Raw genomic sequence first — 54943 nt, forward strand, 5'->3', positions numbered from 1 at the left:
CTGCTGGCCGCCTTCCTCTCGGTGCGCACCGAATTCATCGGCTATCCCGATCGTGTGAAGCGGATCCTGCTGGAGCACTGCACCGACCTGCAACGGGACCCCTACCACCAGGGGGCGGGCCTTCCGAATCTCTCGAAGATGTTGCTGGAGACTTGAGGGATCACGGGTCCGTGAACCACGGCTAGGGTTTCGCGAGACGAGGACCCAAGCAGGGTGAGGCTCTCAGCGATTCAGATTCAGCTGCTGGGTGTTTCACGGAAAGGGGTGGATCATGAGGCGTGGTTCAGGGAAGCCACCTAAGATCAACTATGCAGCCTCAGCCGAGAGAAAAGTCATGAAACGGTTAGCTTATTCAATCAAGATCAACAAACCCGTCAATCTGGTTTACGAAAAGCTAATGGACAAAGCAGTGTACCCAGCTTGGGCAAAGGCCTGGGGTGAAGGCATGACCTACGAAGGAGAGTGGAAAGAGGGGCAACACATCTCATTTTTTGACAAAACCCAAGGTGGCACGAAAGTACTTATCGAAAGGATCGTGCCCCATGAAACCATCAAGATGAAACATGTCGCCATGGTCAATCCTCAAAATATTGAAGTATCACTAACCGATCAGATGATGCGAAAGTGGATCGGTTCGCGAGAAGATTATTTCTTTAGGAACGAAGGGGATGTCACGACGCTTGAGGTTGTCATGGTGGCCGATGAGGCATTTGAGGAAATGATGAACGCTTGGTCTCAAGCACTCCAGTTGTTCAAAAATGCATGCGAAGCCTAACTACCGGAACAGCGGACGACGTTCCGCAGCCGCTGAACCGGAGCGCTAGGCTGAGAATCTTTGTTCCTCACTCAGCAAGGAACTCGGCACCATGGCACACCAGACCAATTCCTAGTAGCTTTCCGAGTTGAATGGACTGTCCATCCAAGTCATGCGCCTTGAAAACATAACGTCGGAACCCGAATTTGAGCTCTCTTCTGCAGATAGGTCGTTGAATGCTTTCGCGGTCTTGGACAACACAGCAGGTAGAATCATTCTGATCACGACTGAGAAACTCATCCACAGCATAATCAGAGCTGGTTTGCTACGCTTGAAATACCTGACTGAGGAGGGTTTGGCCACATGCGCACCATCACCAGGATGGGCATCTTCGAAGACGTGGTGAAGAGAGCACCCAAGGAAGTTGGCGACATCTGTTTGGCGCTCAGATCCTTGATCGCTGGACTACACCCGGATGCTGTTGAGGTGCCCAGACCCGGAGAACCTTCGGCTGCCTATGGCTACGGTGAGAAGAAGATGTCTGAAGCCTATGCCTACATCATGCCGCAGAAGACCTACGCCAATCTTGGCTTCTACCACGGAGCCAGCATCGCCTCCACAGACTCACTCCTTGAGGGGACGGGCAAGACCCTCCGGCACATCAAGGTGCGCAGTGTCGTAATGGCCCAGTCCGATGCGATCAAAGCCGTTCTTCTGGCTGCGATGGAGGAACGCAGGACGGCGCTAGGCGTCTGAAAGATCGAGTCCCTAAGCGGACTTGGCTTTCTCGTTAACGTAATCGACACAACTCCCCGACCATGACGACAGCCCTGTTCAGCCCGGCGATGCTGGTCGATCCTTACCCGACCTACGCCGCGTTGCGGCGGACCGACCCGGTCCACTGGCATGAACCGTTCGGGGCCTGGGTGCTGACCCGTTACGACGATGTGGTGGCCGCCACCCAGGACCCCCGGCTGCGCTCCGATCGTGCCGGCGGGATGGGTGAGCGGGCCGGCTGCCCCGAGCTGCAGAGGCTTTTCGAAGTCATCGGGGCCCAGATGAACATCACGGACCCGGCAAGGCACCATCGGCTCCGCGCCCTGGTGGCCAAGGTGTTCACGCCAAGGGCCGTGGACCACCTGCGGCCGGCCGTCGAGACGCTCGTGAATGAGCTGCTGGACCAGCTGCCGGAGCAGGGACGCTTCGATGTGATCGCGGACTTTGCCTTCCCATTGCCGGCGCGGGTCATCGCCCGCCTGCTCGGCCTGGCATCGGGTGATCTGGAAAGCCTCAAGCGCTGGTCGGACGACTTCTCCGCCATCTTCGGCACCGATCCCTCCGCCGTGACCCCCGAGCAGTACCAACGGGCGTTGCAGAGCACCCATGAGCTGACCGCCTTCTTCGGAGCGGAATTCGACAAGCGCCGGGAAACTCCCAGCGAGGATCTGTTGAGCCTGCTGGTTCACGCCGAGATTGATGGCGATCGGCTCAGCGAGACGGAGCTGATCGCCAACGCCAATCTGTTCCTGGCGGCCGGCCACGAGACGACCACCCACCTGATCGGCAACGGCCTGCTGGCCCTGCTGCGCCACCCCGACCAGCTGCAGCTGTTGGGCGACGAACCATCGCTGATTCCGAACGCCGTCGAGGAATTCCTCCGCTACGACGGCACGGTGCAGTTCATGTATCGGCAGGCGGGCGAGGATCTGACGATCGGCGGCCGCTCGATCCGCAAGGGCCAGCTCGTGTACCTGATGTTCGCCGCCGCCAATCGCGACCCTGCCCGGTTCCCGGAGCCCGACCGGCTCGACGTGCGGCGCCGGTTCGACGTCCACCTCGCCTTCGGCCATGGGCCCCACTACTGCCTGGGGGCGGCCCTGGCCAGGATGGAGGCCAGGATCGCCTTCACCGCACTGCTGCGGCGCTGCTCCGGGCTGCGACTCACAGGCGAAGCCCTGGAGTATCAGGACAACCTGGAGCTGCGCGGGCTCAAGGCACTGCCCGTGGCCTTTGATCACTGTTGGGCCGGGAATCCGGGTGATTGACGGAATCCAAGCCCGTCATGAGACTGCGTTGGACCCTCCCAGGCGTTGCTTCGATGGCCGTGATCGCCGTGTTCACCTACAAGGTGCGTCCCGGCCGATTCGGGGACGTCATGGCCAAGTTGCAGCAGGCGGCCGGTCCGGAATTCGAGAGTCCGGTGATGCCCAGAGCAGTGCGTCTGCTGCGCAATGCGGTGCCGGGCCCTGATACCGCCTCGCTGATTCTCCACATCGAATACGACGACATGGCGGCCTACGGCGCCCGAACGGCCTGGGAAAATCGGAACCCGGCCTGGCAGGAGCTGTTCGCCGCCAAGCCGGATTCCCCGGAGGAGCTGGAGTCCGTTCAATTGCTCGTTGCACTCTGACGGTCGGATGGCAACAGCGGAGGGGCGCTCAGCCCGCCTCCGTCTCCACCGAAGCCATGGCGGGACGTCCGGCCAGGACCCGTTTCAGCCGCTCGCGGAACCACTGCAGGGGGTGGCCCATGTCGGTGTCCTCGAGCAGGCCGCGCTGGCGCAGGCAGTCCTCGTAGCTGCGCAGCACGTCGCTGCGGCGGGCCACCTCCCGGGCGACGGTGTCGGCAAACTCGGGCCGCGAGGCCAGCAGGGCACGGAAGCTGCCGCTGGGCACGACGAACAGCGTCGTGTCCTCGGCCGCCACCATGGTGGTGGGGTAGGGCACCTGGAGCAGCAGCGGCAGTTCCCCGAAGAACTCTCCGGCGCTGAAGGTGAACAGCTTGCGGCTCACCCGGTCCGTTTCGTGGATCGCATCCACCGCGCCGCTCAGCACTAAGTGGAAGCAGCGGCCCTCATCGCCCTGGCGGACCAGCACCGTGCCGGCGGGCAGCGAACGGCGGGCGCCGCTGCCGACCAGTTCCCGCAACCGCCGCTCGTCCATGCTCCGGAAGCAGGGGTGGTCAGGCAGGGTGGCCCGCAGGGGGCGCCAGTCCTCGACTTCCCCGTCCTGAGCCACGGCGCGTCGGGCGGACAGCAGCTGGATCCGCTGACGGGCTCCGGCCAGTTCGATGTGGCGCTCCCTCAGCCCCTCCTCGATCGCGTAGTTGAGCGAACTGCGGAGGCTGAGGCTGGCGTCGATCGCCGAGGTCCAGGCCCAGAGCTCGAAGGCCATGCCCTGGCCCTGGAGGCCATGCAGGAGCACCTTCGGCGGCGGATCGGCCAGCACCGTGGATTCGGCCAGGGCCGCCTCCAGCAGCACCTCGGTCACGGCCAAAGGGTCGCTGCCGTGGGCCACCGTCACCGCCACATCCACACGGCCATCGGAGCTCAGGTAGCTGAGGTTCTTCACCGGCGCGTTGGTGATGGCCGAATTGGGCACCACAATTTCGGCGCCCTGGAAGGTGCGGATCACGGTGGAGCGGATCGAGATCTCCCGGATGAAGCCACTGGTGTCGCCGAACTCGATCTGATCGCCCACCTTCAGCTTCCCCTCCATCAGCAGGGTGAGGCCACTGGTGAGGTTGCGGGTGAGCTCCTGCAGCCCGAAGCCGATCCCCACCCCGAGAGCCCCGAAGATCACGGCGAGGGCGCCGATGTCGAGCCCCATCCCCTGGGCCACCACCACGTAGCCCAGGGAGGCCAGGCCCATCGACACGAGGGTGGCCACCGCTTCGCGCCGCCCCTCCGGCAGGGAGAACCAGCGCAGCACCCGTCCGGCCAGCAACCGCTTCAGCCAGCGCGCCGCCAGGCTCACGGCAAGCAGCAGCAGCAGCACCTCCACGACCCAGAGCAGGGAAAAGCTCTGGCGACCCAGCGGCAGCAGCGGGGCCGTGAACAGCTTCTGAAGGCGCTCGAGATCCACCCCTTGTGCTCCGCCGTTGCTCCCTTCTAGCCCGTGGGGGCGGGGTGATGCTGTCCGTGGCGGGCGGCAGCGCTGACGACCGCCCCTACAGTCGCCATCGAACCCAGCCATCTCTGGAGCAGCCCATGCGGTGCCAACTGCTCAGTGCGGCCATGGCTCTGGCGCTGGGCGCAACGCCCTCCTGGGCTGCCCCGGCAACACCACCCTGTGAGGCGGCGCTGGGCACCTGGGACTACGTGGCCCCCAGCAAGCCCGGCCGGGCCGTGGTCACCAAGCTGGCGGACGGTCGCCATCATCTGGTGTGGATCGTGTCGGAACCAGGCGCCACCGTCGCCGGCGCCTGGGAGGCCAGCTGCGAAGGCTCCCGCCGCACCTGGCGCGTGCTGTTCCCTTCGGATCCCGGCATCGCTGGGCTGAAGGTCGTGGAGGAGTTCGAGGTGGACGGCGATGCGATTCGTTTCTGGCTTCTGGGGCCGGATGGCAAGCGTGGGCCGATGGGTGGCGCCCGTCGCCTGCCCTAGAGCAGCCGCATCGGGCGTGCTCACCTGGACCTGGACTACAACCCTCCTGGCAGCCCAACCTGCACACTCTGCTCATTCAAAACGTAGTTCGGATCAAACGCCTTGAGCTTTCGATCCATCTGGACGTCCTGCTTCTCAGAATTATCCAGACGAAGACAGTCGCTTGGGTTGCCTTCCATGCAAAGCAAAGGAATGACGACAGAACTCTTGTCGTAGCCCCATTCCAAGATTCTGCCACCCAACAAACCGTTCCCCTTGGGTGGCTCACGGGTCAGGACGGGAACCAAAACGTCGACTTGGGCGGCATAGGATCCAGAGGGAAGTGAAACAATCAGGGACCGATGAATCGTTTCACCGGGATTGATGTGGTCGTCCACGAACAACTTCCCAGCTGCTTCGGTTGGGTAGGGCTGCAGCTCGGCGCCCCGTTCCACATGAATAGCATCAAAAGGCCCTTTGGCCCGCTCAGTAAAGGTGGATCGATTCAGCACCTGGCGGCGAATCGGGAACAACTCCCAGAAACTGCTGAGCAGATAGAGCCTGCGATTGCTGGCATTGGTGGCACTGACTTTCAGCTCCCGTTGCAGTGATGGTTGCGGTTGATCGCTCTGTCCATCAGCGGCGATTGGCGTCAGGCTGATCTGAAGACTGATGCTGGCTGGCTCCTGGGAAGGCACATACATCTCCTTCCAGATGAAGGTGTAGACCCCCCAGGAGGCGGCGATGATGATGCCGAGCGTCCGGACCCATTCGTGCAGCGATGACGAGCGCATCCAGGCCGGGATACGGAACGGGCCCGCATCAGCACCGGCGCCAGGCATCCCCATCTTGGGCAGCTTCTCACTGGCTCTTGGTGGCTTGATCGGTGATTCGCTGCTCACGGGCTGAGGTCTCTACTCACTTCTGACCGGTGAAGCTGGGCAGCCGCCTCGGGCAGGGGGAGTTGGGCAGCCTCCTGCAGCGCCGATTCATCACCGCCATCGTGTTGAAGGCAGCCCGATCCCTTCCCTTGCCCAGCTCGCTCAGCAGCGCTGGATCGGGCACCTGGTCCTTGGCGAGCTGGGCCATTGATCCGTCGGAGCAGCCGCCCAGATCCGTCACCCCGAGGCCGGTGAGCAAGGCATAGGAGCGCTGGCTGCGGGTCCCCATCTGCTCGGCCATGGCGGTGCCGTAGGCCCCGTTGGCCGGGGCAATGAGCTGATCTGGCCTGTGGGGATCCTGGGGCTTGGGTTGCAAGTTGGTGCCACCGATCAACACCCCCGCCAGGCAGTTGGCCTGAAGGTTGGCGGCTGCTGGCGGCTGGAGCGATGCTCCCCGCTGGCCAAGGATCGCCATGCCCAGGCCGGTCCCGACCCAATAGGCCACGCCCCACTCCCCATGGCGGCTGGCCTCCTTCACCAGCCTGGTGCGATCCAGCAACACCTTGCCGCTGGCGGCGCAATAGACGGTAGGAGTCTGGGCTCCCGTTGCCACGAAGGCCGTCGTGGTAGCTCCAGGGCAGATCGATAGGGGCGTCTGGCCGGCGGGAAGCACCTCCACGGCCGGCCAGGGCAGCTTCGCGGTGGCTGGGTCCGCTTTCCAGCTCTGGCGGAGCTGGCTGGCGATGGCCGCCACCATGGCGTCCAGTTCGGCAGAGTCGCCTGCGGGGGCCGCGGCCCCCGGGGCCCCCGGCGCCAGCAGCGAGACGGAGAGCAGCAGCGCGCCCAGGGCCGCAGCCCCCTGGTGGTGTCGCATGGAGAAACAACAGCAGCCGACCGCCGGATCAGTCTGCCTGGTGTGCGGGGGATGGCTCACAACCCCGGGATCGGCCCCCCATCACCGGTGAGTTGCCAGGCGGCCCAGAACTTGTGGTCGGCCCAGTCCGGCTCCGGCGGATTGCTGCGGAACTCCTGCTGTACCGTCGCCAGCGCCTCCATGCGACCCATCCCCTGCTTGAGCAGGGCCACGTAGCGCTGCATGAACGACGCCGTGGCGTCATCGTCCACCTTCCACAGCGACAGCAGGGTGGAGCGGGCGCCGGCCACGGTGAGGGCCCGCTGCAGGCCGTAGACCCCCTCGCCGGTCTGCAGAGTGCCGGAAGCAGTGTCACAGGCGGAGAGCACCACCAGCTCGGTGCCATCCAGCTGCAACTGGGCCGCCTCCTTGGCGGTGAGGTAGCCGTCGTCGCTGACCACGGCGGCCGGGGCGGCCTGGCCGGACGGGCGGCTGCGGTTGGCCCCAGCCAACACGATGCCGCTGTTCAGCAGCGGGTCGTCGCTGCCCGTGGTGAAGAACCCATGGCTGGCGATGTGCAACACCCTGGGGCCGCGCGCCTCCTGCAGCACCCCGGTGGTGGCGGCGGGTCCCTGATACAGGGCAGCACCGAGTCGTTCGGCGATCCAGCTCCCCTCGGCGGCCGTTGCCGGCAGCGGCTGCCATTGGCCTGGGCCGCCGAAATCCGGGGAGGCGAGGACCAGGGCGCGCTGGCCTCCGGCCCCGGGGCCACCCAGGTTGAGCAGGTCACGGCCGCTGGTGAGGATCCGCAGCTGCACCTGCTGGCCCAGGGTGGGAGCGGATTCGGACCCTGCCCCGCTCGGGCCTTCGCTGGGAGCCGGCAGTGCCGTGAACGGGATGCGGCTCAGCTCACCATCGGGGGAGACGAACCAGCGCCGCCGCCCCGCCAGTTGCGGCAGCAGGGGCCCCAGCACCTTCTGGCTCACCCGGGCCCAGAACGGTCCGGCGGGGCGGTTGCGGGCCAGGCTCTCGGCGAGGGCCAGCTGGATCAGGGGATCGATGGCCGCCGCCGGGCCGAGATTCACCGCACGGGTCGCCCCATCGGGGAACAGCAGCATCGCCAGGTAGCGCGCTTCCCCCCAGCTCCTGGCCTCCCGTTGACGGGCGTCGTAGGGGCGGAAGCGCTGGAACTCGATCAGCACCCCATCGGCCGGCAGGGCGGCGGCCACCTGGGCGGCGGCCACCAGTCGCGGGGTCAGGGCCGGCAACTGGCGGTAGAGCTCCTGCTCCAGCCGATCCCGCTCCTGCTGCAGCGTCCGTCGCTGCGCTTCGCTGAGGTTGACATCGGCCAGCCTGGCCGTCAGGGCCGTGAGCTGGCTCACCAGGATCTTCTGGGCCGGGGAACCACGGCCCAGCTGGGCCTGGCGGCGTTCGATGTCCTGCAGCAGACCGTGGCGGTTCAGGCGGGTGAACAGGGCCAGGGAGGCGCCGGCCGGCGTTGTGGCCACGAGGGAAAAGGGAATCTCCCAGACGCTGCCCAGGGCCTTGATCTGCTCCTGCCGCCGGGCCTGGGGAAGCAGCGGGGCCTCCCGCTGCAGGAACAGGGACTGGCTGCCGATGCCACGGCGCAGCAGGGGTTCGGCCTTGCTGTCGGTCCCCTGGCTCAGGTACGCCTTTGCGAGGTTGTTGACACTGAGGGCGGTGGTGGGGTGATCGGGCCCAAGCACGGACTCGTAGATCGCCAGGGCACGCAGAAACAGGGGTTCCGCCTTGGCATGGGCGCCCTGAAGACGGTAGAGATCCGCCAGGTTGTTGAGGCTGCCGGCGGTGCTGGGATGGTCGGGTCCCAGGGCCTTCTCCCGGATCGCCAGGGCGCGTTGGTGGAGCGGCTCGGCCAGGGTGGCGCCACCCTGATTGTCGATCAACACCGCGAGGTTGTTGAGCCCCGTGGCGGTGACGGGGTGGGCCGGCCCCAGCGTCTTCTCCTGGATGGCCAGGGCGCGGCGCAGCAGGGGCTCGGCGCGGGCGTGGGCGCCCTGATCGTCATAGAGCATGGCGAGGTTGTTGAGGCTGGCGGCGGTATCGGCGTGGCCGGAGCCGAGCACCTTTTCCCTGATCACCAGGGCCCGCCCCAGCAGGGGCTCCGCCCGCGCATAGGCGCCCTGGTTCCGGTAGAGCAGACCGAGGTTGTTCAGGCTGGTGGCCGTGGCGGGGTGCTCCGGGCCCAGCGCCGTCTCGTGGATCGCCAGGGCGCGCTGATAGAGGGGTTCGGCCCTGGCGAAAGCACCCTGGTTCTCCTGGAGCGCCGCCAGGTTGTTGAGGCTGGTGGCGGTGTCGGGGTGATCGTCACCCAGCGCCTTCTGCTTGATGGCAAGGGTGCGGCGCAGCAGGGGCTCCGCCTCCGCATAACGGCCCTGGTTGATGTATGCCGCCGCGAGGTTGTTGAGGCTGGCGGCGGTATCGCCATGATCGGGTCCAAGCGCCTTCTCCCTGATGGCCAGGGCACGCCGATACACGGCTTCGGCCTTGGCGTAGGCGCCCAGGCCGTTGTACAGAAGCCCGAGGTTAGTCAGGCCCAGGGCCAGACCTGGGTGATCTGGCCCCAGCGCCTTCTCGGCGACCAGCAGGGCGCGGCGGTAGAGGGGCTCGGCCCTGGCGTTGTCGTTCTGGTTGTAGTACAGCCAGGCGAGGTTGTTGAGGCTGAGGGCGGTGAGGGGATGGTCCGCTCCCAGGATCCGGGTCCGGATCGCCAGGGCCCGGGCCAGCAGGGGCTCGGCCCTGGTGAAGGCGCGCTCCTTGACGTAGAGCAGCCCGAGGGTGTCAAGGCTGGTGGCCGTATCGGGATGCTCGGGCCCCAGCGCCTTCTCACGCCAGGCCAGCACCTTCTGCCACAGCGCCGCCGCCTTGCCGTTCGCCCCCTTGGCCTCCAGGGCGTTGGCCTCGTCGATCCACTCCCACACCTGCGCCGGGGTCTGGGTGTAGCGCTCGCCCAGCGGCTGGGCGAGCCACGTCTGCTGTCGCGGCGACGGAGGCTGGCCGTGGCGATCGACAGCCGCGGACAGCCGTGCATCGGACAGCAACAGAACGGCCAGGGCGACTCCCCACCGAAACAGAACCGATGGCGAACCGGCTGACCGCGTCATGGGGTGGGCGTCTGGGGGCATCCTGACAAGACCGCCATCCTCCCCACACTGGTCGAAACGGGTTGATTCCGTCTGCCCATCGCCGCTCTGCCTTCCGTTCGCGTCCTTGGATCCGCCGATGTGGGCAGCCCTCGCCCCCTGCTGGCGGTGTTTGCCGACGCCTTCGACGAGCCCGATCGTTATCTCGAGCGACAGCCATCAGATCCCTATCTGCACGATCTGCTGAGCAGTGAGCTGTTCCTGGCGATCGCCGCTGAGGCCGGGACCCGGGTGGTGGGTGGTCTGGCGGGCTACGTGCTGCCGAGATTCGAGCAGGCCCACCGCGACGATGGGATCGCCATCGCCCCTGCCGGAACGCATCCATGAAACTGATGGTGGTCGGGGCGAGCCGCGGGCTTGGCCGTGCCTTTGTCGAGGGTCTGGGCAGCGCCGGCGACACGGTGATCGGCGTCTCTCGGCGACGGCCCGATGGCCTGAGGCTGCCGGAGGGCGTCGAGCTGGGCTGGATCGAAGCGGATCTGGCGGAGCCGCTGCCGGCGGCCCGGTGGATCGAGCAGCAGGCCCCCGCCCAGCTGGATGTGCTGATCTACAACCTCGGCGTCTGGGAAGCGAACGCCTTCAGCGAGGCCTACAACTTCCTGGAGGATCCCGACGAGAGCATCGCCACCATGGTGGCCATCAACATCACCGGCACCCTGATGCTGCTGCGGCGGCTGATTCCGCGGCTGCTCGGCTCCCCCAGGCCCCAGCTGATCCTCACGGGCTCCACCTCCGGCCTGCGCCGGAGCGGGCAGCCGGAGGTGACCTTCGGGGCCTCGAAGTTCGCCCTCACCGGCATCGCCGATGCGCTGCGGGAGAACTTTCGGGACCAAAGACTGGCGGTGACCTGCCTGCAGCTGGGCTACCTCAACACCGACGACGGCCTGGAGGTGCCGCCCGAGACGGCCGCCGGCCGCGGGGAGGGCCGGCAGATTCCGCTCCACGACGTGATCAGGATCGTCTCGGCCCTGCTGCAGCTGTCGCCGGCCTCCTTCGTGCGCGAACTGGTGCTGCCCGCCATCGGCGACGAACGCTTCTGACTGGCGGAGCACCCCTACGGTGCAGCCACCCCAAGGCCGGCACCGGAGCCATGCACACCCTGCGCCCGGGACCCTGGCTGTCCGGCCTGCTGTTGCTCCAGACCGCCCTGCTGCCGGGTTCGCTGGCGCTGGGAGGACCGGCGCTGGGAGGACCGGCGTCCACCCAGCCTGCGGACCCGGCGGCGGGCCTGGTGCTCCAGCCGGCCACCTACCGCGCCTTGATCGGCAGCCCCCCCGCCCCCGGCAGCCGCCTGGAGCTCGACGATCTGGCCATCCTGCGCTGGAACCAGCGCAGCCGCACGCCAGCGGGGATCGTGCACAGCTGGCGCTTCCTGAACCGCCATCTCAGCGTCTTCGATGCCGCCGTGGGCGCCGACCTGGCCCGCACCGCCCCCCTCCTCCACGCAGGCCTGCCGGCCTTCCTGGAGCGGGCCGATGGGCTCAAGGATCAGATCAAGGATGCGGTGGCCCGGCCGCGCCCCTTCCTGAGCCACCCGGATCTGAAGCCCTGCCTGCCCCTGGAGAGCTCCTGGTCGTTCCCCAGCGGCCACGCCACCTGGTTTGCCGCCGCGTCCCTGCTGCTGGCCGACCTGCTGCCGGAGCGCCGGGAGCGGCTGCTGCCGGTGGGTCACCAAGGGGGCGACGTGCGCGCCTACTGCGGCCTGCACTACCCCAGTGACGTGCTGGCCGGCCAGCGCCTCGCCGAGGCGTTCAGCCAGGAGGTGATCGCCTCGCCGCAGTGGCGCAACTTCAAGCAGCAGGTGGCCCGTGAGCGCCTCCTGCTGCTGGCGGTCCCACCGGCAGGCCTGCCCCTGCTGGCGGATTGATCGAATTCCGCGCCACGGTTCGCGGCGCCCGGCGCAACGGACTGGGGCGGCTGCTCACCCCGCTGGTGCTGCTGCGCCGCTCCGTGCAGGGGCTGGCCCTGGCCCTCGAGCGCATGATCTGGCGGGAGCTGATCGAGAACGAAGTCCCCGCCAACCCGCTCGTCAGCCTGCTGGCCTTCCTGCTGTTCTCCGGCCTCTGCCTGCTGGTCAGCCTCCAGGGGGCCGGGGGCTACGTGATCGCCCTGCTGCTGTTCCTGCTGCCGATGGAATGGCTGATGGCGCGGCTGGGCTACGGCGCGCCGGTGCAGCGGCGGGTGCTGCTGCAACGCTGGGGCGACCGCCTCCGCCTGTTCGCCGACACGCCCGGGGGTCACGAGCGGCTGGAGGCGGGCCGGGCCGCTATCACGGCCGTACTGATCCGCCAGGTCAGCGTCCAGCTGCCGCCGCTGGGGGAGCGGCCACTGGGCTGGGATCTGGTTCTGGCGGTGGCCGATCCCGCCGGAGAGCACCTGCTGGCCCGTGCCGCCAGCTTCTCCGGCGCCTGGCAGCAGGCCCACGCCCTGGCCGCCGATCTGGGGGTGCCCCTGCGCCTGGCCGGAGCCCTCGACGCCAGGCAGCTCGCCGGGTCCCGGGCGGGTAGCCCGCAGCCGGACGATGTCTGGAGGCTGGAGACGGGGGGCTCCAGCCAACGGCTGATCCGCAGCCGCCGCAGCGTGGGCGCGGCCCAATGGTGGCGCTCCTTCGTCGAGCAGGGCAGCTACCTGCTGTTCGTCGCCGTGCTCAACACCGTGATGGTGCAATACGGCGGCTTTCTGGTCTGGATGCTCGGGCCGCGCCTGGGCCTGAGCGAACCCAGCACCCTGGTGCTGGATCTCTCCCTGCCTGGCCTGCTGTCGCTGGCCCTGCCGGAGTGGACCCTGATCCAGGGCGTGCTGGTGGTCGCCGCCCTTGGGGCGGCGGGCCTCGGGAGCTACCGGCAGTGGAGCCCCCAGGAGCTCTCCCTTGCAGCCGACCAGCTCAGCCTGCGCCGCCCTGGCCGGCCCTGCCGCAGCCTGCCGCTGCGGCTGATCACCGGGGCGATGCTGCTGAGAGGCCCCGACCCCTGGGTGATCCTCTGGAGCGAACGCCGACCGCCGATCGTGGTGGACGGCCTCTCCGGCGAGCCTGAGGCGGCCGAGCTGCTGGAGAAGCTGGAGGCCATTCTGGATCGGCCGCAAAGATGATGGACCCGATGCCCCGCAGCACCCAGTCCCTGGCCGCAGGCCTTGCCGCAGCGCTGGTGGCGCTGGTACCAGGCATCGCCGTCGCGCCCGCCGCAGCGGCGCCTTCTGCCCCGGGGCCCGTCAGGCCGGAAGCCGCGGCGGAAACCGGCCTGGCGGCCCTGGAAGCCCGCTCGGGCGGCCGACTGGGGGTGTTCGCCATCGATACCGCCAGCGGCGCCCGTATCGGTCATCGGGCCGGGGAACGCTTTCCCCTCTGCAGCACCTTCAAGGCGATCCTGGCGGGTGCCGCGCTGGACAGGAGTCAGCGGGAGCCCGGCTTCCTGGAGCAGCGGATCCGCTTCGGCCGCCAGGATCTGGTGACCTACTCGCCGATCGCCGAGCAGCACCTCGAGGACGGCCTGACGGTGGCGGAGATGGCCGCCGCCACCGTCCAATACAGCGACAACACCGCCGCCAACCAGCTGATGGCACGCCTGGGCGGCCCCGCGGGCCTGACCGCCTTCGCCCGCTCCATCGGCAACCGGACCTTCCGTCTCGATCGCTGGGAAACCGCCCTCAACTCCGCCATCCCCGGCGATCCCCGCGACACCGACACCCCCGCCGGCATGGGCAGCAGCCTCCAGGCCCTGGTGCTCGGCACCGCCCTGGGCTCGCCCCAGCGCCGTCGACTGCAGGACTGGCTGATCGGCAACACCACCGGCGACCGGAGGGTGCGGGCCGGGGTGCCGACGGGCTGGCGTGTGGGCGACAAGACGGGCAGTTGCGGCGTGTACGGCACCGCCAACGACGTGGCCGTGGTCTGGCCGCCGGACCGTGCGCCGATCGTGCTGGCGATCTTCCACACCCAGACCGATCCGGCCGCCCAGGCGCAGGAGGGGGTGATCGCCGCAGCCGCCACGATCGTGGTGGAGGCGTTCACGCATTCGCAGACTCCGCACTGAAACCCAGGCATGGGTCAGGCTCTGGCCGCGAAATGTTTGTTGCTGCAAGGGACCTCAGCGATGTCGGCATGCGGAACCAAGCCAGAACAGGGGCATTGATCAGATCTTCTGACCAGTCATCGCAAGATCCTTCGAATCCATTTGAGAGCTTGTGATCTGAGCCATCGAACCTATTGGGTCTTCCAAGAAATGACCCATCACACTGCTAGTGATCCGCTGCATCGTGATAGGGTTAATTCACTGGAACAACCCAGCTTGCACGATGGTCGTCCTCAGGACTTCCAGGCTCAGGAAACAGCTCTTCCTTGCCTTGATCACGTGCTTTGCCCCTTCCTTGACGAATTCAGCTTTCGTTTCGCTTGAGCATTTCGCCTGACGTCATGAGCAGGCCAACGGCCCTTAAGGCCGTTGCGAAAGGGGTGTCGGTCGTTCCGGTTGTCCTATCGCAGGAGAATCCATCCATGACCACCCAACAACCCACCATCAACCGCTCCTCCCAGGAGATGGCCAACGTCGACGAACGCCTGCGCCAGGCCATTCTCGACAAGCGGCAGTCCCAGATGAAGGAACTGTCGGACAAGATCGATCAGCTGCAACACCAGGCCAAAGAGGTGGCTGAAGGCGTTCGCGACGAAGCCGAGAGCAAGCTCGAGGAGCTCCGGGCCGCCCGCGATGCGGCCAGCTCACGGTTGCAGGAGCTGCAACACAGCACCCAGGACGCCTGGGCCAACGTGCTTGAGCAGACCGACGAGGCGTTGCAATCCGTGTCCGATCGCTTCCACGCCTACGTCAACAGCCAGAGCTGATTGCGGATATCGCTCGTTCTCTCCAGCTTGCCATCCGATCTCCGAGTTTCACCCACCCACTCCACGTCCTGCCTATGTCCAACACCACAACCACCAAACCCATCACCATCCATCCCCTGAGCCTGGAATCCCACGACCAACCCCGTGTGCTCTGCTTCGGCGAAGCCCTTATCCATCGCATCAACAGGCCCGATACCGAGAACAAAGCGAACACACAGGACCGTCCGGGAGGCACCCCGGCCAGCGTGGCCTGCGGAGTCACCCGCCTGGGTACCCCGGCCAGCTTCCTGGGCCGGATCGGCGACGATCCGCTCGGCCGTCAACTGCTGGAGCTGTTCGAACGACGACGGGTGAGCACGCCGGCACTGCAGACGGATCCAAAACGTCCAACACGGGTCGCCCGGCTGCAAAGGAAGCCCGGTGGGGATCTTTGCCTCGACGACTTCCTGGGCGACAGGGGCCAGGGCTTCGCCGACAGCGCTGTGGTTCCCGCCACACTTGCTGAATCGGTGAAGCCCCTGCTCCGGGAAGCCCGCTGGCTGCTCATCAGCACCAATGCCCTCGTCGGCGGTCCCAGCGCCATGGCGCTGGATCTGCTGCTCAAGCGGGCCACGGCCCAGGGACTTGGCATCGCCCTGGACATCGATTGGTGCCCCGGTTTCTGGGGCCTTGCCCCGGATGCGGCCCCATCGGCCGAAGTGCTGCGCCGTTTCCGGCCCCTCGGCGAGAAGGCCACCCTGATCCTGGCTTCCGTCGAGGAAGCCGAGGCCTTCTTCAGCAGCGCCGATCCCGCGACCATTCACGGCGCGCTGGCCAAGCGCCCGGCCGTTCTGGCGACGGGCCGCAATGGAACCGTGCACTGGTGCATGGGAGGTCGCCAAGGCACCCTGGTGCCCGACGAGCAGCATCCTCCCAGCCATCCCCTGGGCGTCCGTGAAGCCTTCACGGCAGCCCTGCTGGACGGCCTCTGCCGCCGGCCTGACCTGCTCGAAGCTCCGGCACCGGGCGGTGCTGGCGTCGCCGGACCTGGCCCGATCGAAGACCTGCTTCGCTTTGCCTCGGCCTGCGCCACCCTCGTGGGCCGCACCGAAGGGGCTATCGAGCCCCAGCCCAGGCGAGAGGCCGTGAAGGCGTTGCTCAAGGCCTGATCTCCAACCTCCCTCAAGGCGCTTCGCAACGCGCTTTGTCCCCGGCCCCCCGGCTACGCCGGGGGCTTTGTTGCGGGAAGCCTCAGGTGGCCAGGCAGGTGAGCACCAGCTGGTCGCGGTGCACCACCGCATCCCCCACCGGCCCCAGCCGGCGGCGCACCTCCTCGCTGCTGAGGCCCATGATCCGGCGCAGCTCCTCGCTGCTCAGGGTGGTGAGGCCCCGCCCCAGTTCGCGGCCGTCGCTGGCCAGCACCCGCACCGCGTCGCGCCGGGAGAAGTGGCCCTCCACCGCGCGGATGCCCACCGCCAGCAGGGAGGCCCCCTGCTGCAGCAGGGCCCGCTCGGCACCCGCATCGACCCGCACGCTGCCCTTCACCAGCAGGGCATGGGCCAGCCAGCTCTTGCGATCGGCCAGGGGGGTGGCGCTGGGCTGAAACACGGTGCCCACCTTCTCGCCGGCGAACAGGGCCTCAAGCACCGCCGGATCCCGGCCATCGGCCAGGCGCACCCGGATGCCACTGGAGGTGGCGATGCGGGCCGCCGCCAGCTTGGTGGTCATGCCGCCGGTGCCCCACTGGCCGCCCCCTGCGGCCACATGGCCGAGGCGCTCCAACTCGGCCAGGTCGCGCACCTCCTCGATCGGGCTGGCATCGGCATCGGTGCGGGGGTTGCCGGAATAGAGCCGGTCGACATCGGTGAGCAGCACCAGCTCATCGGCGCCGATCGCCACCGCCACGAGGGCCGAGAGGGTGTCGTTGTCGCCGAAGCGCAGTTCGTCGGTGGCCAGGGTGTCGTTTTCGTTCACCACCGGCAACACCCCCCACTCCAGCAGCTGCTCCAGCGTGCGGCAGGCATTCTGGTAGCGGCGCCGGGAGGCCAGATCGCTGCGGGTGAGCAGCACCTGGGCCACCGCCATCCCCCGAACGGCGAAGGCCTCCTGGTACAAACCCATCAGCCGGCCCTGGCCGACGGCGGCGGCCGCCTGCAGGGCCACCACCTCCGTCGGGCGCTTGCTGAAGCGCAGCGCCTCGCAGCCCAGCCCCACGGCGCCACTGGTCACCAGGGCGAGGCGATCCCCACGGCGCTGCTGGCGGCCGAAGCTGGCGGCCAGATCGGCGATCACCGCCGCCGTGGGCCGTTCGGGGGTGCCCCGCAGCAGACTGGTGCCCACCTTGATCACGCGCCGCAGACCGCCCGTGGCGGGGGTGCCGGAGGTCGCCATCAGCCCGGAACCGAGCCCACCCAGCGGGCCATGCGCAGCTCCAGGTTCTGCAACCGGTCCTGGCGGCAGGGTTCACCGTCGGGATCGATCGGCTTCACCAGCACCGTGAACAGGCCCATGCGGTTGCCCACCAGCACATCGGTGAACAGCCGGTCGCCCACAAGGGCCACCTGGGCCGGGGGCAGGGCGAGATCCTGCAGCACCTTGCGCAGGGCCGCACGCCGCGGCTTGCCCGCCGAGGTGGTGTAAGGCAAGCCCATGGTGTCGGCCACCGCCCCGATGCGACGGCGGGAGGGGTTGTTGCTGAGCAGGTGCAGGGGCATGCGCTCCCGGGCGTGGCGCAGCCAGACCTCGGCCTGCAGGGGCATGGTGGCCTGGCGGCGGGGGAGCAGGGTGCGGTCGACGTCGAGGACGAGGGCGCGAATGCCACGGTCGACCAGCTCCTGCAGGGGCAGGTGCGCCAGGGAGGTTCCCGGCAGCCAGTCAGGCGTGAGCAGATCGCGCAGCATCAGTCGTCGCTCTCCCGTTCGTCGAGCTCGGCCTCGATGCGGGGCTGGACCCGCTCGAATTCCTCCCCCTCCACCATCACCGCGTCGGCGCCGTCCATGCGGGCCACCACGAAGAACGGATCCAGGGGGATGTAGAGGCCGTACTCCTCATCACCGGCCATGAAGCTCACGAGCAGCTCGTAGGTCTCACTGTCATCATCGCCCTCCTCGTCCTCGAGGTCGTCGGGATCGGGCTCCTCCAGCTCACCGCTGACGGTGAGGGTGACGGCGGACCGCACCAGGGTGAGGTCGTGCTCCTGGAGCACCACATCCGCCACCGACAGCACCGGCTCGGTGGCATCGAGGGTCTCGATCAGTTCGGGATCATCGTCCTCGCGCAGTCGGAACAGGCACACCGGGGTGTCCACCGGCGTCAGCAGGGCATAGTCGTGGCCGTCCAGGGGGATCAGCTGCTCCAGGAAACAGAGCAGCTGGCGGCCGCTGCCGTCCCGCACCTGCACGGTGGGCACATCGCCGGAACCCGTCATCGCAGGGGGGTCGGAGGCCATCAAGAGGAAGCGGGTGTTCTCAGAATGAATCAGCGCCGGCCCGACTGCCCACGGCGATGGCCGCCGGGGCGACCGGATCGGCCGTGGACGCGGCCGTGAATGCAGCCGGATCGAGCGGTTCGGGACCCTCCCTGAGCCACTGCTCCAGCAACAGCGCCGCCGCCGCGCTGTCGAGGCGGCCGCTGCGGTCACCGTGCAGGCCGAAGCGCTCGCCGGCCGCCCAGCTGCTGGCGTGCTCATCCACCCAGGCCAGGGGCAGGGGCTGGCCGAGCGCCGCCAGGGCCCGGGCCAGCCGCAGGCCGTAGCGGCGGCAGTGGATCCCCTGGGCGGTGGGCCGCTGGCCGGCATCGAGCGGCAGGCCCACCACCAGCGCCGCCACCCGCCGCTGGCGCACCAGCTCCACCAGGTGCTCCAGGTCGGCCTGGAACTCGCCCCGGGCCAGGGCGGGCAGGGGGGTCACCGTCACCCCCAGGGGATCACAGCCCGCCAGCCCGATGCGGCGGCGTCCCACATCGAGGGCCAGCACCGACCGCGGCCTGGGCGGGGCCATTCAGCGCAGCACCAGGGGGGCGGTGGGCAGGCTGCCGAGGGGGCCGGTGGGGGTGGGCATGGGCCGCCGGCGCGGCTGCAACTGCTCCAGCACCGCTTCGATGCGGCGCGCCGCCCGCTTGGCCGGCTGGCCTTCCTGGCGGCGCCAGACGCTGCGGGCCATCAGCACCTCCTCGCCGTGGACCTCCGCCCCGAGGGCCTGAAGCCAGCGCTGGCGGTCGCCGTCGCTCACCTCGCAGCGCAACCAGAGGCTGCCGCCACCGTGGCCGATGCGGTGCAGCAGCGACTCGGCCGCCGAGCCGAGCAGGTGACCCCAGCCGGGGTGGACGCTGAGCTCCACCGCCTGGCCACCGCCGGGGTGCTCATCGAGCAGGCGCACGCCGGCCACGGCCTCGTTGCGGACGGCATCCACCAGCATCCAGCCCCGGCTGCGGCTCTGGTCGAGGAGGTCTTCGATGCGGCGATCCTGCAGCTGGCGCAGGTGGGCCGGGCAGGTGGCCTGCTCCAGGTGCCACAGCAGTGGCGCCGTGCGGCGGTTGAGCGGGCGCAGCTGCAGATCGGCCGGAGCGGCGGGGGCGGCCCGGTCGGCCGGGGGCTGCCAGCGCCAGAGGCGATCGGTGCGCTGGGGCTGGAAACCCTGCTCCCGCAGGGTGGCCAGCCGGGGGGTGTCGAGGCTGGAGGCGGTGGCGATCCAGCTGGCGGCGCCCTTGACGCGGCCGATGGCCTGGCGCAGCAGATCCCCGGTCAGGGCCGCCCCCTCCGTGGCGGCCAGGGCCAGGCGCAGGTGCTGGACCTGCCAGCAGGTGCCGCTGCGGTTGAGCCGTCGGCAGACGATCAGGCCCAGGGCCTGCTGGCGGGTGAGCCCCTGGCGCTGCAGGGCCACCAGCACCTGGGCGGCCCCCGGGCGGCGACTGGTCACCGCCGTCAGCAACTGCTCCGGCAGGGCCAGCAGCAACGAGCGTTGCAGCAGCGGCTGAAGCGGCAGAAAGGAGGGATCATCCAGCAGGGGCAGGTGCCATCCCTGCAGGGATTCAACCGTCCAGCTGGGGGAGGTTCTGCCCTGGGCAGGCACTGGCACGGCAGGCACTGGCACGGCAGACGACGGTGGAGAGAGGGGCGTGGGCGAAGCGGAACAGACGCAGCTGGCGCTGGCGACCTTGTGAAGGAATTCTACGTGGGACGCACCAGCACCAGAGGTGTGCGTTCGTTGGCGTTGCCGGCGGGGTTCGGGCGCAGGGCCCGCATCAGCAGCGCTTCGTCGGTGCCGCCGCTGGCGGCCAGCACCTTCACCCGCCCGAGGTCGTTGACGTCCACCACCGCCACCGCCACCCCGAGGGCCGCTGCCATCTGCTCGCACCAGGCCGCCGGCTGCTCCGGACCGAGCACGATCGTCTGATCGTAGGGAGGCGTGGTGCCGGTGATGTCATCGATCAGGCGGGCCTGCTCCCCGGCCAGGCGATAGAACCAGCCCTTACTGCCCACCAGCTTCAGGGCGGTGCCCACCACCCAGGCACCAAGCACCCGTGCCGGGCCGGACACGTCGATCAGGGTCTGCAGGCCACAAGCCGTGGCCAGGGAGCTGGTGGGGTGGAACACCCGGCAGAGCAGGCGGGCCAGGAAGGAGGGCTGCACCGTCGATGGGTGGTGGTACCGCCCCTGGATCACCGCCAGGGGGGTCTCGCCGATGGTGAGCACGTCACCGGGCTGCAGCAGACCGCCGGTGTAGCGCTGCAGCACCGCCAGCGGATCGTCGAGCACCCCGAGCAGGTGGGTACGCACGGGCAGCACCCGGCAGCGCTCCCCCTCGCGCCAGGAGGGGGCGGCCGGGTCGCCCGGCTCGGGCTTCTGAAGCGGCAGCAGGATGCCCTGGCGCCGCTGCAGCCGACCGAAGGGCCCGTAGTTCACCCAGTGGATGTCCATCCAGAGGGTGTCGAGCACGCTCTCCAGATCGAGGCCGCCGGGCGCCGTGAGATTGAGACGGATGTGGGCGGCGGTGGTCTTGCGGCCCTTGACGATGTAGGCGGCCCAGTAGCCGTCCGGGCGTGCCTCCTCATCGGGGTGCAGCGGCGTGATGCGCAGCTCGTGGCGCACCTGGCTGACGTCACTGCGGCCCAGCAGTGTCGGCACCACCGTGATCTCGGGCACCATCACCTCCATGCGGGGGTGGGGGTTGCGGATGTGGACCTCGCCGGTGATCTCCAGGCCCTGGGCCCGGCGCCGCACCTGGAAGGATCCCGGCAGCAGCTGCAGGGGGGAGGAGGGCCGGAGGCGATGGCGCAGTTCGAGTACCACCAGCCCCAGGCCGAGGAGCAGCAGCAGAACCAGCAGGCAGGAAACGGGGAACGGCAAGCCGATACGTCGGGGAATGTCCGGCCGGAGCGTAGATGCGCCCGCGGACCTAGCTTCGGCCCCATGGAACCGGCAGGTCACTGGCATGCGCAAGACCTTCGTGCTCGACACCAACGTGTTGCTGCATGACCCCCAGGCCCTGAACCGGTTTGAGGACAACCAGGTCGTGATCCCGATCGAGGTGGTCGAGGAGATCGACCGCTTCAAGCGGGACCCCTCCGAGAAGGGCCGCAACGCGCGCCAGGTGTCGCGGCTGCTGGATCAGCTGCGTGAGAAGGGCAACCTGGCCGAAGGGGTGCCGATCGATGACGTCAGCGGCGGGACGTTGAAGGTGGTGTTCTGCCGCAGCGAGACCCTGCGCCAGCTCCCCCCCGAGCTGAAGGCGGGCAACGGCGACAACAACATCCTGGCTGTGGCCCTGGAGCAGCGCCTGCAGGAGGTGATGGGCAGCCAGCCGCCGGTGGTGCTCGTCACCAAGGACACCAACCTGCGCATCAAAGCTGATGCTGTGGGCCTGATCGCCCAGGACTACACCACCGACAAGGTGGACATGGCGGACCTCTACCCGGGGTTCTGCGAGCGCTGGATGGGAGCCGAACTGATGGACCGGGTGAAGGCCGGCGACGGCCTGCCGGTGGACGCCATCCCGGAGCAGCCGGTTCCCGTGGCGCCCCTGCAGGCGAACGAGGGGGTGACCCTGGTGGACCTGGCCCAGCCGGCCCACACCCTGCTGGCCCGCTACAACGGCCGCACCGCAACCCTGCAGCCGCTGCAGAAATCGCCCAAGGCCAAGATGGGCCGCATCCAGCCCCGCAACCGGGAGCAGTCCTTCGCCCTTGATCTGCTGCTCGATCCGGCTGTGGCCCTGGTGACCCTGGTGGGCAAGGCCGGCACCGGCAAGACCCTGCTCGCCCTGGCGGCGGGTCTGCACCAGGTGGCCGACGAGCATCTCTACGAACGGCTGCTCGTGACCCGTCCAGTGATTTCCCTAGGCAAGGAGATGGGCTTCCTGCCCGGGGATCTGGAGGAGAAGATGGCCCCCTGGATGCAACCGATCGTCGACAACCTCGACTTCCTGCTTGGCGGCGACGAGGGCCAGCCCATCCGGGGGGGACACCGTTCGCCCCGCAGCAACTGGAGCGACCTCAAGGGCATGGGCCTGCTGGAGGTGGAGGCGATCAGCTACATCCGCGGCCGCTCGATCCCCCGTCAGTTCATGGTGGTGGACGAGGCCCAGAACCTCACCCCCCATGAGGTGAAGACGATCGTGACCCGGGTGGGGGAAGGCACCAAGATCGTGCTTACCGGTGACCCGTACCAGATCGATAATCCCTACGTGGACGCGGAGAGCAACGGGCTCACCTGGCTCGTGGAGCGCTTCAAGGGCCAGCTGCTCTCCGGACACATCACCCTGATCCGGGGCGAACGCTCCGAGCTGGCCGAACTGGCCGCCAATCTGCTCTGAGACGGCCACCAGGGCCGCTCAACCGGCGGGTCTCAGGGGAGGAAGGTGCAGGTGATTGAGCCGTTGACCGCCACGCGCAGCATGGCGCGGCGGTGGGTGCCCTGGGCCTGCTGGCCCATGCACAGCACACCGCTGGCGTCGCCGGACCAGGAGCGGCTGTTGATCTGGCGGGCGGAGGTGCCGTTGCAGTTGCGGGAAGGGCCTCCGGGAGGATCCACCACCGTGTGCAGCCCGGACTTGTGCGCCACCGCGCACTGTTCGGCGAAGGCGACGGTCTCCAGGATGCTGCTGGAGGCTTCGGCGACGGCCATGGCCCGGCGGTACTGGGGCACGACGATGGCGCTGAGGATGCCAACGATGGCCGCCACGATCATCAGCTCCAAGAGCGTGAACCCGGACGTGCCTGCGATGCTCAACCGGCCCAAATGGGGGCGGTGGAGCGGGGCGCTGACCCTGGGGAGGCTTAACCACCGGAAGGGGTGCTGGGACATCTCAGGCGTGCGGGTCCCCTTCGCGGTCGTCCAGGGGATGACGAGGAGAATCAGAAACCGACCTCCCGGAAGAAGACCGTTCTGAGGGTGATCCCGGAGACGAAAAACGTCGCAGAAACAATCTTCTGAATCCTCACCATGGGCTATAGCGGGGATTTTACGGGCGATCCACAGAAAATCAACCGGGCCGCTCCCAGCCCACCGGCCTCACGTCCTTGAGCCTCAGATCATCTGCTCGGGCCTGACGAGGCAGTCGAACTCCTCGCCGCTGATCTCTCCCAGCACCAGGGCCGCTTCCCGCAGGCTGAGCCGGTGCTCGTGGGCGTGGCGGGCGATGGCGCAGGCCCGGTCGTAGCCGATGGCGGGCGTCAGGGCCGTCACCAGCATCAGGCTGCGATCCCGCTGGGCTTCGATGTGGGCCACATCGGCGCGCAGGCCCTCGATGCAGAACTCCCGGAACGTGGCGCAGCTCCCCGTCAGCAGGTCGATGCTCTCCAGCAGGTTGTGGGCGATCAGGGGCTTGAACACATTCAGCTCGAAGTTCCCCTGGCTGGCGGCCATCTGGACGGCGGTGTTGTGGCCCATCACCTGCACGGCCACCATCGTGAGGCTCTCGCACTGGGTGGGGTTCACCTTGCCGGGCATGATGCTGGAGCCCGGTTCGTTCTCCGGCAGCACCAGTTCGCCGAGGCCGCAGCGGGGCCCGCTCGCCAGCCAGCGGATGTCGTTGGCGATCTTCATCAGGCTGCCCGCCAGCACGGTGAGCGCCCCGTGGGCCGCCGCCATCCCCTCCTGGCCGGCGAGCGCCTGGAACTTGTCGGGGGCGCTGGTGAAGGGCAGGCCGATGCGCTCGGCCAGGCGGGTGGCCACCGCCTCACCGAAGCCCGCCGGGGCATTGAGCCCGGTGCCCACGGCCGTGCCGCCGATGGCCAGCTGCAGCACCTGGGGGAGGGTGGCCCGCAGGCCCGCCAGCCCCAGCTCCAGCTGGGAGGCGTAGCCGCCGAACTCCTGGCCCAGGCTCAGGGGCACCGCATCCTGCAGGTGGGTGCGACCGATCTTGATCAGGCCGGCGTAGGCCTCCGCCTTCTGGCGCAGGGCGGCGATCAGCGCCTCGATGCTGGGGATCAGCCGCCCGTGCAGCGCGATCCCCACCGCCATGTGCATGGCGGTGGGGAAGGTGTCGTTGCTCGACTGGCTGAGGTTGACGTGGTCGTTCGGGTGCACCGGCCGCTTGCTGCCCAGCTCACCACCGGCGGCGGCGATGGCCCGGTTGGCGATCACCTCGTTGACGTTCATGTTGGTCTGGGTGCCGGACCCGGTCTGCCAGACCCGCAGGGGGAACTCCTCATCCAGCTGGCCCCCGCTCACCTCCTCGGCGGCGGCCACGATCAGGGCCGCCAGGGGGCCCGGAAGCACGCCCCGGGCGGCGTTCACCTCGGCGCAGGCGGCCTTGAGCTGGCCGAAGGCGTGCACCACAGCCATCGGCATCGGCGCGCCGAAGGGGAAGTTACGCAGGGAACGCTGGGTCTGGGCGCCCCAGTAGTGCTCGGCCGGCACCTCCACCGGGCCGAGGCTGTCAGTTTCGGTGCGGGTGGCCGGCATCAGCGGGACGCCACCACTTCGCTGTTGAGTTCGTTGAAGCTCAAGGTGGCGCTGTTCCCCGAGCCCGGGGCCATCGGGATGCCGGTGGCTTCGCTCACGGCCGTGTTGATGGCATCGACGCTCACCTGGCCATGGCGATCGAAGACGACCCGGCCGGTGCCGTCGATCACCACCACCTGGGGGATCAGGCCGTCCCAGTAGTGGGCGGGATCGGCCAGACCGCCATCGGGCCTGTTCTGGAGCGGATCGGTGACCAGGGGGATCAGGTCGACGGCATTGCCCCAGACCCGCTGCAGCTCCGACACCACCGGCGAGAACTGCTTGCTGACGCTGCTGTCGTCGAGGTAGTAGACGAGCACCGCCACCCGGTGCTCCTCGAGGGACTGGGCCAGGCTGCTGCGGGGCGGCACCAGGGAGCCGTTCCCGGCGTAGAGGGCAAAGATGTTGCCGTCATAGCGGTCGTTCTCGAGGCTGGCCGCCGCCTCGGCCGGGGCCCAGAGCAGCCCCAGCACCACGGTCAGCAGCAGAGCCCAGAGGCCGGCGAGGGGCCGGGAGCGCAAACGGGGCAAGGGAACACGGGCGGGTGGGCTCATTGTGCCGTGGTACGCAGCCGCCTCAGCTGCGGTTGAGGCTGCGGCCCATCCCCTGCACGATGCCGCGCCCCACCAGGCCGATGGCCCGGCCAAGCACCTGGGTGAGCAGCACCACCAGCAGATCGCCCAGGCGTTTGAGCAGGCTGCGGAGCTGGGGGCCCAGGGCATCGCGGGCCTCCAGGGCCAGGGTGACCGCCTGCTGCACCCAGCCCAGCTGGCGCAGCTCAGCATCGCGGGGCTCGGTGAGATCCACGCAGTCGATCGCGCCGTCGCCCAGACGGAACAGGGGGCGGCGGCTCTCGTAGAGGTGGATGGGGCGCTCGAACCAGCTGGTCCAGCGCTGCTGGGCGTTGAGCTGGTTGCGCAGCCGTTCCAGGTTGCGGGTGGCCAGCAGCTCGGGGCGCAGCAGGTAGCGGCGCAGTTCGGGCCACTCGGCGCAGGCCGCCAGCACCTCGGCGCTGATCAGCTCGGCACTGCGCACGAGCCAGTTGCTGAGCAGCAACTCCAGATACAGAACCGCCTGGGGCTCATCCGGTGCCACCAGCCGGCCATCCACCAGCAGGGGCCGGGCCTGCAGCAGCGGGCTGAGCATGGTGGCGGGATCGGGCAGCTCGAGGTCGTCGGCGTCCAGGCTGCTGCGGTGCAGAAGGGTCTCGGCCACCGGACACAGCCGGCCCTCCATGGGCAGTTGCACGTAGGACCCGGCCATGGAGCGCAGGGCCTGCTGGCGCAGCTCGGGCTGAAGTTCCCTCCAGAGCCGCTCCAGCTGGTCACCGCGGGGATCGTCCTGCAGCAGGCGCTGGCGCAGCCGGTCGAACTGCTCCAGCAGCCCCAGCAGCAGGTCGCTGCGGCGGGAGGCATGGAGACCGTCGAGGGCCAGCAGCTGGCCGCTGTTGTTGCTGGGGCCGGCGGCGGCAGCCTCCGTGAGCCGACCCCGCAGGGCCTCCCAGAGGCCTTCGGCGGTGCGTTGCCGCAGGGTGATGGCCACCCCATGGGCCGGGCCGCCGGCCGTGCGGCTGTCCGGGGCATCGGGCGCGCCAGGTGCCCCACCCCGGCCGTCACGGGGCTGGCCCCAGGCCAGGCTGACCGGCCCCCAGAGCCAGAGCAGCAGCCGCCTGGCCTGACGCAGCTCCCGCACCCGGCCCTGCAGCACGAGCAACGGCAGCAGGTCCACCGGCGGCGGATCCAGCAGGCGCAGGCAGAGGCGGAGTTCGGCATCGATCTGCTGCAGACCGCTCAGCAGCAGCCACTGGCCCAGCCCCATCGGCACGGAGGTCCCGGGGTCCTCGCCCCGTCGCGTCGCGGCGATGGCCAGCACCCGGCCGCCGGCCAGCAGGGTGGTGACCGCCTGCCGCAGGCTTTCGGCATCGGCCTGCTCGATCAGGCCCTGGGCCGGCAGCTGCAGCAGGACATCGCTGCCGTAGGGGTGGTTCGCGGGAAGCAGCAGCAGCAGGGGCGCCGGGTGCCAGCGCTCCAGCAGCCGGCGGCTCTCGGCGTCGAGGGCCTGGGGTTCAGGCAGGCTGCCGAGGCACCAGAGGACGAGCTGGGGTGCCCCCTGCACGGCCTCACTGTCGACCACCTGGCAGCCGCCCCAGCCGTCGGGATCAGCGCTGGTGTCAGCCCCCTCCAGCCAGCTGGTGAGGCCTGCCCGCTCCAGGGGATCGGCGAACAGCAGCAGCTGGGGAAGGGGCCGTGCCGGACGTCGTCCCACGTTGCGAGAGAAAGGTTGGCCCGACCTTAACCAAGGCGTCGGGCTTTCTCCAGTGCAGCCGCTTCAGCAGGGGCGGGGATGGCCTGAAAGATGCAGGGTGTACGACTCGATCGCAAAGCCCGTCTGGTCTTCGATCTGTCGCAGCAGGTGGTCCGGCAGGAGAACGTCAAGGTCGTGGATTTCGCCGGACTGGGTGCAGGTCAGATGGCTGTGGGGATCGGCGCGATAGCCATAGAGACGGCCACTGGCTCGCTCGATGCATTCGATCACGCCGGCCGATTGCAGCGCTTCGAGATTCTGGTAAACGGAGGTGTGGCCAATGTGGCGGCCTTGGTTGTTGAGCTTCTCGAAGATGTCGCGGGCGGACAGGTGGCTCTTCTCGTCCCAGAGAAGATCCAGCACCATCCGCCGCTGGCGGCTCAGCCGCATGCCCAGATCCCGGCAGCGCTGGTAGACCTCTTCCACATGGGACGGAGCCGTGCCCACCGCATGGCGATCACCGGCCTCGCCACGGCGGCCGGAGGCCGCGGAGGATGCGGTGGTCGTGGTGGAAGGCAAACGTTGCCGCAGAACACATTGGCTCTGTTATAGAGCAGTTGCCTGAACATCGGCATGGGCCCCACTGCGGTGCACGGCCGGCGTCAGGCGATCGGCAACCGCAGGGGATCCTGCAGCCGACCGTCACCGAGGGCCTGCAGCGCCTCGGCCAGCTCCACCCGTCCGTCGTAGAGCGCCCGTCCCACGATCACCCCTTCCACACCGAGGGGTTCGAGGCTCAGAAGGCTGAGCAGGTCGGTGAGGCTGCCCACACCACCCGACGCGATCACCGGCAGGTCGGTGGCCTGGGCCATGGCCCGCAGGGCCACCAGGTTGGGGCCCTCCAGGGTGCCGTCGGTGGCGATGTCGGTGCTGATGATCGCCGCCACGCCGGTGCCATCCAGGCTGGCGGCCAAGGCCGTGGCCTCCACCGTGCTCTGCTCGATCCAGCCGCGGGTGGCCACCCTGCCCTCGTTGGCATCGATCCCCACCACGATCCGGCCCGGGTGATGGGCCGCCAGGTCGCGAACGAGCTCCGGGTGCTCCACGGCGACCGTGCCCAGGATCACCCGGTCCACACCCCAGCCCAGCAGTTGTTCGGCCCGCTCCGCCGTTCGTACCCCTCCACCCAGCTGCACCGGGATCTCCAGGGACGCGGCGATGGCCTGCACGGCGCCGTCGTTAAGGGGTTCGCCGCTCCTGGCCCCGTCGAGATCGACCAGGTGCAGTCGCGTGGCCCCCTGGCGCTGCCATTCGCGGGCCTGGGCCACCGGATCGTCGCTGAAGCGGGTGACGCGGCCGTAGTCACCCTGATGCAGTCGCACGCAATGCCCGTCGAGCAGATCGATGGCGGGGATGACTTGCATGGAAAGGGGGACAATGCCGCTGTCGGCTCCATCCTGTGCCATGACGCTGCCCGGATGATGCGGACCTGATGGCCCCCTCCCCTCCCGACCCCGCCCCCCTCGTCTTCGACCCGGACGACTGTCGCCGCCTCAGGGATGCGCTCCGCTACCAGGGCCGCGATCTCCATCACCGCTCCTACGCCGTGGATTCGCGGCGCCGGGAACTGCTCTGGGAGGAGATGGACCGCTGCCTGGCGCTCGCCGATCGCATCGAACGGCATCTCGACGCACTCGACGGGGCCGATGCGGGCTGAGAGGACCGGCCCCCTGAGGCTGTTCGCCCGGCTGCGGCTCTTCGCCCTGCTGGCCATCGGCGGCGCCGGCCCTGCCCCGGCCCAGCCCCTGGCCCCCCCGCCGCTGGCGCCGCCGGCCCCACCGCCGCGCTCCCTGCTGGGGCCCGACGGTCCCGATCCCCGCGACAGGCCGCCCCCCCTGGCACCGCCGGGTTCGGTGATCCCGCCGATCAACCGCCCCGATCCCCGGCTGGAGGCGGCCCTGCGGGCCCGCCTGTTCGCCGGCCCGGTGGCGGCCAGCCCGGCGGCGGCCGGCGACCCCGACCAGACGGAGTGGGAGCAGGCCCGTGCCACGGCCACCCGGCCGGTCTGCGCCGACGTGGGGCCCCTGCGCTACCTGCACAACCGGGTCGACCTGGACGGCGACGGCCGTCTGGAGACCCTGGCGGTGGTGGTGGGGTCCTACGCCTGCTCCAGCGGCGGCTGCAGCCTGCTGATCTTCCGGGACAACGACGGCAGCCTGGAACTGGTGGCGGAGAACGGCCTGTTCCAGTCGCCCCTGACCGTCATCAGCAACCGCCACCGCGGCTGGCTGGATCTCACCATGCCCGCCAGCCTGCACGGCGCCCCCGACGGCCTCAAGGAGCTGCGCTTCGACGGCCGCACCTACCGGCCGGTGCCGCTGCCGGTGGCCGAAGGGACCAGCGGGCCTCCGGGAACGGTGCTGCTGGAACTGCTGCCGCTGCCCTTCGAGCGCCTGGGCCGGCCCCTGCCCTGCGGCCCCTGATCCAGACCGGCCGCTTGAATGGCGCTCACCGACGCGGCATGGCGATGAGGATCCTGGTGATGGGCGGCACCCGTTTCGTGGGCCGCCCCCTGGTCAACCGGCTGCTGGGCGCGGGCCATGAGCTCAGCCTCTTCACCCGCGGCCGCCAGCCGGTGCCGGCGGGGGTGGAGCATCTTCAGGGCGACCGCAGCAGCGCCGAGGGCCTCGCAGCCCTGCAGGATCGCCCCTTCGATGTGATCGTCGACAGCTCGGGCCGCACCCTGGAGGACACCCGCCAGGTGATCGCGCGCACCGGTCCCCCCGCCCATCGGCTGGTGTATGTCAGCTCGGCTGGCGTCTACGCCGACAGCGAGCTCTGGCCCCTCGACGAGGAGTCGCCCACCGATCCCCAGAGCCGCCACGCCGGCAAGCTGGACACCGAAGCCTGGCTGCGCCAGGAGGGCATCCCCTTCACCAGCTTCCGGCCCACCTACATCGTCGGTCCCGGCAACTACAACCCGGTGGAGAGCTGGTTCTTCGATCGGATCGTGCACGGCCGGCCGGTCCCCCTCCCCGGCGACGGCAGCACCATCACCCAGCTGGGCCACGTGGCCGACCTGGCCGCCGCCATGGCCCGCTGCATCGAGGTGGAGGCCGCCACCAACCGCATCTACAACTGCACCGGCTCCCAGGGCATCAGCTTCCGGGGCCTGGTGGCCGCCGCCGCCCGCGCCTGCGGCACCGAGCCTGAGGCGGTGGAGATCCGCAGCTTCGATCCCGCCGGCCTCGACAAGAAGGCCCGCAAGGCCTTCCCCCTGCGCCTGGCCCACTTCCTCACCGACACCCACCGCGTGAGGCGTGAGCTGGCCTGGGAGCCGACCTTCGACCTGGAGGCCACCCTGGCCGACAGCTATGCCAACGATTACGCCCTGAAGGTGCCCACCACCCCCGACTTCAGCGGCGACGAGGCCCTGCTGGGCTGAACGCGTCAGCGGCCTCCCAATGCCTTGGGTTCAACGCCGTCGCCCGACGACAGAATGTCGTCATGCGACAACGGATTCCACTGGGGATGCGTCAGGAGATCCGCCACTACTGGCGGCTCTGGAACGATCGCCGGGACGGGATGCGGTTCGACCGATCCGCGGGCGACCTGGCCGTGGGCAACGCGGCCGTTGGCAACCTGGGGCAACGCCCATCGATCGGCCTCGTCCAGCCGATCATGCCCAGTGACTTCTTCGAGAACAAGCGGGCCAATATCCGCCGCGGCGCCGCCCTGCTGGATCGCGGCCTGATCGGTGCCCACAAGGCCTGGTCGTTCTGGCACCGTGTCGGCCGTCCCCATGCCGCCAATGGATTTCTGCCAGGACGCAACATCGTCAGGGGAAAGCTTGTCGCCCTCAGCGGCGGTGGGCTCTGCCAGCTGTCTTCCATGGTGTATCACCTGGCCCTGCTGGGTGGCTTGACCGTGCTGGAACGCCATCCCCACAGCCTGGATATCTACGAGGAGGAGCAACGCTTCACGCCGCTGGGCGCCGACGCCACCGTGGTGTGGGGATTCAAGGACCTGCGACTCCACAATCCCCACCCCTTTCCTGTGGCCTTCGGATTCAGGGTGGAGCCGAACAGATTGATCGGCGAGCTCCGTTCCGACGGCGACCTGACGGCCTGTGATGTCGCCTTTGTGCGGCTGGAGCTCGAACGTCCCTGGGTTCGGGTCAACACGATGGTCAACCAGCGCCTTCTTGTCTCGACGCTGTACGAGCAGCGGCAGGGCCTGCAGGTCAGCCCCGCTGACCCGCCCCCAGGTACCCCAGGGCCGAGCTGAGCGCCAGCAGCAGCGACGGCCAGAACAGCCACCAGCCGGCGGCCTGTAGAGCGGCCACCAGTCCGGCCCCCTGGCCCAGGCCCCAGGCCGGCGGCCAGAGCAGCAGCAGCAAAGACAGGAACTGCAGGATCGTCTTGGCCTTGCCCCCCAGCGAGGCGGGGCCGCCGCTGCCCTGACCGGCCCGCCAGCCGGAGATCAGCAGCTCCCGGGCCAGCAGCAGCCACACCGCCCACAGGGGCAGGCCGCCGGTGTGGGCCAGCCAGATCAGCGGGGCACTGATCAGGATCTTGTCGGTGAGGGGATCGAGCCGCGCCCCCCACACCGAGCCGCCACCGGCCCGGCGGGCCAGGGCGCCGTCGGCCCAGTCGCTCAGGCCGCCCAGCAGCAGCAGCACCCAGGCCAGGGCGGGTCGGCCGCCGGCCAGGGCCAGCAGCAGGGGCAACCCCAGCACGGCCCGGGCCAGGGTCAGCAGGTCGGCGAGGCGTCGCAGGTCAGGGTCCCGTTCACCAGCAGAATGCCATCACCGAGGAGATCCGCATGGTCGTCGAGCGCAGCGTGGCCGAGGTGATGACCAGCCCCGTGCTGAGTGTCACCACCACCACGCCCCTGCAGGAGGCCGTGCAGCTGATGAGCGACCACCACGTCAGCGGCCTGCCGGTGCTCGATGAGCTCGGAGCCCTGGTGGGTGAACTGAGCGAGCAGGACCTGATGGTGCGCGAGAGCGGCTTCGATGCCGGCCCCTACGTGATGCTGCTCGATGCCGTCATCTACCTGCGCAATCCGCTCGACTGGGACAAGCAGGTGCACCAGGTGCTGGGCAGCTCGGTGGGAGACGTGATGGGCTCCAAGCCTCACAGCTGCCCCGCCACCACCAGCCTGCCGGCGGCGGCCCGCCTGCTGCACGACCGGGGCACCCAGCGGCTGTTCGTGCTCGACGACCAGGAGGCCCTGGTGGGGGTCCTCACCCGCGGCGACGTGGTGCGGGCCCTGGCCGCCGCCGAGGGCTGACGCTGGAGCGGCGGGACGGCTCGCTCCAGGGGACCACGGCCCCGTCGGCCAGCAGCCAGAGCCTCTCCCCATCCGGGCAGGGGTGGCCCCCGGTGAGCGCGCCGAAGGCGGGCAGGACCAGCTGCTCGGCCGCAGGAGCGTAGGCGAAACAGGGCAGCCGCAGCCGGTCGGCTCCCCCGCCCACCAAAGCGACGGGGTGTCGGTGGCCGCAGAGGTTGAGGTGCTCGGGGCGGGGCTCGGGGGCGTGGCTCAGCCACAGGGGGCCGAGGGCCTGCGACGGCTCCTGCTCCAGCCCCTCAAGCCAGCAACCCCGCTCGTGGTTGCCACCGATCAGCCGCAGCGGACAGCCCAGCAGCGCCGGCAGGGCCCGCAGCTTCTGGCGCAGGTCGCCCGTCAGGCCCAGACGGCTGTGGATCAGATCCCCCAGCACCACCACCTGGGCGGGCCCGAGACCATGGGCCACCGCCAGCAGGGCGTTGAGGGTCGCCCCATCCCCATCGCTGGGGAGCGGAATGCCCTGGCTCTGGAAGCTCTCCGCCTTGCCCAGGTGCAGATCCGCCACCAGCAGCAGCCCCTGCTCGGGATCCCACACGGCCCGCTGGCCCAGCAGCTGGAGCCGGTAACCGCGCCACAGAAAGTCGGCCGAACCCGGCACGTTCATGCAGAAACCATCAGGCTGACGAGGGGACCGGAGACGGCGCACAGGGGTGCCCCATCTTCTCCGACAAGAATCAAGCCAGCACGAGGTCAGCGATGACAGCCAGCCCGCCGGAGGCCACCCCAGACCCGAGGGCCTGCCTGCTGCGGCTGGCCCCCTACCTCCTGGGCCGCACCCGACGCGGGGTGGTCGGCAGCAGTCGCTATGCCCAGAAGCTGCGCGACGCCATCCGTGCCGCCTCCGCCGACAGCAGCCGCCAGGCGGTGCTGATCAGCGGTGAGCCCGGCCTGGAGAAGGACAACCTCGCCTCCCTGATCCACTTCGGCTCGGCGGCCCGCAAGCAGTTGCTGGTGCGCCTCAACTGCGCCCTGCTCCGCCCCGACGGCGCCGAGCTCTTCGGGGCGCCCGCCGGCGGCGTGGCCCTGATCGACTGCATCGGTGCCGGCGGGCTGCTGCTCGACCAGATCGACCGCGCCGACCCAGCCCTGCGCCCCGCCCTGCTGGAGCTGGCCCGCAGCGGCCGCTGGCGCTCACCGGACGCCGCCCACACCGAGCACGTCTTCTCCGGCCGGGTGTTCCTCACCGCCGAGACCAGCGCCCCCGATTTCGACGCCCTCGGCTGCCACATCCGGGTGCCGCCCCTGCGGGTGCGACGCCAGGACCTGGGCGAATGGCTGCGCTACGGGGTGCGCCAGAAGGCGCTCAGCCTCGGCTGGAGCCGGCCGCCGGCCGTGGGGGAGGGGCTGGTGAAGCGTCTCCAGACGTACGACTTCCCTGGCAACGTGCGGGAGCTGCTGGAGCTGATCGAGCGGGCCCTGCGCCAGTGCAGCGGCGACCACCCGGAGGAGCTGCCGGAGGACGTGTTCTGGACCCTGCGGCGTCCCCAGCGGGCCCGCTTCGACCTCTGGCGATGGAAACCCTGGTTGCGGGACGTGATGCGCTCGCCCCGGCTCTGGAACGCCCTGCTCTACGGGGTGGTGAGCTGGGTGTTCGTCCTGGTGAACCTCTGGCTCTGGTGGGGGCCCCAGGACCGCGCCCACAGCGGCGGCCTCAACCTCTTCTGGGCCTGGTGGTGGCCCCTGATCCTGCTGGGTTACCCCCTGGTGGGGCGCCTGTGGTGCTCCTTCTGCCCGTTCATGGTCTGGGGGGAGATCGTCCAGCGGCTGGCGAAGCGACTGGGCTGGCAGCCGGCCCGCTGGCCGCGGGGCGACAGCGATCGCTGGGCGGCACCCCTGCTGGCGGCCGGCTTCGCGGCGATCCTGCTGTGGGAGGAACTGGGCGACCTGCGCAACAGCGCCCGGCAGAGCAGCGCCCTGCTGCTGCTGATCACCGCCGGTGCCGTGGTCGGCTCGCTGCGCTTCGAGAAGCGCTTCTGGTGCCGCCACCTCTGCCCGGTGGGGGGCATGAACGGGCTGTTCGCCAAGCTGGCGATCAGCGAGCTGCGGGCGGAGGCGGGCACCTGCAGCGGCAGCTGCAGCAGCTACGCCTGCTTCAAGGGGGGGCCGGCGGAAGGGGAGGGCCTGGCCACCGCCGGCTGCCCCCTGGGCACCCATCCGGCCCACCTGGCCGACAACCGCAACTGCGTGCTCTGCCTCACCTGCGCCCAGGCCTGCCCGCACCGGTCGGTGCAGCTGCGCCTGCGGCCCCCCGCCGCCGACCTGCAGCGGGACATGGCACCGCCCGCCGGGGAGGCTGGTCTGATCCTCGTGCTGGCGGGCGGCGTCTGCCTGCGGCACTGGGAGCGGCTGCTGGGCTGGCTGCCCCTGGCACCGGAGCTATTGGAGCAGGGTCCCCTGCTGGGCCGTCTGGCCTTCGCAGCGCTGGCACTGGCTCTGCCCGCGGGCCTGTGGCTGCTGCTGCGGCCCCTGATGGGACGGCTGCGGCCGGCCAGCCCCAGCTGGCTGCTGCTCTACGCCCTGCTGCCCCTGCTGTGGGCCCTGCTGCTGGCCCAGCATCTGCCGATGGGGATGGCGGAGGGGGGCCGGCTGCTCCCGGTGAGCACCGAAAGCCTCTGGCCGGCCCTGGCCGCGCGGCTGCCCGCCTGGAGCGCGGATGCCCATGTGATCGGCTTCTGCCAGAGCCTGACGGTGCTGGTGGGGGTGGGCGGATCCCTGCTGCTGCTGCGGCGCCTGCTGCAGCTGGCCTTCTGGAGCGGCCCGTCCCTGGCCCTGGGCGGACTGCTGGTGGCCCTGGGCACGGGGGGGCGCTGGCTGGTGGCCGGCGGCTAACGCCCGCAGACCCGCTGCAGGTCGCTGTCGCTGTAGAGCGCCACGGGGGCCTCGGCCGGGCTCTGCTGCAGCCGCTGCTTCTTGGTGAGGTAGTGGGCGGCGCCGAGGCTGTTGCCCAGCAGCACCCGCGCGCTGCCGTGGCTGCCGCGCCAGGCGTTGCAGGTGGAGAGGGTGTCGAGGGCCAGGGCGGCGCGGGGCAGGGAGGCCGCCAGCAGGGCAGCCCCGCCCAGGGCCAGCACCACGGCCAGGCCCATCTGGCTGCGGCGCACGGCCGCGCCCGGGGCCGGCCCCCGCCAACAGCCGTCGGCGATGGCGGACACGTGACGCACCTGGTGGGGCCGGCCCAGGTAGACCCAGGCGCGGCGGCCATCGGCCAGGGGCAGGGGCCGGCGGTCGTAGAGGCGGGGGTAGCCCTCCAGCCGATCCAGCCGGGCCAGGCCGGCGGCATCCACCCCGTACACCTCACCCCGCACCAGCCCCTCGCCGGGCACCGCCATCGGAAAGGGACCCAGATCGTGGAGCACCACGTCCGGCAGAACCGCCTCCCCGAGGTAAGGCGCATCCAGCAACCAATGGTGGTTGCCGTGGCCGCGCTTGAGCGTGCCGTAGACGAAGACCAGCTCGGGATGGCTGTTCACGGCTCGGGCCAGGGCTGGGGTGCCTGTGGTCATAATGCGACGAAAACGCACCCGTTTCCATGACAATTGCCCTGCTGGTGGCGCTGCTGGGTTCCCTGGTCCTGATGGGCTGGATCGTGAAGCGCCTGGAAAAGGCCTCCTGAACTCAGCCCTCCAGGCGGCGCACCTGGCCCGCCACCCGGATCGAGCCCCCCAGCTCCGCCGGGATCCCGGCACCCAGCAGGGAGCGGCAGCCCATGTCCTCCCCCTGCAGCACCTCGATGCTGCCGCGGTGGGGCCAGTCGAGTCTCTGGAGATAGCCGGCCAGGGCCGCGGTGGCCGAGCCCGTGGCCGGATCCTCGTAGACGCCGCAGCCGGCGGCGGCATTGCGGCTATGGAACATCCGGGGGCGTTCTGCCCACACCAGCAGAAGCGTCAGCAGTCCCGCCTCCGCCATCAGCCGGGCCCCGTCCTCCATGGCGTAGCGCATGGCGGCCAGGTCCACACGGCGGCGCAGGGCCAGCAGCAGGTGGTCGGCGCCGCCGTGGACGATGGCGGCGGGCAGGGCCGGATCCAGGCCGCTGGGTGCGTAGCCAAGCAGCTCGAGGGCGGCCGCAAGGAGATCGGGCGCCACGGGGCGCTGGTGGGTGGGGGGTGACTGCAGGGCGGCGCTCCAGCGCTCCCCCTGGCGCCGACCCTCCACCGTGATCGCGGCCTGGTTCAGCGCGAGCGGAAACACTCCATCACCGCAGCGCTCGGCCAGGGCGGCCCCGAGGGCGATGGTGGCGTGGCCGCAGAAGGGCACCTCGACGGTCGGGGAGAAGTAGCGCACCCGCCAGCCGTCCCCCTGCGGGGCGGCGAAGACCGTTTCCGAGTAGCCCACCTCGGCGGCGATCCGCTGCATCTCGGCGGGCTCACCAAGGCGCTCGACGATCACCACACCGGCCGGGTTGCCGCCCCGGTCCCCGTCGCTGAAGGCCGCCAGGCGCTGCAGGGTCATGGCAGGGTCAGGGCCGCATCGGTCTCAGAGCAGTCTGCTGGCCAGGCCGAAGTAGAGGGCGATCGAGGTGATGTCGGCCACCGCCAGGGTGAGCGGGCCGGAGGCGATCTTGGGATCGATCCGCAGGGCATGGAAGAGGGCCGGGATCGTCAGGCCGTAGAAGCAGGCGGCCGCCACGCTGAGCACGATCGCGACCGCGACGATCAGAGCCGCCGGCCCCGTACCGAGCCACAGCACCAGCACCAGGGCCACCAGGGCCGCGCAGCAGACCCCCAGCAGCAGGGCCGTGGCCAGCTCCCGGCGCAGGCTGGCCCGGTACCAGCGCCAGGTGGGCGGCGAAAGCTGCAGCGCCTGGATCGAGACCGTCATGCTCTGGATGCTGACGCTCTCCCCGAGGGCCAGCACCAGGGTGAGGAAGAAGGCCAGGGCGATGCTGCTGGCCAGGGTCTGCCGGAACACGCTCACCAGCACGGCGCAGGCCAGCCCGCTGGCGATGGTGGCCAGCAGCCAGGGGAAGCGGAACCGGAAGGCCCGCAACGGCGAGGCGCCCCGCACCTGGGACACACGGAAGCCGAGGGCCTCGAACAGGGCCGCCGCCTGGGCCGGCTGGTCGGGCAGGAAGTCCTCCTCGCTGAACATCGTCACGTCCACCACCCCCACCACCCGCTGCCGGTCGTCCACCACCGGCAGGGCCAGGAAGCGGTGATCAGCGAAGGCCTCGTGGGCCTCCAGGATCGTGGCGTGCTCCGGGATGGTCACCGGATGGCGCACCATCAGGGCTGTCACGGGCGTGTCCTCGGCGGCGGACAGCAGGCGCCGCAGGGGCAGCACGCCGATCAGCCGCTGGTCCCCATCGAGCACGTAGAAATAGACGATCCGCTCGGCGATCTCACGGCCCCGCAGGCTGGCGAGCGCCTGCGCCACGGTCTGCTGGCCATCCAGGCAGGCCACCGCCCTGCGGGCGATGCTGGTGATCGGCTGGTGCAGGGTGTCGAGCACAGGGGAGGCCTCAGTCGTCCTCCCGGGCCCGCACATAGACGATCGTGCGGTTGCCGCTGGGGGCCTCCCGTTCCTCCATGACGAACAGGGAGGGGCAGCCGCGCACCAGGTCGGAGAGCTTGCGGAAGCCGTAGAGGCGGGTATCGAAATCGGGCTGGATCTTCTGCAGATAGCTGCCGAAGGTGCCCAGCTGGGTCCAGCCCGATTCGTCCACCGAGCGATCCAGGGCCTCCATCAGGAAGTCGGCCGGGATGACCGGATGGGCGTTGGCGGGGGGATCGGCGTCCGGCGGCCGGCGGGCTTCCCCGGCCTCGGCGCCGGCGTCCCCCTGACGGGAAGCGGTGCGCAGCACCTCGGTGAACAGGAACTTGTGGCAGGCGTTGCGGAACGCCGCCGGGGTCTTCTCCTCGCCGAAGCCGTACACCAGCAGACCCTCCTCCCGCAGGCGCACCGCCAGGCCGGTGAAGTCGCTGTCGCTGGTCACCAGGCAGAAACCGTCGAAACGCCGGGTGTAGAGCAGATCCATCGCATCGATGATCATCGTGCTGTCGGTGGCGTTCTTGCCCACGGTGTAGGCGAACTGCTGCATCGGCTTGATCGAGAACTTGTTCAGTAGCGCCTTCCAGGAAGCGCTCTGGCTGGAGGTGAAATCGCCGTAGATGCGTCGCACGATCGCCTCACCGAACCGAGCCACCTCCTCCAGCACCGCCTCGATCACCGCCGCCCGGGCGTTGTCGGCGTCGATCAGCACCGCCAGGCGCCGGCCGGTGTCTTCGGCAAGGCCGCCGCCCGACGGCTGGGCTCCCGATGGGGATCGCATCACACATCCCCCTCTGGTGCTCTGACCCTACCCGCCCCCGGGTGTCCCCGGATGCCGCCGCCGCCGCCCCGGCGACGGGAGAATTCCAGCCATGGTCGTGCCCCTGATCGCCACCTCTCCGCCGCCCCCCCTGCCGCCGTCCCTGCTGCCCTGCCCGGCCGAGACGGGTTGGGAGTTGGTGGCGGGCGCCCGGCTGCCGCGCCGCGGGGCGGACGGAGCGCCCCTGGGCGGCTACTCCGCCGCCAGCTACCGAAGCGAGACGGATGTCCTGCTGCTGCTCAGTGATGCCCCCCGGGGTCGGGTGGACGCCTGGAGCGGCGTGCGGCAGCTGGGCCGGGTGCCGCTGCGGCCCCTGTTCCAGCTGGAGCTGAAGGGATCGCCCCAGGCTCCGCTGCCGGCGGAGATCGACGCCGAGGGGCTGGTGGTGCTCGGCGAACGGCTCTGGATGGCCAGCGAGGGGCGCCGCAGCGCCGACCGACCGGCCCAGCTGCTGGCCTTCGCGCGGAGCAGCGGCCTGCTGCAGCGCGCCTACCCCCTGCCCGCCGACTGGCAGCCGGCCCCGGGGCGCGGCCTGGAAGCCAACCAGGGCCCCGAGTCCCTGGCCCTGCTGCGGCGCCCGGGGCAGACGGACGTGCTGCTGATGGCCGCGGAATCCCCCCTGCGGCAGGACCCTCCCGCCCAGGTGCGGCTGCTGGGCTGGTCCCTGGAGCCCACCGGGCCGAAGGCCCGGCCCCTGGCCCGGCTGGCGATCCCTGCCGGCGAGGGCTGGGGACTGACCGATCTGCTGGTGGTCGACGCCCCTGGCCCCTCACCGGGCCTGCTGGCCCTGCTGCGGCGCTTCCAGGCCCCGGCCCGATGGCAGGTGCTCCTGGCCCACTACCCGCTGCCGGGCGAAGGAGCCGATCCCAAGGCCGATACCGAGGCGGTGCTGGCGCCGATCCAGCAGTGGGATCTGATCGCGGCCGGCCTGCCGACCGACAACTGGGAGGCCATGACCCCGGGACCTGTCCGGGCCGATGGCCGCCCCACCCTGCTGCTGGCCTCGGACGACAACTTCAGCGCCCTTCAGGACAACCACCTGGCCCTGCTGGCTCCGCGCCGCAGCCAACCCTGCCCAGGGCAGCGATGAACCGACGCGACCTGCTCTCCCTGCTCGGGATCGGGGCCTGCTCCTTCGCCGGCGCCGCCCTGCCCACCGCAGCCCCCGGGAGGGCCGCCGTCCCCAGGGCCGGGGCCGCCCGGACGCCGCCCCCCCCGTTCCCCACCGTGCCCACCCCCCTGCCCGTGCCCAGCGACGGGTTCGACGCAGCGGAGCAGCGCCACCGTTATGCCCGCATCGAACTGGAGGACCGGCTGGTGCTGCCGGACGGCTTCCGGGCCGATCTGGTGGCGGTCTGGGGGGATCCGGTGGCCGACGGGCGCTTCGGCTTCAACAACGACCACCTCTCCTTCCTGTCCCTGGGAGCGGACCGGGCCCTGCTGACGGTGAACTTCGAGTACATCAGTGCCCGGGCCTGGCGGCAGGGCTACGCCGAAGCGGTGGGCGGCCCGCTGCCGTTCGACGCCGTGATCGACGCCCTGGCGCCCCGAGGCGGCCGGGTGGATGCCGCCAGCCTGGCGGCGGACGACCCGCTGCGGGCGACCATCCGCCAGCTGGCGGAGGCGGCCATGGCGGATCTGGGGGTGGGAGTGATCGAACTGGAGCGACAGCCGGACGGCCCCTGGCGGCGCCGGCCCGGCCGCTTCGATCGCCGCATCACCGGCCTGAGCGGCTGGCGCGACCCCGCCCAGCGCCTGGGCACCACGGGGCCGGCGGCGGCCGTGTTCCGGCGCCGCGAGCGGCTCGGCTACGACGATGGACTCGGGGACGCGATCATCGGCAGCTTTGCCAACTGCGCCGGCGGCGAGACCCCCTGGGGCACGGTGCTCAGCGCGGAGGAGAACATGCAGAGCCAGGTGGCCGAGGCCGTCCACGCCGACGGCTCCTCCGTCTCCCCCGCTGCCCGTCCCTTCGCCTACGACGGCCAGCGCCTCGACGGCCTCGGCAACCCCTTCGGCCTGGCGGGCAACAAGTACGGCTGGATGGTGGAGCTCGATCCGCGCCGGCCCGAGCGCACCGCCGTGAAGCACAGCTGGCTGGGCCGCTTCCGCCACGAGGCGGTGGCCGTGAAGGCCGTCGCCGGCCAGCCCCTGGTGGTCTATTCCGGCTGCGACCGCCACGGCGGCCACCTCTACCGCTTCGTCAGCGACGCGCTGATCCGCGATCCGGCCGACCCGGCCAATTCGGAGCTGTTCAGCGCCGGCCGGCTCGAAGTGGCCCGCTTCGATCCGCCCGGCCCGGACGGCGGCGAGGGCCGGGGGCGCTGGCTGCCCCTGGAGCCCACCGCCCCGGTGGCTCCGCTGGGCCCGGGCCATTTCGCCCGCTTCGGGGTGGAGCAGGCCGTGCTGCTGCCCCACTCCGATCGCCTCAAGCCCGGCGCCGAAGCCTTCGCCAGCGACGCGGCCGTGGCGGCCTACCGACGCCTTTTCGCCACCCTGGCCGACCTCTACCCCGGCGAGGGGGAGGAGCGGATGGGGGCGATCCTGATCGATGCCCACCTGGCCGCCTGCGCCATCGGGGCCACCCCCTGCGCCCGGCCGGAGGACACGGTGATCGATCCGCTCAGCGGCGATCTGCTGATCGCCTTCACCGCCGGTGGCGGCAGCGACGACGGCCGGGCCGACCCGGCCATCTTCCGTGGGCCCAAAGGCCAGGCCACCTGGCCCTATGGCTGGATCATGGGCCTGGCCGACGACGGGGCGGAGAAGGCCGGGGCCTTCCGCTGGCGGATGGTGGCCACCGGCGGCGCCCCGTGGCAAGGGGGCCTGGGCTTCGCCAATCCCGACAACCTCGCCGTCGACCGGCTGGGGACCCTCTGGATGGTGACCGACCGCTCGACGAAGTCGGCCGACCTGGATCTGTTCGGCAACAACAGCTGCTGGGTGCTGCCCAGCCGTGGCCCCCACGCCGGCGAGGCCTTCTGCTTCGCCACCGGACCGATGGAGTGCGAGCTCACCGGCCCCTGTTTCGATGCCAGTGAATCCACCCTGTTCCTGGCGGTGCAGCACCCGGGCGAGGACCACGGCACCCGCCCCTCGGCGGAGGCCCGGGAGGCCCAGGCCCACCGGCTGGTGGATCGCTCCGGCCGCGCCTTCGAGCAGCTGCGCTGGGTGCCCCAGGGCTCCAACTGGCCCTCCGGCGTCCCCGGCCGGGCCCCCCGGCCCGGGGTGGTGGCGATCCGGCGCCTGGCGGGCGGGCCCCTGCTGGGGCCTCAGGCGGTACCGGCGTCGAGGGAACGCTCGATCTGATCGATCGCTTCATCCAGGGGCTCGATCGCCGTCGCCATGGCGGCGTCGCTGGCCTCGGTGCTGGGCCACTGGTGGTCGATCTGGCGGCGCAGCTGCTGCAGGCCGCCGTCGATGGCCTCCAGCCGGGTGGCCAGGGCCAGCAGCCGGGCCTCCCGCTCATCCATGCCCTGACGCGCCGCATGCAGGTTGCGGCGCAGCTGATCCACCAGCCGCCGCCGTTCCTGGCGCAGGGGACCCTCCGCTTCCCGCTGCAGGGCCTTCTCCTCCCGCGACAGTCGGCGCGCCAGCTCCTCCGGATCGAGGCGCTGCCCGCCGCCGGATTCCAGCAGGGGCCGCCGTTCCCGCAGCCGTTCCGGCAGCTGCTGCAGCCGCTCGCAGCAGAGCTGGACGCTGCCGAGGGCCTCCAGGTGGCCCGGGTCCGTGAAGCGGGCCACGGCCTCCTCGCGGAGGGCCAGCGCCGTCACCGCCAGGCCGCCGGCCCGCTCCAGGGCCTCCTCCAGCCCCGCATCGAGGCGCTGGTCATGGAGCCTCTGGCTGCGGCTGCGCCGCCCGGCCGCCCCGATGCGGGCCAGCAGCGCCGCGCAGGCCACGCTCAGCCCGATCGCCACCGCAAGGGCCAACGGGAGGCTCACCCCGCCGGCGCGCACCAGCAGCACCAGGCCCACGCCGCCGGCGGTGACCGCCAGGGGATGGTCGAGCGGGTTGGACCAGCCGGACGCCACCGCCATCAGAAGGCCATCTGCAGATCTTCCATGCGGCGCCGGATGCTGTCCGCCGTGCCGGTGGTGAAGTCGCCGCCATTGCTCTCGGCGATGCGGCGCAGCACGTCGGCGTCGAAGTCCCCCTGGTTGCCGTAGCCCATGGTGAACACACCGATGCGCTCGTCGCTGGCGAAGCCGCTGCGCCTCAGCTCACCGCCCAGCCCCTCCAGGGAAAGCCGCGAGCCGTTGTCCTGGCCATCGGTGAGCACCACCACCGCCAGGATCTCACCCGGGCGCCGGGTGGAGCGCAGCCAGTCGCGACCCTGGCGGATGGCGTCATAGAGCACGGTGCCGCCCTCCGCCTCCAGCGAGGCGATGAACCGGCCCGCCGGCTCACCGGCCGGGCCGCCGGCCTGGCCGCCACCGGTCACCACCACCGGGGGCCGCAGCCGGTTGTCGAAATCGAACAGGCCGACGGTGTCCCGCGGACCGATCTGGGCCAGGTAGGCCTGCAGGCTGCGCTGGGCCGCTGGCAGCTTCTCCCCCTTCATCGAACCGGAGCTGTCCACCACCAGAGCCACCCGGGAGGGCTTCTTGGCCTGGGTGCGCCAGAGGGAGATGATCGCCTCCACCACTTCCGGTTTCGGGGCCCGCAGCGAGTCGTACACGGCCCGTGGGTCGGCGCCGTAGGCCGCCGTGACGCGGCTGGGGGGCACCGCCGGGTTGGCCGGCCGCAGGCCCTGGTCGGCCGCCAGGCGCTGCACGTCCTCCCGCTGGAGGCGCTCGATGAGCAGCAGGGCCGCCTGCTTCTCCTGCGGCGACACCCAGGGGGCGTCCGGGAGGATCGCCCGCATCGTGCTGGCGTAGGTGGCCCTGGGATACACCGCCTTGAGGGGCTCCTGGTCGCCCTGGCGGGACGCGTTCACCCCCACCACCGACGACTCATACACCGAACCCACCGAGGCCCAGAAGGGACCGTTGCGCAGCATCGCCCGGGCCAGTTCATCGGTGGAGCTGCCGTAGCGGGTCACGTGCCGCTGAATCGCCGCCACCTTGCCGCCGTGGGTCTGCACATCGGCGAGGGTGAGCGCTTCGGGCCGCTTGCCGGCCACCTCGGCCACCATCGCCACCAGGGTCTGGAGGCCCGAGTTGGAACGGGTCGGCGCCGTGTGGACGAAGCGGATCGGCTGGGAGGGGCCGGCGGGATCCAGCTGGCGGTGGTCGCTGCTTCGGGCCAGGGCGGTGAAGGGATCGGTACGGTCGAGGCCCTTCGCCAGCGCCGGGGTGGTCATGAACACCATCGGGCTGGAGGCCAGGGCCGGCGCGTCGGCCGGCGCCGGGATCAGCTCCCGGGTGGGGGCCAGGCGCTGCAGGCGATGCCGCAGCAGGTCGAGATAGATCTCGCCATCCACCGACAGCAGCGTGGGAATGCGGGGGTCATCGGCCGCCTGGCCGCCCTGGAGCACCCCCCGGGCATGGCTTTCCATCTCACTCACCACATCGCCGCTGCCGGCGGCCCGGCAGCGCAGCAGCACCGGGGTGCGGTCAGCGAGCCGCGGCGGCGCCTGGCCGATGGCCTTGGCCGCCTCCTGGCAGAAGCCCTTCAGGGCGCTGCCCACCAGCATCTCCAGCTCCAGCGGCGGCGGGGCCAGGAACTGGCAGCCGCTGATCGACAGGCCGAGGAGCGGCAGGGCAAGGAGCGCGGTGCTGAGGCCGGCCGACCGCTGGGCCCGTGCCATGGAGCGGCGCTGAACGACCGTCCCATTCTGCTGGCAAGGATCCTGGATCCGGGCGGCGGCGATCAGACTGCAGCGAACCCGGACCGCTCCCCTTGGCAGCGACCCTGACCCGTCGGCGCCTGCTTTCGCTCCTGATCGCCGGGGCGTCCCTGGCCCTGGCGACGGCCCCCCTCCCCGGGCTGCGGCGCCCCCTGGTGGTGGCGGTCGGTTCGGAGCTGGCCGGCGCCATGGCCGAACTCGAACCCCTGTTCGAGCGCCGCCATGGGGCCATCGACCTGGCCTGGAGGGTTCAGGGCTCCCAGGACATGGTCAACCGCGCCAGGGAGGAGGGCCCCGAACGGCCCCGGGTGCTGATCCCCGCCAACCGGGATCTGCTCGGCCAGCTGGCCGCCGAGCTGCGGTCCCAGGGCGGGGCGCCGGCGTTCCTGCAGGCCCCCGTACCCGTGGCCCGCACCCTGCTGGTGGCCGTGGCCTGGCCGGAGCGGCTGCAGCGGCTGTTCCCGGATGGCCGCTTCTCCTGGCCACTGCTGCGGCGGGCGGCGGGGGCGGGGCAGTGGGGGGCCCTGGGCGGGCCCGAGGGCTGGGGCAGTTTCGATCTGCGCAGCAGCGATCCGATGCGCTCCAACTCCGGCCAGCTGACCCTGGCGCTCTGGTGCCGGGACGGGAACGGTGACGGCCGTGGCGCTGCAGGCGCTGGTGGTGACTGTGCTGCCGCCCTGCGCCGGGCCGTGTACCGGCCGGCCCGCTCCACCGACATCCTCCTGCAGGAGTTCATCAGCGGCGGCCCCAACGAAGGCGACCTGGCGCTGGTCTACGAGGCGTCGGCCCTGGCCCGCCTGGGGGAGGCCGGCCGCCAGCGGCCGGGCGGCTACGTGCTGCTGTTCCCGGATCCCACCATCGAGACGGTGCTGGCGGCCGCCGTGCTGCGGGGGGAGGCGGCTGGACGGGCGGAGGACGGGGAGCGCTTGGTGGCGTTCCTGCTCTCCCCCAAAGGCCAGGCGGTGCTCACCCGCCTGGGCTTCCGCGCCGCCGACGGCAGCGGCGGCAGCCCGGCGGCCCGGGGGGTGAAGCGCCTGCCGCCGCCCTCGCCGGAGCAGCGGGAAGAGCTGTTGCGCCTCTGGCAACAGGCCGGCTGAGGGGGCGATGACGTCCGCCGTGGTGTCCCTGGGCACGGGCAGCCGTGCGCCAGGCCACGGACAACGGCACGCCTAACTGCCGCAAGAATGTGCAAGGCACAAGCGAAACATCGGCGCTGTTGGCTGACCCTTTCCTGGGCGTATTCAGCGCCGGAATCGTGTCACCATGGCAGCCCAAAGCTCCCTGCCGACCCTTCCTCGACGCGTGTGCTCAGCTGCGACGCCCTGTTCATCTCCGACCTGCATCTGGGCTCCAATCAATGCGAGGCCGGCCATCTGGCGGCCTTCCTGGAGTGCATCCGCCCCCGAACCCTGTATCTGGTCGGCGACATCATCGATCTGCAGGCGATGCGCTTCAACGCCAATGTCGATGCCTCCTTTCTGACCGATCGAATCGACGCCCTTCTGAACGGGCAGGAGGAGCAGCCCCTGGCCAGCGAGATCCTGCTGAAGGCCGGGTTGCTGCGCGCCTCCCATCGCCGGGTGATCGAGAGATTTGAGGCCCTGCACCGAGCAGGGGTGGCGATCGTCTACATCCCGGGCAACCATGACGCCTATCTGCGCCGCCACGACGGTCTGGAGCGGCCCGGATTCGCCATCCAGCGCCAGGCCATCTATCGCAGCCCGGCAGGGCAGCGGCTGCTGGTGCGCCACGGCGACGAGTACGACCGGCTGATCCGCTTCCACACCGACGCCGCCGAGGCGCTGGCCCGGCTGCAGGAGCATTACAGCGCCGGCATCAACGGCCTGCTGGCCCCCTTCTCCCGGCCGGCCGGCGGAGCGCTGCCAGCGGGCTGGAACGCCGAGGCGATCCTGCAGAGCGCCGTGGATCTGCTGGCCAGCCACCGGGAATGGCCCATCCCGGTGAGCCGGGGCCTCAACTCCTCCGGCGGCTTCTCCCTGGCCTTCGTGCTCGAGAGTGCCCTCAAGAGCCGCACCGGCCACGACCGGCTGATCAAGCGCGGGATCGTCCGACACCTGCAGCGGGAGCGGCAGGGCCCCGAGCCCCTCGACGGGCTGATCAACGGCCACACCCACATCCCCGAAGCCACCCCCCTGGCCCTGCCGGCCACCTGCGGCGAAGACCGAGGCCCCTGCCACATCACCTACTACAACACCGGCAGCTGGGCCCGCAACCAGCGGCGGCTTGGGCGCACGGCGCTGGTGGTGGCGCACAGCGGCAGGGTCGGCATGGTGCGCTTCGACCGGCGCCGCGGCATCGAGCCCTTCCAGCCCCCCCGCTTCCCGTTCAACACCTATGCGATGCGACCCTGTCCGGGCTGCGGGCTCGGAGTGGCACACCTGGAGGCGACGGGTTGATGCGCTCACCCCCAATCCGGCCGATGCGCTGGGTCGTGCTGGACGCTTGAATGAAGCATCGAGGCCCCTGAATCCACCCGGCGGCAGCGAAGGAGAGACGCCCGTGAGAGTCGCCATCCTGGCCAATCGCGCCAACAGCTTCTATCGGCCCCTGGCGGAAGGCCTGGATCGCATGTTCAAGGACATCGGTGTCGACACCATCCTTCTGAATGACGGTCTGACATCGCTCCCTCGCAGGCCAGTGGCAGGGGCGGGAGCAGGGGCGAACTGGAAGGGAAAGCTGTTTCGAGTAGCACAAGAATGCGTCTCATGGCTGAATTATCGGAAGCTTCTTGGCCAGCTCAGGACGGTTGACTTCGCCGTGATCGTGGGCCACATGCCCCGCGCCTATTTTGATCACCTTATGGATGACCAAAGGCTACGTCGTGACGTTCCTCACCTGCCCATCATTCTTTATGACCTGGTTTTTCTGGGCAGTCGCGCCGACTGGGTGAAGTGGGTCCATGGTTGTGTGGCGAGCAGGGGTGTAACTAAAGGCAACCACTGGGGACTCAATCGCTATGACCACCATCTTTGTATCACCGAAGTCTCCGAGTATCCCGTAGTGCCCGGAGCCGAGCACTTTTCACGCATCGGGATCAATCTGATCGATCCGTCCCTTGCCATTGAACCCAGGGAGATCTGTGCCCTCATTGATTTTGAGCGCCCCAATCACCTGCCCGAAAGGGCCATACAGATTCAGGCCTGCCTCGAGGCTGGCATCCCTTTCAAGGTGCTCCATGGCAGCTATTCCATGGCTGAGATCCGGAAGATCTACAGGAGCTGCAGCCTCTATTTCATTGCACACTGTGAATCATTCGGACTGCCGATCTGTGAAGTCCAGGCCTGTGGTGGCGTGATTCTGACGCCCTACGCCAACTGGTGTCACGCCCACTTCTTTGAAACACCAGAGCCTGGCCACAGCGGCCAATTGCCGGAGAACTTCATCGTTTACAACAACGACAAGCAACAGCTGGTGAACGATCTGAAAAGACTCAAGTTCAGTTACATTGCTGAAGCCGCCCTTGCCAACTTCCAGCGGGATCAGCCCCACTTCTACCGGGGCAACGCCACGGAACTGGCTCGCGTCGTCGCCATGATCAACGATGGGAGCATCGATTCGGCCTCCCATCATCGGCAACCAACCCTGCAACAGCTTGCCGAAGCGGTGGATGCCCTTCCCTGACCATGGCCTTTGTTGATCAGGACCGGCCATCGGGACCCATCCCCCTCCCTGAGCAACTGGGGGGGAGTCAGGGTCAAGGCGCCTCTGGCTCTGGCCGAGGAGATGACATCACCGATGGGTGATACCTGCAACATGCGCCTGTTTCAAATTCAACCAAAAGGATGGAAGTCTCTGTTTAGTCTTGGGAGCCTCAAGCGTTACCACGTCGACCGATGACGATGTCCTATCCGCCTGCGATCCGGGACTTCATGGGCTGCCGGATCGAGACAATTCCAGAGACTCACGAGGTGCTGAACCGGGTCAGACGCGGCGATCCCATGCCATCGATTCTGCTCGATCATCCCCAGCTGACCCAGGCCCAGATCGGCTTGGCCCGGCATCTGCAGGACCAGGAACGGGAATTGAATCGGCTCTACAGCAAGCTACAGGATATGGAGCGACTGAAGATGCAGGTGGAGCGTGACCTTGCCACGTCGCTGCTGCGGGCGGTTCAGCCGTCGACGGCTTCCCGATGACCGAACCAGCCACCGGCACAGAAGCCGTCGTGGGCCGTCCTAAGCTGGCGTTCTAAGAGAGAATGCTGTCATGCCCCTCAGTCAGGTTCCAGCGGGCACCAGGGTTTCGATCACGTCCCTGCCGAGCCATCCCGGCCTGCAGCGTCGGTTGCAGTCCATGGGCGTGCGGCCCGGCGTGGAAGTGGAAGTGCTGCGACGCGGCAAGCCCGGTGGCATCCTGCATCTGGCCAGTGGGCTGCTGGAGTTCATGCTCCGCCACGAACACGCCGCCGAAATGGATGTGCATACGATCGCTCCGGATTGATTGGCGCAGGGTGATCAGCCCAGGGACAGGATCAAGCCTCCCCCCTGATAGACGATGAAGGCCAGCAGCCAGGCCAGCGCCAGTGACCAGCCCAGGGACAACAGGGCGAAGCTGCGGCTCCGGGCTTCCTGGATCTGGGCCGCCACCGTGCCCAGGCAAGGGGTATAGAGGAGGACGAACGTCATGAAACTCAGCGACTGCAGCGGTGTGATGGCGCTCTGGATCGCACCGCCAAGGTCGCTTTCAGTGGTCCTGTAGATGACTGCCATCGCTCCCAGCAGGATCTCCTTGGCGATGAAGCCAAAGAACAGGGAAACGGTGAGCTCCGGGTTCATGCCGATCGGCCCGAGCAAGGGCTGGAACAGATGGCCAATCCACCCGGCCAACGAAAGACTGGAACCTTCTCCCGCACCCGGGGGCAGGTTGGTGAGCAGCCAGATGGCAGCGGCACCCACGATGATGAACATGCGGGTGGTAACCAGAAAGTTCAGCATCGAGGTCCAGCCACGCCGCAGGATCGTGGCCAGGCTGGGAGTTCGGTACGGGGGGAGCTCCAGCACGAAGGCCTCCTCACTCGGATAGGCCCGCTGAAACACCAGACCAGTGATCACGGCGGCGAAGAAGCTCATGCCGTAGAACCCGAAGAGCACCAGTCCCGGTGCCCACCAGGGTCTGGGGAAGAACACCCCGGCCATGAACAGAAACACGGTCAGCCTGGCCTGGCACAGCGCAAAGGGAATGCACAGCATCGCCAGCAGCCGCATGCCCCGATCCCGGATCACCCGCGTACCCATGATCGAGGGCACGTTGCAGCCGAAGCCCATGACCTGAAGCACGAAGGCGCGTCCATCCAGCCCCAGCCAGCGCATGAAGCCATCCATCAGAAAGGCGGCACGCGGCAGATAGCCCGAGTCCTCGATGATGCCCATCAGCACATAGAAGACGAAGATCAGGGGCAGGAAGGTGGCCACCGTGCTCACCCCCAGCCAGAGGCCGTCCAGCAGGAAGCGCCTCAGCCAGTCCGGCGAGCCCAGCCCCTGCAGACCCGGCTCCAGCCAGCTGGCCTGGATCCAGTCGAGTCCCGTTCCCAGCAGGTCCTGCAGCGGAGCGGTGACCGCATACAGCATCTGGAACACCGCCAGCACAATCCCCAGGAACAGCACCACACCCAGCAGGGGATGGAGCAGCACGCGATCCACCAGGCGTGTGCGGCGGTTCAGCAACCGTTCCGGCAGCGTCACGTGGCGGGCCACCAGCTCCCGCAGCCGATCGTCCACGGGCTGGGGGTCGCCCTGGTGATCGCCCTGGCCGGCCGCCAGCGCCCGGCGAGCTGGCCTGGGGCTCTCCCCCCACCCATGCAGCTGATCGATGAGCGCTGCGATTCCCTGGTTGTGCTTGGCACTCACCGGGAGCACGGGCAGGCCAAGGTCCCGCGCCAACCCCCGATGATCGATCCCGATGCCGAAGCGTCGGGCCTCATCGCTCATGTTTACGGCCGCCACGACCGGCAGGCCCAGCTGCTGAATCTGGAGCAGCAGCCGCAACTGGCTGGCGATCTGGCTGGCATTGAGCACCACCAGCACGAGGTCGGGAGGGGTGTTGCGCAAAAAACGCTGCACCACGGCCTCATCCTCACTGCTGCCGGTCAGGTCGTGGATCCCCGGCAGGTCGACCAGCTCGTACGTTGTGCCGTTGCGGTCGGCCGGCATCGGCCCCCGCAGCAGTTCCACCGTGAGACCTGGCCAGTTGGCAATCTGCGCATGGCCACCCGTGAGACGGTTGTACAGGGTCGACTTGCCGGTGTTGGGCATGCCCAGCAGGGCAAGCTGCAACCCGGAACCCCGTCCCCTGCCTCGCCCCTGGCCATGGCAGGAGCCGGTGCCGCCCCAGCGCCAGCCAGCCCGCCGCTGCAAGCGGCGCTCCACCGGCTCCCCACAGGAGGGACAGGACTCGGCAGGGGCAGGGGTGGCGCGCTCAGGATCGGGCATGGACACCGCAGGCGGATTGATTCGGCTGAATCGAGATAAAACAGTAGTGGCATGAGATCATCATGGCTCACGCGCCGACGGCACCGCTGAGGCCCCCTTTGACATGGGCCAGGGCCGTCCCCTCAAGGAACTGCTGGTCCAGCAGCAGCAGGGCGGCACTGTTGTCGCCAGCCAGCCGCAGGCGTTTGCGCACGAAGCGGGCCTCGGCCTCCTCCTGGAGCTGCTCGGCCACGAACCAGTCGAGCATGGCCGTGGCGCTGCGCTCGCCCACATCCTCCGCCATGGCATAGAGACGGTTGATGGAGGCGGTGACCCCCTTCTCCATGTCGTAGACCCGATCGAACAGCCCCTGCACCGACGGCCAGCTGCGTTCAGGCGCCTCGATGGTGGGCAGCTCCACCTGTTCGTCGCTGTCGACCAGGTAAGCAATCATTCGGGCCGCATGGTTGCGCTCCTCCTGGCTTTTCTCGAGCATGTAGGTGGAAAATCCGGCCAGATCCTTCTCGCGCAGCCAGATCGACATGGCCAGGTAGGTGTGGCCGGCCTGAAACTCTGCGGCGAGGTGTTGATTGATGGCGGATGTGAGCTCTTTCACAGGCATGGCAGGAATGTCCTTCCTATCCATAGCCAGGGCCTGGTGGTGGAGCCGCATCATTCATACAATCTGACGTGACATTGGTTACCGCCTCTATCCAGGGTCAGCAAAGGCACCGTCTGTTGTGTGCTTCGTGAACACCGACCGGCGAGGGATCGACAGATTGATGGCTCCAATGGGCCAGCCGGTCATGACCAGTGTTCCCTCTTCAGAGGATGAAGCCCAGCTGCGACGTGTCCTCGCCCTCACCCACCAGCGGGACTGGTGCATGGAGCGCCTGTCCCAGTTGTCGCTGGATGGCCGCATGGATGAGGCCAGGGCCATCACGGCCGAGCACCTGGAGTTGTTGGAAACCCTGGATGCCCGCCGCAGCCTGTGGGTGCGCATTGAAAGAAGCGACGCCTGAGGGATGCTGAGGCTGGATCGCCGTGACCAGCCCCCCGCCGAAAGCGGCTGCTCATCTCAGCAAGGCCACCATCTCCCGATTCAGCTGCACGGCCCAGCCACTGAGCCGGTCGTCGGTGAGATCAGGCTCGGAGTCCTCATCGATCGGCAGGCCGCAAAAGCGGCCCTGGATCACGCTTCTGGAGGCCGTGAAGCTGTAGCCAGCCGTGGATACGGCTCCCACCATCCGGGCGCCGGCCTTCTGGAAGGCGCTATGGAGCTCCTCCATCGCATCGCAGAAAAATTCGCCGTAGGTGGAGGAATCACCAAGACCAAGGATCGCCACGGGCCTGTCTGTGAGATTCAGATCGGGAATCGTCTCCACATAGGAATCCCAGGCAGTTCCAGAGCGGAAGGAGTCAGCACCAGTGTTCCAGGTGGGCACACAGCAGATCATGGCATTCGCACGGCAGAAGTCTTGCGCAGAGCTGAGACTCTCGACATCGCACAGTTCAACGGGACAACCTAGTCGCTTCGCCAGACGCTGGGCGATATCTTCAGTCTTTCCAGTGGATGTGGCGTAATAGATGGTGATCATGGAAGCCGTCATCAGGCCCCATCGGTCTAACGATTCAATCCACAGGAAAGAACAATAGGAGCACGATTCCAGGTAACGCGTGCTACGAGGCCAGAGCCTCCAGCAACCGCTGCCCCAGCAGGGCGCCGAACTCCTGATGGAGGCCGAGCCGGCCGGGGAGATGGGTCACCGCATCGGCGGTCTGGGCCAGAAGCTCCATCTCCCGGGTGGAGCGGGGCGGGGCCGCCGTGGCCAGCACCACATGAAACGGACACTGCAGACAGCGGGCCTGCTCCAGCCACCAGCCCCGCTCGTCTGCGGCATCGAGACCGCCGCTGACGAAGGCGGAACTGGCGAAGCGGGAGCCACGGCGCCGAGCCAGCCGCTGCTGCTGCCGCAAGCGATCCGGCGTCAGCAGCCCTGGATCCAGCCACACGTGCCGCCGCAGCATCAGCCGGAGCATGGCCCGGCTGGTGTTCAGCCGGTAAAGCGCCGGGCCGATCAGCGGCAGGGCCACCAGCCGCCGCAGCCAGCCGAAACGCCCCGGCGACCAGCCCGTCATCGTGGGCAGGGGCCCCCGCCAGGTGGGCGCCACCGCGACGAAGCGGCTCCAGCGATCGGACCACGTACCCGCCAGGGCCAGGGCCACGGCGGCGCTGTGGCCGGCGGCCACCAGGGTGAGGGGACCAGCCTGGCGGCTGGTCAGATCGGTGAGGACCGCCTCCAGGCAGCCGCCCAGCAGGGCGACGTCGTAGGCCAGCGCCGGACGGTCACTGTCCCCGAAGCCCGGCCAGTCGAAGCTCACCAGCTGGACCCGGTCCTGCACGGCCATGACCAGCGGCTGCCACTCGCTGCGGCTCGAGACCGTGCTCAGGGCCGGCAGCAGCAGCCAGAGGGGAGCCCCCTGCGGCCCGCGGCGCTCGGTGACGATCCGCAGGCGCCGGCCGCCCAGCTGGACCTCCAGCGTGTCCACCACGCCGCCGAACACCGCCGTCATGGGAACCCACGGCGATGCGGTCGGGCCGGGCCCGGGGCCGTGCGGAAGACGAGGTGGTCGGTGCCAGGGTCGTAAAGGGTGTAGTGGAGGCCACGACCCACGCCGATCACCTGGCGACTGGGCACACTCTGGCGCAGCTGCCGTTCCCCCTCCAGATCCCGCACCCGCGCGGTGATGCCCCCGCCGCAGAGCGCCACGCTGAACTGCTCGCCACTGCGGGCCGTGAACAGTCGGTTCACGTCCATGCGGGTGAGGCGATCGAGCAGGGCCAAGGGATCGGTGGCGCTGCCGAGGCTGTCCCCCACGTCGGCGGAGCTGCCGTGCAGCAGGGCGCAGTCGAGCTCAACGAAGCCGAACCGGAGGGCCGCCAGCCAGTCCATGAAGCCGGGATCCACCGCCCGAAGCAGGGCCTGCACGGCGTCCTCTCCAGATTCCCGTCGCAGGGCCTCGGCCCGACGCTCGCCGCGGTAGCCCCGTTCCGCCAGCACCTGCTCTTCCCACCAGCCATAGATGCAGTGCGGCCGCAGCTCCCCCCGGCGCGGATGCTGCAGGCGCTCCAGCAGCGCCCGGCAATCCCGCTCCAGACCGATCAGATCCCCCAGCAGGAAGAGGGTCTCCACCCGGTGGCGCCGCAGGTCGGCCAGCACCGCCTCATAGACATCCAGGTCGCCGCGCAGGCCGCTCAGCAATGCCCACCGTGCCATCAGCGCTCACACACGTGGCTGGCGTCGTCGGCCCGCTCGGCGAACTCGAACCCGTGGCGCAGGCGCCAGGCAAACGGCGGCGGCAGGCCCACCGTCAGGATCGCCCGGCAGGTGCGTTCGACGTCGTAGGGGACCTGGCGGATCTCCACGGTGTCGCGGTCCTCGTCGTGGATGACGTAGGTGGCCTCGGTGCCCCCGTGCCGCGGCTCGCCCACCGAGCCGGCGTTGACGATGCGGCGAACGGGGAGATCCACCCGGCGCTCCGCTTCAGGTCCGGGCTCGCCATCGGGCCGGCGCAGCCGCAGCTCGATCGAGCCCTCACGGAACTCGCGCACGTAGGGACGGTGGGTGTGGCCGCAGAAGAGCGTGTCGGCACCGGCTGAGACGACCCGCTCCAGGGCGGCGAAGGCCTCCATATCCGGCAGCAGGTACTCGTGCTGGCTGTTGGGACTGCCATGGACGAACACCAGCCGGTCACGGCGCAGGGACATGGGCAGGCTGGCCAGAAAGTCCCGGTTCTCCGGGCTCAGCTGGGCGGCGGTCCAGTGGTGGGCCAGCTGCCCCCGCCGCTCCGCCAGCTGGGAGGGATAGCTGCACTCACAGGCATTGAGCCCCTCGATGATGTCCTCGTCCCAGCAGCCCTGGCAGGTGGGGATGCCGCGGGAGCGCACCAGCGCGACCACTTCATTGGGCTGGGGGCCATAACCCACCAGATCCCCCAGGCAGGTGATCGTGGCGATGCCGAGCCGGTCGATGT

General features: G+C 69.5%; 58 protein-coding genes (2 of these 58 only partly in view). 28 read left to right on the plus strand and 30 right to left on the minus strand.

Going from position 1 to position 54943, the window contains the following annotated elements; translation table 11 throughout:
* From VB738_RS05700 to VB738_RS05720, 5 genes are all read left to right on the plus strand, one after another.
* A protein-coding gene (locus VB738_RS05700; RefSeq protein ID WP_323304820.1) for a S8 family peptidase crosses the window boundary here: on the plus strand, nt 1–156 show its 3' portion. It extends 2199 nt beyond the left edge of the window; only the last 156 of its 2355 coding nucleotides appear in the window; the start codon falls outside the window, past its left edge; its stop codon occupies nt 154–156.
* Between the two features lie 178 nt (nt 157–334).
* Nucleotides 335–775, plus strand: coding sequence for an SRPBCC domain-containing protein (locus VB738_RS05705; protein WP_323304821.1), 441 nt, complete (start codon nt 335–337; stop codon nt 773–775).
* Nucleotides 776–1117: 342 nt separating this feature from the next.
* Complete coding sequence (locus VB738_RS05710) at nt 1118–1510, plus strand: DUF1801 domain-containing protein (RefSeq protein WP_323304822.1); 393 nt, start codon at nt 1118–1120, stop codon at nt 1508–1510.
* Between the two features lie 62 nt (nt 1511–1572).
* The gene (locus VB738_RS05715) at nt 1573–2799 is read left to right on the plus strand and encodes a cytochrome P450 (RefSeq protein WP_323304823.1); all 1227 of its coding nucleotides are present in this window, start codon (nt 1573–1575) and stop codon (nt 2797–2799) included.
* A 53-nt stretch (nt 2800–2852) separates the two neighbouring features.
* Nucleotides 2853–3164: a hypothetical protein gene (locus tag VB738_RS05720; protein ID WP_323304824.1), complete on the plus strand. Its 312-nt coding sequence runs from the start codon at nt 2853–2855 to the stop codon at nt 3162–3164.
* 28 nt (nt 3165–3192) lie between these two features.
* Here VB738_RS05720 and VB738_RS05725 read toward each other — a convergent pair whose 3' ends face one another.
* The gene (locus VB738_RS05725; RefSeq protein ID WP_323304825.1) at nt 3193–4617 is read right to left on the minus strand and encodes a mechanosensitive ion channel domain-containing protein; all 1425 of its coding nucleotides are present in this window, start codon (nt 4615–4617) and stop codon (nt 3193–3195) included.
* Between the two features lie 125 nt (nt 4618–4742).
* Between VB738_RS05725 and VB738_RS05730 the strand changes: the two genes are divergently transcribed.
* Nucleotides 4743–5138, plus strand: a complete 396-nt coding sequence (locus VB738_RS05730; RefSeq protein ID WP_323304826.1) for a hypothetical protein — start codon at nt 4743–4745, stop codon at nt 5136–5138.
* Between the two features lie 35 nt (nt 5139–5173).
* Here VB738_RS05730 and VB738_RS05735 read toward each other — a convergent pair whose 3' ends face one another.
* Genes VB738_RS05735 through VB738_RS05745 form a run of 3 tightly spaced genes read right to left on the minus strand, consistent with a single transcriptional unit; the run spans nt 5174 to nt 9931 of the window.
* Nucleotides 5174–6019: a hypothetical protein gene (locus VB738_RS05735; RefSeq protein WP_323304827.1), complete on the minus strand. Its 846-nt coding sequence runs from the start codon at nt 6017–6019 to the stop codon at nt 5174–5176.
* 16 nt (nt 6020–6035) lie between these two features.
* On the minus strand, nt 6036–6872 hold the full coding sequence (locus VB738_RS05740; protein WP_323304828.1) for a hypothetical protein: 837 nt from the start codon (nt 6870–6872) through the stop codon (nt 6036–6038).
* Nucleotides 6873–6928: 56 nt separating this feature from the next.
* A complete protein-coding gene (locus VB738_RS05745; RefSeq protein ID WP_323304829.1) occupies nt 6929–9931 on the minus strand; it encodes a CHAT domain-containing tetratricopeptide repeat protein in 3003 nt (1000 codons plus the stop codon).
* Nucleotides 9932–10114: 183 nt separating this feature from the next.
* Here VB738_RS05745 and VB738_RS05750 point away from each other — a divergent pair, with 183 nt between their 5' ends.
* The 7 genes from VB738_RS05750 to VB738_RS05780 all read left to right on the plus strand — a co-directional run bounded on the left by VB738_RS05750 (nt 10115) and on the right by VB738_RS05780 (nt 16018).
* Nucleotides 10115–10360 (plus strand): hypothetical protein, encoded by a 246-nt coding sequence (locus VB738_RS05750; protein WP_323304830.1) that lies wholly within the window; start codon nt 10115–10117, stop codon nt 10358–10360.
* Nucleotides 10357–11073 (plus strand): SDR family oxidoreductase, encoded by a 717-nt coding sequence (locus tag VB738_RS05755; protein WP_323304831.1) that lies wholly within the window; start codon nt 10357–10359, stop codon nt 11071–11073. The genes VB738_RS05750 and VB738_RS05755 overlap by 4 nt, the downstream gene beginning before the upstream one ends.
* Nucleotides 11074–11123: 50 nt before the next feature.
* Nucleotides 11124–11900: a phosphatase PAP2 family protein gene (locus VB738_RS05760; RefSeq protein WP_323304832.1), complete on the plus strand. Its 777-nt coding sequence runs from the start codon at nt 11124–11126 to the stop codon at nt 11898–11900.
* Complete coding sequence (locus VB738_RS05765; protein WP_323304833.1) at nt 11897–13123, plus strand: hypothetical protein; 1227 nt, start codon at nt 11897–11899, stop codon at nt 13121–13123. The genes VB738_RS05760 and VB738_RS05765 overlap by 4 nt, the downstream gene beginning before the upstream one ends.
* 8 nt (nt 13124–13131) lie before the next feature.
* The gene (gene bla / locus VB738_RS05770; RefSeq protein ID WP_323304834.1) at nt 13132–14064 is read left to right on the plus strand and encodes a class A beta-lactamase; all 933 of its coding nucleotides are present in this window, start codon (nt 13132–13134) and stop codon (nt 14062–14064) included.
* A gap of 461 nt (nt 14065–14525) precedes the next feature.
* A complete protein-coding gene (locus VB738_RS05775; protein ID WP_323304835.1) occupies nt 14526–14870 on the plus strand; it encodes a hypothetical protein in 345 nt (114 codons plus the stop codon).
* A 74-nt stretch (nt 14871–14944) separates the two neighbouring features.
* Nucleotides 14945–16018, plus strand: coding sequence for a PfkB family carbohydrate kinase (locus tag VB738_RS05780; RefSeq protein ID WP_323304836.1), 1074 nt, complete (start codon nt 14945–14947; stop codon nt 16016–16018).
* A gap of 82 nt (nt 16019–16100) precedes the next feature.
* Here VB738_RS05780 and proB read toward each other — a convergent pair whose 3' ends face one another.
* The 6 genes from proB to VB738_RS05810 form a co-directional block, all read right to left on the minus strand.
* Nucleotides 16101–17240, minus strand: a complete 1140-nt coding sequence (gene proB, locus VB738_RS05785; RefSeq protein WP_323304837.1) for a glutamate 5-kinase — start codon at nt 17238–17240, stop codon at nt 16101–16103.
* Nucleotides 17240–17749: a YqeG family HAD IIIA-type phosphatase gene (locus tag VB738_RS05790; RefSeq protein WP_323304838.1), complete on the minus strand. Its 510-nt coding sequence runs from the start codon at nt 17747–17749 to the stop codon at nt 17240–17242. The genes proB and VB738_RS05790 overlap by 1 nt, the downstream gene beginning before the upstream one ends.
* Entirely contained in the window at nt 17749–18297 is a 549-nt protein-coding gene (locus VB738_RS05795) for a DUF3727 domain-containing protein (protein ID WP_043325387.1), read from the minus strand. Before VB738_RS05795 ends, VB738_RS05790 begins: the two co-directional genes overlap by 1 nt.
* A gap of 19 nt (nt 18298–18316) precedes the next feature.
* On the minus strand, nt 18317–18847 hold the full coding sequence (ruvX, locus tag VB738_RS05800) for a Holliday junction resolvase RuvX (protein ID WP_323304839.1): 531 nt from the start codon (nt 18845–18847) through the stop codon (nt 18317–18319).
* On the minus strand, nt 18848–19924 hold the full coding sequence (locus VB738_RS05805) for a hypothetical protein (protein WP_323304840.1): 1077 nt from the start codon (nt 19922–19924) through the stop codon (nt 18848–18850).
* Between the two features lie 92 nt (nt 19925–20016).
* Nucleotides 20017–21195 carry a F420-0:Gamma-glutamyl ligase gene (locus VB738_RS05810; RefSeq protein ID WP_323304841.1) on the minus strand — a complete coding sequence of 393 codons (1179 nt, stop codon included), beginning with the start codon at nt 21193–21195 and terminating at the stop codon, nt 20017–20019.
* Nucleotides 21196–21280: 85 nt separating this feature from the next.
* Between VB738_RS05810 and VB738_RS05815 the strand changes: the two genes are divergently transcribed.
* On the plus strand, nt 21281–22660 hold the full coding sequence (locus VB738_RS05815; RefSeq protein WP_323304842.1) for a PhoH family protein: 1380 nt from the start codon (nt 21281–21283) through the stop codon (nt 22658–22660).
* Nucleotides 22661–22692: 32 nt separating this feature from the next.
* Here VB738_RS05815 and VB738_RS05820 read toward each other — a convergent pair whose 3' ends face one another.
* The 6 genes from VB738_RS05820 to hisA form a co-directional block, all read right to left on the minus strand.
* The gene (locus VB738_RS05820; protein WP_323304843.1) at nt 22693–23151 is read right to left on the minus strand and encodes a prepilin-type N-terminal cleavage/methylation domain-containing protein; all 459 of its coding nucleotides are present in this window, start codon (nt 23149–23151) and stop codon (nt 22693–22695) included.
* A 222-nt stretch (nt 23152–23373) separates the two neighbouring features.
* Entirely contained in the window at nt 23374–24756 is a 1383-nt protein-coding gene (gene fumC, locus VB738_RS05825) for a class II fumarate hydratase (RefSeq protein WP_323304912.1), read from the minus strand.
* On the minus strand, nt 24753–25346 hold the full coding sequence (locus VB738_RS05830) for a thylakoid membrane photosystem I accumulation factor (protein ID WP_323304844.1): 594 nt from the start codon (nt 25344–25346) through the stop codon (nt 24753–24755). The genes fumC and VB738_RS05830 overlap by 4 nt, the downstream gene beginning before the upstream one ends.
* 22 nt (nt 25347–25368) lie before the next feature.
* A complete protein-coding gene (locus tag VB738_RS05835; protein ID WP_323304845.1) occupies nt 25369–27057 on the minus strand; it encodes a DUF3685 domain-containing protein in 1689 nt (562 codons plus the stop codon).
* Between the two features lie 63 nt (nt 27058–27120).
* Nucleotides 27121–27486 carry a Fur family transcriptional regulator gene (locus VB738_RS05840; protein WP_323304846.1) on the minus strand — a complete coding sequence of 122 codons (366 nt, stop codon included), beginning with the start codon at nt 27484–27486 and terminating at the stop codon, nt 27121–27123.
* A gap of 212 nt (nt 27487–27698) precedes the next feature.
* A complete protein-coding gene (gene hisA, locus VB738_RS05845; RefSeq protein WP_323304847.1) occupies nt 27699–28460 on the minus strand; it encodes a 1-(5-phosphoribosyl)-5-[(5-phosphoribosylamino)methylideneamino]imidazole-4-carboxamide isomerase in 762 nt (253 codons plus the stop codon).
* Between the two features lie 68 nt (nt 28461–28528).
* Between hisA and VB738_RS05850 the strand changes: the two genes are divergently transcribed.
* The 4 genes from VB738_RS05850 to VB738_RS05865 all read left to right on the plus strand — a co-directional run bounded on the left by VB738_RS05850 (nt 28529) and on the right by VB738_RS05865 (nt 31323).
* The gene (locus VB738_RS05850; RefSeq protein ID WP_323304848.1) at nt 28529–28753 is read left to right on the plus strand and encodes a hypothetical protein; all 225 of its coding nucleotides are present in this window, start codon (nt 28529–28531) and stop codon (nt 28751–28753) included.
* Nucleotides 28743–29519, plus strand: coding sequence for a hypothetical protein (locus VB738_RS05855; protein WP_323304849.1), 777 nt, complete (start codon nt 28743–28745; stop codon nt 29517–29519). Before VB738_RS05850 ends, VB738_RS05855 begins: the two co-directional genes overlap by 11 nt.
* A gap of 44 nt (nt 29520–29563) precedes the next feature.
* Nucleotides 29564–30481: an NAD-dependent epimerase/dehydratase family protein gene (locus VB738_RS05860; RefSeq protein ID WP_323304850.1), complete on the plus strand. Its 918-nt coding sequence runs from the start codon at nt 29564–29566 to the stop codon at nt 30479–30481.
* A gap of 86 nt (nt 30482–30567) precedes the next feature.
* Nucleotides 30568–31323 (plus strand): VanW family protein, encoded by a 756-nt coding sequence (locus VB738_RS05865; RefSeq protein WP_323304851.1) that lies wholly within the window; start codon nt 30568–30570, stop codon nt 31321–31323.
* Here the strand turns inward: VB738_RS05865 and VB738_RS05870 are convergent.
* Entirely contained in the window at nt 31280–31813 is a 534-nt protein-coding gene (locus tag VB738_RS05870) for a CDP-alcohol phosphatidyltransferase family protein (protein ID WP_323304913.1), read from the minus strand. The genes VB738_RS05865 and VB738_RS05870 overlap by 44 nt on opposite strands.
* 47 nt (nt 31814–31860) lie before the next feature.
* On the opposite strand from VB738_RS05870, the gene VB738_RS05875 reads away from it, so the two are divergent.
* Complete coding sequence (locus VB738_RS05875) at nt 31861–32331, plus strand: CBS domain-containing protein (protein ID WP_323304852.1); 471 nt, start codon at nt 31861–31863, stop codon at nt 32329–32331.
* On the opposite strand, the gene pdeM is transcribed toward VB738_RS05875, so the two are convergent.
* Nucleotides 32285–32992 carry a ligase-associated DNA damage response endonuclease PdeM gene (pdeM, locus tag VB738_RS05880; RefSeq protein ID WP_323304853.1) on the minus strand — a complete coding sequence of 236 codons (708 nt, stop codon included), beginning with the start codon at nt 32990–32992 and terminating at the stop codon, nt 32285–32287. The genes VB738_RS05875 and pdeM overlap by 47 nt on opposite strands.
* Nucleotides 32993–33084: 92 nt before the next feature.
* Between pdeM and VB738_RS05885 the strand changes: the two genes are divergently transcribed.
* Entirely contained in the window at nt 33085–35217 is a 2133-nt protein-coding gene (locus tag VB738_RS05885; RefSeq protein WP_323304854.1) for a 4Fe-4S binding protein, read from the plus strand.
* Here the strand turns inward: VB738_RS05885 and VB738_RS05890 are convergent.
* From VB738_RS05890 to VB738_RS05905, 4 genes are all read right to left on the minus strand, one after another.
* Nucleotides 35214–35855, minus strand: coding sequence for a gamma-glutamylcyclotransferase family protein (locus VB738_RS05890; RefSeq protein WP_323304855.1), 642 nt, complete (start codon nt 35853–35855; stop codon nt 35214–35216). The genes VB738_RS05885 and VB738_RS05890 overlap by 4 nt on opposite strands.
* A 145-nt stretch (nt 35856–36000) precedes the next feature.
* Complete coding sequence (locus VB738_RS05895) at nt 36001–36834, minus strand: PhzF family phenazine biosynthesis protein (RefSeq protein WP_323304856.1); 834 nt, start codon at nt 36832–36834, stop codon at nt 36001–36003.
* Nucleotides 36835–36858: 24 nt separating this feature from the next.
* Nucleotides 36859–37833: a magnesium transporter gene (locus VB738_RS05900; RefSeq protein ID WP_323304857.1), complete on the minus strand. Its 975-nt coding sequence runs from the start codon at nt 37831–37833 to the stop codon at nt 36859–36861.
* A 10-nt stretch (nt 37834–37843) separates the two neighbouring features.
* Nucleotides 37844–38653 (minus strand): NYN domain-containing protein, encoded by an 810-nt coding sequence (locus VB738_RS05905; RefSeq protein WP_323304858.1) that lies wholly within the window; start codon nt 38651–38653, stop codon nt 37844–37846.
* 91 nt (nt 38654–38744) lie between these two features.
* On the opposite strand from VB738_RS05905, the gene VB738_RS05910 reads away from it, so the two are divergent.
* Both VB738_RS05910 and VB738_RS05915 read left to right on the plus strand, forming a co-directional pair.
* Nucleotides 38745–39782, plus strand: a complete 1038-nt coding sequence (locus tag VB738_RS05910) for an esterase-like activity of phytase family protein (RefSeq protein WP_323304859.1) — start codon at nt 38745–38747, stop codon at nt 39780–39782.
* Nucleotides 39779–42001 carry a PhoX family protein gene (locus VB738_RS05915; RefSeq protein WP_323304860.1) on the plus strand — a complete coding sequence of 741 codons (2223 nt, stop codon included), beginning with the start codon at nt 39779–39781 and terminating at the stop codon, nt 41999–42001. Before VB738_RS05910 ends, VB738_RS05915 begins: the two co-directional genes overlap by 4 nt.
* Here VB738_RS05915 and VB738_RS05920 read toward each other — a convergent pair.
* On the minus strand, nt 41965–42729 hold the full coding sequence (locus VB738_RS05920) for a hypothetical protein (RefSeq protein WP_323304861.1): 765 nt from the start codon (nt 42727–42729) through the stop codon (nt 41965–41967). The genes VB738_RS05915 and VB738_RS05920 overlap by 37 nt on opposite strands.
* The gene (locus VB738_RS05925; protein WP_323304862.1) at nt 42729–44441 is read right to left on the minus strand and encodes a VWA domain-containing protein; all 1713 of its coding nucleotides are present in this window, start codon (nt 44439–44441) and stop codon (nt 42729–42731) included. The genes VB738_RS05920 and VB738_RS05925 overlap by 1 nt, the downstream gene beginning before the upstream one ends.
* Before the next feature lie 92 nt (nt 44442–44533).
* Here VB738_RS05925 and VB738_RS05930 point away from each other — a divergent pair, with 92 nt between their 5' ends.
* The 5 genes from VB738_RS05930 (at nt 44534) to VB738_RS05950 (ending at nt 48941) form a co-directional block, all read left to right on the plus strand.
* Nucleotides 44534–45577 (plus strand): substrate-binding domain-containing protein, encoded by a 1044-nt coding sequence (locus tag VB738_RS05930; RefSeq protein WP_323304863.1) that lies wholly within the window; start codon nt 44534–44536, stop codon nt 45575–45577.
* 207 nt (nt 45578–45784) lie between these two features.
* A complete protein-coding gene (locus tag VB738_RS05935; RefSeq protein ID WP_323304864.1) occupies nt 45785–46897 on the plus strand; it encodes a UDP-2,3-diacylglucosamine diphosphatase in 1113 nt (370 codons plus the stop codon).
* Between the two features lie 103 nt (nt 46898–47000).
* Nucleotides 47001–48122, plus strand: coding sequence for a hypothetical protein (locus VB738_RS05940; RefSeq protein ID WP_323304865.1), 1122 nt, complete (start codon nt 47001–47003; stop codon nt 48120–48122).
* A 212-nt stretch (nt 48123–48334) separates the two neighbouring features.
* Nucleotides 48335–48637 carry a hypothetical protein gene (locus VB738_RS05945; RefSeq protein ID WP_323304866.1) on the plus strand — a complete coding sequence of 101 codons (303 nt, stop codon included), beginning with the start codon at nt 48335–48337 and terminating at the stop codon, nt 48635–48637.
* Nucleotides 48638–48707: 70 nt separating this feature from the next.
* On the plus strand, nt 48708–48941 hold the full coding sequence (locus VB738_RS05950) for a FeoA family protein (RefSeq protein WP_323304867.1): 234 nt from the start codon (nt 48708–48710) through the stop codon (nt 48939–48941).
* Nucleotides 48942–48955: 14 nt separating this feature from the next.
* On the opposite strand, the gene feoB is transcribed toward VB738_RS05950, so the two are convergent.
* Both feoB and VB738_RS05960 read right to left on the minus strand, forming a co-directional pair.
* On the minus strand, nt 48956–50929 hold the full coding sequence (feoB, locus tag VB738_RS05955) for a ferrous iron transport protein B (protein ID WP_323304868.1): 1974 nt from the start codon (nt 50927–50929) through the stop codon (nt 48956–48958).
* A 67-nt stretch (nt 50930–50996) separates the two neighbouring features.
* The gene (locus tag VB738_RS05960) at nt 50997–51524 is read right to left on the minus strand and encodes a ferritin (RefSeq protein WP_323304914.1); all 528 of its coding nucleotides are present in this window, start codon (nt 51522–51524) and stop codon (nt 50997–50999) included.
* Between the two features lie 190 nt (nt 51525–51714).
* On the opposite strand from VB738_RS05960, the gene VB738_RS05965 reads away from it, so the two are divergent.
* Nucleotides 51715–51930 (plus strand): hypothetical protein, encoded by a 216-nt coding sequence (locus VB738_RS05965; protein ID WP_323304869.1) that lies wholly within the window; start codon nt 51715–51717, stop codon nt 51928–51930.
* Nucleotides 51931–51981: 51 nt separating this feature from the next.
* Here VB738_RS05965 and fldA read toward each other — a convergent pair whose 3' ends face one another.
* The 4 genes from fldA to VB738_RS05985 form a co-directional block, all read right to left on the minus strand.
* Entirely contained in the window at nt 51982–52506 is a 525-nt protein-coding gene (gene fldA / locus VB738_RS05970) for a flavodoxin FldA (protein WP_323304870.1), read from the minus strand.
* An 82-nt stretch (nt 52507–52588) separates the two neighbouring features.
* Entirely contained in the window at nt 52589–53482 is an 894-nt protein-coding gene (locus VB738_RS05975) for an alpha/beta hydrolase (protein ID WP_323304871.1), read from the minus strand.
* Nucleotides 53479–54186 (minus strand): phosphoesterase, encoded by a 708-nt coding sequence (locus VB738_RS05980; RefSeq protein WP_323304872.1) that lies wholly within the window; start codon nt 54184–54186, stop codon nt 53479–53481. The genes VB738_RS05975 and VB738_RS05980 overlap by 4 nt, the downstream gene beginning before the upstream one ends.
* Nucleotides 54186–54943, minus strand: partial view of a metallophosphoesterase family protein gene (locus VB738_RS05985; RefSeq protein WP_323304873.1) — the 3' portion only. Its footprint extends 64 nt past the window's final position; the window shows 758 of its 822 coding nt (coding positions 65–822); its start codon lies beyond the right edge, outside the window; the stop codon is at nt 54186–54188. The genes VB738_RS05980 and VB738_RS05985 overlap by 1 nt, the downstream gene beginning before the upstream one ends.

Origin of the sequence: Cyanobium gracile UHCC 0139, assembly GCF_034931325.1 — a bacterium.
Lineage (GTDB): Bacteria > Cyanobacteriota > Cyanobacteriia > PCC-6307 > Cyanobiaceae > Cyanobium > Cyanobium gracile_B.

What these genes read in the sequence shown, in the direction of transcription:
- VB738_RS05705 (WP_323304821.1), top strand. Translation starts at nt 335, where the DNA reads ATGAAACGGTTAGCTTATTCAATCAAGATCAACAAACCCGTCAATCTG.
- VB738_RS05710 (WP_323304822.1), top strand. Translation starts at nt 1,118, where the DNA reads ATGCGCACCATCACCAGGATGGGCATCTTCGAAGACGTGGTGAAGAGA.
- VB738_RS05715 (WP_323304823.1), top strand. Translation starts at nt 1,573, where the DNA reads ATGACGACAGCCCTGTTCAGCCCGGCGATGCTGGTCGATCCTTACCCG.
- VB738_RS05720 (WP_323304824.1), top strand. Translation starts at nt 2,853, where the DNA reads ATGGCCGTGATCGCCGTGTTCACCTACAAGGTGCGTCCCGGCCGATTC.
- VB738_RS05730 (WP_323304826.1), top strand. Translation starts at nt 4,743, where the DNA reads ATGCGGTGCCAACTGCTCAGTGCGGCCATGGCTCTGGCGCTGGGCGCA.
- VB738_RS05740 (WP_323304828.1), bottom strand. Translation starts at nt 6,872, where the DNA reads ATGCGACACCACCAGGGGGCTGCGGCCCTGGGCGCGCTGCTGCTCTCC.
- VB738_RS05755 (WP_323304831.1), top strand. Translation starts at nt 10,357, where the DNA reads ATGAAACTGATGGTGGTCGGGGCGAGCCGCGGGCTTGGCCGTGCCTTT.
- VB738_RS05760 (WP_323304832.1), top strand. Translation starts at nt 11,124, where the DNA reads ATGCACACCCTGCGCCCGGGACCCTGGCTGTCCGGCCTGCTGTTGCTC.
- bla (WP_323304834.1), top strand. Translation starts at nt 13,132, where the DNA reads ATGCCCCGCAGCACCCAGTCCCTGGCCGCAGGCCTTGCCGCAGCGCTG.
- VB738_RS05775 (WP_323304835.1), top strand. Translation starts at nt 14,526, where the DNA reads ATGACCACCCAACAACCCACCATCAACCGCTCCTCCCAGGAGATGGCC.
- VB738_RS05780 (WP_323304836.1), top strand. Translation starts at nt 14,945, where the DNA reads ATGTCCAACACCACAACCACCAAACCCATCACCATCCATCCCCTGAGC.
- proB (WP_323304837.1), bottom strand. Translation starts at nt 17,240, where the DNA reads ATGGCGACCTCCGGCACCCCCGCCACGGGCGGTCTGCGGCGCGTGATC.
- VB738_RS05790 (WP_323304838.1), bottom strand. Translation starts at nt 17,749, where the DNA reads ATGCTGCGCGATCTGCTCACGCCTGACTGGCTGCCGGGAACCTCCCTG.
- VB738_RS05795 (WP_043325387.1), bottom strand. Translation starts at nt 18,297, where the DNA reads ATGGCCTCCGACCCCCCTGCGATGACGGGTTCCGGCGATGTGCCCACC.
- ruvX (WP_323304839.1), bottom strand. Translation starts at nt 18,847, where the DNA reads ATGGCCCCGCCCAGGCCGCGGTCGGTGCTGGCCCTCGATGTGGGACGC.
- VB738_RS05815 (WP_323304842.1), top strand. Translation starts at nt 21,281, where the DNA reads ATGCGCAAGACCTTCGTGCTCGACACCAACGTGTTGCTGCATGACCCC.
- VB738_RS05820 (WP_323304843.1), bottom strand. Translation starts at nt 23,151, where the DNA reads ATGTCCCAGCACCCCTTCCGGTGGTTAAGCCTCCCCAGGGTCAGCGCC.
- VB738_RS05830 (WP_323304844.1), bottom strand. Translation starts at nt 25,346, where the DNA reads ATGAGCCCACCCGCCCGTGTTCCCTTGCCCCGTTTGCGCTCCCGGCCC.
- VB738_RS05840 (WP_323304846.1), bottom strand. Translation starts at nt 27,486, where the DNA reads ATGCGGCTGAGCCGCCAGCGGCGGATGGTGCTGGATCTTCTCTGGGAC.
- hisA (WP_323304847.1), bottom strand. Translation starts at nt 28,460, where the DNA reads ATGCAAGTCATCCCCGCCATCGATCTGCTCGACGGGCATTGCGTGCGA.
- VB738_RS05850 (WP_323304848.1), top strand. Translation starts at nt 28,529, where the DNA reads ATGGCCCCCTCCCCTCCCGACCCCGCCCCCCTCGTCTTCGACCCGGAC.
- VB738_RS05855 (WP_323304849.1), top strand. Translation starts at nt 28,743, where the DNA reads ATGCGGGCTGAGAGGACCGGCCCCCTGAGGCTGTTCGCCCGGCTGCGG.
- VB738_RS05860 (WP_323304850.1), top strand. Translation starts at nt 29,564, where the DNA reads ATGAGGATCCTGGTGATGGGCGGCACCCGTTTCGTGGGCCGCCCCCTG.
- VB738_RS05865 (WP_323304851.1), top strand. Translation starts at nt 30,568, where the DNA reads ATGCGTCAGGAGATCCGCCACTACTGGCGGCTCTGGAACGATCGCCGG.
- VB738_RS05875 (WP_323304852.1), top strand. Translation starts at nt 31,861, where the DNA reads ATGGTCGTCGAGCGCAGCGTGGCCGAGGTGATGACCAGCCCCGTGCTG.
- pdeM (WP_323304853.1), bottom strand. Translation starts at nt 32,992, where the DNA reads ATGAACGTGCCGGGTTCGGCCGACTTTCTGTGGCGCGGTTACCGGCTC.
- VB738_RS05885 (WP_323304854.1), top strand. Translation starts at nt 33,085, where the DNA reads ATGACAGCCAGCCCGCCGGAGGCCACCCCAGACCCGAGGGCCTGCCTG.
- VB738_RS05895 (WP_323304856.1), bottom strand. Translation starts at nt 36,834, where the DNA reads ATGACCCTGCAGCGCCTGGCGGCCTTCAGCGACGGGGACCGGGGCGGC.
- VB738_RS05905 (WP_323304858.1), bottom strand. Translation starts at nt 38,653, where the DNA reads ATGCGATCCCCATCGGGAGCCCAGCCGTCGGGCGGCGGCCTTGCCGAA.
- VB738_RS05910 (WP_323304859.1), top strand. Translation starts at nt 38,745, where the DNA reads ATGGTCGTGCCCCTGATCGCCACCTCTCCGCCGCCCCCCCTGCCGCCG.
- VB738_RS05915 (WP_323304860.1), top strand. Translation starts at nt 39,779, where the DNA reads ATGAACCGACGCGACCTGCTCTCCCTGCTCGGGATCGGGGCCTGCTCC.
- VB738_RS05920 (WP_323304861.1), bottom strand. Translation starts at nt 42,729, where the DNA reads ATGGCGGTGGCGTCCGGCTGGTCCAACCCGCTCGACCATCCCCTGGCG.
- VB738_RS05925 (WP_323304862.1), bottom strand. Translation starts at nt 44,441, where the DNA reads ATGGCACGGGCCCAGCGGTCGGCCGGCCTCAGCACCGCGCTCCTTGCC.
- VB738_RS05945 (WP_323304866.1), top strand. Translation starts at nt 48,335, where the DNA reads ATGACGATGTCCTATCCGCCTGCGATCCGGGACTTCATGGGCTGCCGG.
- VB738_RS05950 (WP_323304867.1), top strand. Translation starts at nt 48,708, where the DNA reads ATGCCCCTCAGTCAGGTTCCAGCGGGCACCAGGGTTTCGATCACGTCC.
- feoB (WP_323304868.1), bottom strand. Translation starts at nt 50,929, where the DNA reads ATGCCCGATCCTGAGCGCGCCACCCCTGCCCCTGCCGAGTCCTGTCCC.
- VB738_RS05965 (WP_323304869.1), top strand. Translation starts at nt 51,715, where the DNA reads ATGACCAGTGTTCCCTCTTCAGAGGATGAAGCCCAGCTGCGACGTGTC.
- fldA (WP_323304870.1), bottom strand. Translation starts at nt 52,506, where the DNA reads ATGATCACCATCTATTACGCCACATCCACTGGAAAGACTGAAGATATC.
- VB738_RS05975 (WP_323304871.1), bottom strand. Translation starts at nt 53,482, where the DNA reads ATGACGGCGGTGTTCGGCGGCGTGGTGGACACGCTGGAGGTCCAGCTG.
- VB738_RS05980 (WP_323304872.1), bottom strand. Translation starts at nt 54,186, where the DNA reads ATGGCACGGTGGGCATTGCTGAGCGGCCTGCGCGGCGACCTGGATGTC.